Origin of the sequence: Antrihabitans stalactiti (genome assembly GCF_012932915.1) — a bacterium.
Lineage (GTDB): Bacteria > Actinomycetota > Actinomycetes > Mycobacteriales > Mycobacteriaceae > Antrihabitans > Antrihabitans stalactiti.
On record NZ_VCQU01000009.1, the window covers coordinates 57308 to 112274 of the forward strand.

61 protein-coding genes (2 of these 61 cut by a window edge) are annotated in these 54967 nt (G+C 64.6%); 19 read left to right on the forward strand and 42 right to left on the reverse strand.

Features of this window, described 5'->3' with window-relative positions; all coding sequences use genetic code 11:
- A protein-coding gene (gene menE, locus FGL95_RS23210; RefSeq protein ID WP_169591349.1) for an o-succinylbenzoate--CoA ligase crosses the window boundary here: on the forward strand, window positions 1-148 show its 3' end. The gene continues 992 nt to the left of window position 1, outside the view; the window shows 148 of its 1140 coding nt (coding positions 993-1140); its start codon lies off the left edge, out of view; it ends in the stop codon at window positions 146-148.
- A gap of 11 nt (window positions 149-159) precedes the next feature.
- Here menE and FGL95_RS23215 read toward each other — a convergent pair whose 3' ends face one another.
- Complete coding sequence (locus FGL95_RS23215; RefSeq protein ID WP_169591352.1) at window positions 160-567, reverse strand: winged helix-turn-helix transcriptional regulator; 408 nt, start codon at window positions 565-567, stop codon at window positions 160-162.
- Between the two features lie 109 nt (window positions 568-676).
- On the opposite strand from FGL95_RS23215, the gene FGL95_RS23220 reads away from it, so the two are divergent.
- From FGL95_RS23220 to FGL95_RS23245, 6 genes are all read left to right on the forward strand, one after another.
- Window positions 677-1573 carry an NADP-dependent oxidoreductase gene (locus FGL95_RS23220; protein ID WP_169591354.1) on the forward strand — a complete coding sequence of 299 codons (897 nt, stop codon included), beginning with the start codon at window positions 677-679 and terminating at the stop codon, window positions 1571-1573.
- A gap of 111 nt (window positions 1574-1684) precedes the next feature.
- Window positions 1685-2839 (forward strand): inorganic phosphate transporter, encoded by a 1155-nt coding sequence (locus tag FGL95_RS23225; RefSeq protein ID WP_206072262.1) that lies wholly within the window; start codon window positions 1685-1687, stop codon window positions 2837-2839.
- Window positions 2824-3090, forward strand: coding sequence for a hypothetical protein (locus tag FGL95_RS23230; protein WP_169591362.1), 267 nt, complete (start codon window positions 2824-2826; stop codon window positions 3088-3090). The genes FGL95_RS23225 and FGL95_RS23230 overlap by 16 nt, the downstream gene beginning before the upstream one ends.
- Before the next feature lie 11 nt (window positions 3091-3101).
- Window positions 3102-3419 carry a DUF3349 domain-containing protein gene (locus FGL95_RS23235; RefSeq protein WP_169591365.1) on the forward strand — a complete coding sequence of 106 codons (318 nt, stop codon included), beginning with the start codon at window positions 3102-3104 and terminating at the stop codon, window positions 3417-3419.
- 55 nt (window positions 3420-3474) lie between these two features.
- A complete protein-coding gene (locus FGL95_RS23240; RefSeq protein ID WP_169591368.1) occupies window positions 3475-4473 on the forward strand; it encodes an ATP-binding cassette domain-containing protein in 999 nt (332 codons plus the stop codon).
- Window positions 4470-5309 (forward strand): ABC transporter permease, encoded by an 840-nt coding sequence (locus FGL95_RS23245; protein ID WP_169591371.1) that lies wholly within the window; start codon window positions 4470-4472, stop codon window positions 5307-5309. The genes FGL95_RS23240 and FGL95_RS23245 overlap by 4 nt, the downstream gene beginning before the upstream one ends.
- Here the strand turns inward: FGL95_RS23245 and FGL95_RS23250 are convergent.
- A complete protein-coding gene (locus tag FGL95_RS23250; RefSeq protein ID WP_338079986.1) occupies window positions 5306-8635 on the reverse strand; it encodes an AfsR/SARP family transcriptional regulator in 3330 nt (1109 codons plus the stop codon). The genes FGL95_RS23245 and FGL95_RS23250 overlap by 4 nt on opposite strands.
- A 69-nt stretch (window positions 8636-8704) precedes the next feature.
- Here FGL95_RS23250 and FGL95_RS23255 point away from each other — a divergent pair, with 69 nt between their 5' ends.
- Complete coding sequence (locus tag FGL95_RS23255; protein WP_169591374.1) at window positions 8705-9574, forward strand: 1,4-dihydroxy-2-naphthoate polyprenyltransferase; 870 nt, start codon at window positions 8705-8707, stop codon at window positions 9572-9574.
- 58 nt (window positions 9575-9632) lie between these two features.
- Here FGL95_RS23255 and FGL95_RS23260 read toward each other — a convergent pair whose 3' ends face one another.
- The 5 genes from FGL95_RS23260 to FGL95_RS23280 form a co-directional block, all read right to left on the reverse strand.
- A complete protein-coding gene (locus FGL95_RS23260; protein ID WP_169591377.1) occupies window positions 9633-10019 on the reverse strand; it encodes a phage holin family protein in 387 nt (128 codons plus the stop codon).
- 30 nt (window positions 10020-10049) lie between these two features.
- Window positions 10050-10610: a Clp protease N-terminal domain-containing protein gene (locus FGL95_RS23265; RefSeq protein WP_169591380.1), complete on the reverse strand. Its 561-nt coding sequence runs from the start codon at window positions 10608-10610 to the stop codon at window positions 10050-10052.
- Entirely contained in the window at window positions 10610-10831 is a 222-nt protein-coding gene (locus FGL95_RS23270; RefSeq protein WP_169591383.1) for a helix-turn-helix domain-containing protein, read from the reverse strand. Before FGL95_RS23270 ends, FGL95_RS23265 begins: the two co-directional genes overlap by 1 nt.
- A gap of 138 nt (window positions 10832-10969) precedes the next feature.
- Window positions 10970-12055, reverse strand: coding sequence for an L-cysteine desulfhydrase Cds1 (cds1, locus tag FGL95_RS23275; RefSeq protein WP_169591385.1), 1086 nt, complete (start codon window positions 12053-12055; stop codon window positions 10970-10972).
- A gap of 2 nt (window positions 12056-12057) precedes the next feature.
- The gene (locus FGL95_RS23280; RefSeq protein WP_169591388.1) at window positions 12058-12420 is read right to left on the reverse strand and encodes a DUF4229 domain-containing protein; all 363 of its coding nucleotides are present in this window, start codon (window positions 12418-12420) and stop codon (window positions 12058-12060) included.
- Window positions 12421-12549: 129 nt separating this feature from the next.
- On the opposite strand from FGL95_RS23280, the gene FGL95_RS23285 reads away from it, so the two are divergent.
- On the forward strand, window positions 12550-12762 hold the full coding sequence (locus tag FGL95_RS23285; protein WP_169591391.1) for a BldC family transcriptional regulator: 213 nt from the start codon (window positions 12550-12552) through the stop codon (window positions 12760-12762).
- Between the two features lie 68 nt (window positions 12763-12830).
- Window positions 12831-13031, forward strand: coding sequence for a hypothetical protein (locus FGL95_RS23290; RefSeq protein ID WP_169591982.1), 201 nt, complete (start codon window positions 12831-12833; stop codon window positions 13029-13031).
- Window positions 13032-13049: 18 nt separating this feature from the next.
- Here FGL95_RS23290 and ccsB read toward each other — a convergent pair whose 3' ends face one another.
- From ccsB to hemL, 6 genes are read right to left on the reverse strand one after another with little or no spacing between them, the layout of a single operon-like run.
- The gene (ccsB, locus tag FGL95_RS23295) at window positions 13050-14009 is read right to left on the reverse strand and encodes a c-type cytochrome biogenesis protein CcsB (protein ID WP_169591394.1); all 960 of its coding nucleotides are present in this window, start codon (window positions 14007-14009) and stop codon (window positions 13050-13052) included.
- Window positions 14010-14013: 4 nt separating this feature from the next.
- The gene (gene resB, locus FGL95_RS23300) at window positions 14014-15648 is read right to left on the reverse strand and encodes a cytochrome c biogenesis protein ResB (protein ID WP_169591397.1); all 1635 of its coding nucleotides are present in this window, start codon (window positions 15646-15648) and stop codon (window positions 14014-14016) included.
- On the reverse strand, window positions 15645-16454 hold the full coding sequence (locus tag FGL95_RS23305) for a cytochrome c biogenesis CcdA family protein (protein ID WP_169591400.1): 810 nt from the start codon (window positions 16452-16454) through the stop codon (window positions 15645-15647). Before FGL95_RS23305 ends, resB begins: the two co-directional genes overlap by 4 nt.
- A complete protein-coding gene (locus FGL95_RS23310) occupies window positions 16451-17083 on the reverse strand; it encodes a TlpA disulfide reductase family protein (protein ID WP_169591403.1) in 633 nt (210 codons plus the stop codon). The genes FGL95_RS23305 and FGL95_RS23310 overlap by 4 nt, the downstream gene beginning before the upstream one ends.
- Window positions 17080-17733 (reverse strand): histidine phosphatase family protein, encoded by a 654-nt coding sequence (locus FGL95_RS23315; RefSeq protein ID WP_169591985.1) that lies wholly within the window; start codon window positions 17731-17733, stop codon window positions 17080-17082. Before FGL95_RS23315 ends, FGL95_RS23310 begins: the two co-directional genes overlap by 4 nt.
- 5 nt (window positions 17734-17738) lie before the next feature.
- Complete coding sequence (gene hemL / locus FGL95_RS23320; protein ID WP_169591407.1) at window positions 17739-19055, reverse strand: glutamate-1-semialdehyde 2,1-aminomutase; 1317 nt, start codon at window positions 19053-19055, stop codon at window positions 17739-17741.
- Between the two features lie 65 nt (window positions 19056-19120).
- On the opposite strand from hemL, the gene FGL95_RS23325 reads away from it, so the two are divergent.
- Window positions 19121-19597, forward strand: a complete 477-nt coding sequence (locus tag FGL95_RS23325) for a group II truncated hemoglobin (protein ID WP_169591410.1) — start codon at window positions 19121-19123, stop codon at window positions 19595-19597.
- A gap of 42 nt (window positions 19598-19639) precedes the next feature.
- Complete coding sequence (locus FGL95_RS23330; protein WP_169591413.1) at window positions 19640-21544, forward strand: acyl-CoA dehydrogenase family protein; 1905 nt, start codon at window positions 19640-19642, stop codon at window positions 21542-21544.
- Window positions 21545-21551: 7 nt separating this feature from the next.
- Here FGL95_RS23330 and FGL95_RS23335 read toward each other — a convergent pair whose 3' ends face one another.
- The 10 genes from FGL95_RS23335 to FGL95_RS23380 form a co-directional block, all read right to left on the reverse strand.
- The gene (locus tag FGL95_RS23335) at window positions 21552-21803 is read right to left on the reverse strand and encodes a hypothetical protein (RefSeq protein ID WP_169591415.1); all 252 of its coding nucleotides are present in this window, start codon (window positions 21801-21803) and stop codon (window positions 21552-21554) included.
- On the reverse strand, window positions 21793-22278 hold the full coding sequence (locus tag FGL95_RS23340; protein WP_169591418.1) for a DUF3784 domain-containing protein: 486 nt from the start codon (window positions 22276-22278) through the stop codon (window positions 21793-21795). The genes FGL95_RS23335 and FGL95_RS23340 overlap by 11 nt, the downstream gene beginning before the upstream one ends.
- Window positions 22268-22711 carry a hypothetical protein gene (locus FGL95_RS23345; RefSeq protein WP_169591420.1) on the reverse strand — a complete coding sequence of 148 codons (444 nt, stop codon included), beginning with the start codon at window positions 22709-22711 and terminating at the stop codon, window positions 22268-22270. The genes FGL95_RS23340 and FGL95_RS23345 overlap by 11 nt, the downstream gene beginning before the upstream one ends.
- A 262-nt stretch (window positions 22712-22973) precedes the next feature.
- Window positions 22974-23468: a hypothetical protein gene (locus FGL95_RS23350; RefSeq protein ID WP_169591422.1), complete on the reverse strand. Its 495-nt coding sequence runs from the start codon at window positions 23466-23468 to the stop codon at window positions 22974-22976.
- A gap of 56 nt (window positions 23469-23524) precedes the next feature.
- Window positions 23525-24514 (reverse strand): porphobilinogen synthase, encoded by a 990-nt coding sequence (hemB, locus tag FGL95_RS23355; protein WP_169591425.1) that lies wholly within the window; start codon window positions 24512-24514, stop codon window positions 23525-23527.
- 14 nt (window positions 24515-24528) lie between these two features.
- A complete protein-coding gene (locus tag FGL95_RS23360; RefSeq protein WP_169591428.1) occupies window positions 24529-26079 on the reverse strand; it encodes a bifunctional uroporphyrinogen-III C-methyltransferase/uroporphyrinogen-III synthase in 1551 nt (516 codons plus the stop codon).
- A gap of 105 nt (window positions 26080-26184) precedes the next feature.
- Complete coding sequence (gene hemC, locus FGL95_RS23365; protein WP_169591430.1) at window positions 26185-27144, reverse strand: hydroxymethylbilane synthase; 960 nt, start codon at window positions 27142-27144, stop codon at window positions 26185-26187.
- Window positions 27141-28553: a glutamyl-tRNA reductase gene (locus tag FGL95_RS23370; protein ID WP_169591433.1), complete on the reverse strand. Its 1413-nt coding sequence runs from the start codon at window positions 28551-28553 to the stop codon at window positions 27141-27143. Before FGL95_RS23370 ends, hemC begins: the two co-directional genes overlap by 4 nt.
- Window positions 28550-29380, reverse strand: coding sequence for a redox-sensing transcriptional repressor Rex (locus FGL95_RS23375; protein WP_420838077.1), 831 nt, complete (start codon window positions 29378-29380; stop codon window positions 28550-28552). Before FGL95_RS23375 ends, FGL95_RS23370 begins: the two co-directional genes overlap by 4 nt.
- Window positions 29381-29552: 172 nt before the next feature.
- A complete protein-coding gene (locus FGL95_RS23380) occupies window positions 29553-29813 on the reverse strand; it encodes a glutaredoxin family protein (RefSeq protein ID WP_169591435.1) in 261 nt (86 codons plus the stop codon).
- Window positions 29814-29894: 81 nt separating this feature from the next.
- Here FGL95_RS23380 and FGL95_RS23385 point away from each other — a divergent pair, with 81 nt between their 5' ends.
- Window positions 29895-30902 (forward strand): HAD family hydrolase, encoded by a 1008-nt coding sequence (locus FGL95_RS23385; RefSeq protein ID WP_420838078.1) that lies wholly within the window; start codon window positions 29895-29897, stop codon window positions 30900-30902.
- A gap of 15 nt (window positions 30903-30917) precedes the next feature.
- Here FGL95_RS23385 and FGL95_RS23390 read toward each other — a convergent pair whose 3' ends face one another.
- The 9 genes from FGL95_RS23390 to FGL95_RS23430 form a co-directional block, all read right to left on the reverse strand.
- Window positions 30918-31928, reverse strand: a complete 1011-nt coding sequence (locus tag FGL95_RS23390; protein ID WP_169591438.1) for a lysophospholipid acyltransferase family protein — start codon at window positions 31926-31928, stop codon at window positions 30918-30920.
- Complete coding sequence (locus tag FGL95_RS23395) at window positions 31925-32998, reverse strand: NAD-dependent epimerase/dehydratase family protein (RefSeq protein WP_338079988.1); 1074 nt, start codon at window positions 32996-32998, stop codon at window positions 31925-31927. The genes FGL95_RS23390 and FGL95_RS23395 overlap by 4 nt, the downstream gene beginning before the upstream one ends.
- A gap of 172 nt (window positions 32999-33170) precedes the next feature.
- The gene (locus FGL95_RS23400; protein WP_003402602.1) at window positions 33171-33272 is read right to left on the reverse strand and encodes a 30S ribosomal protein bS22; all 102 of its coding nucleotides are present in this window, start codon (window positions 33270-33272) and stop codon (window positions 33171-33173) included.
- A 203-nt stretch (window positions 33273-33475) separates the two neighbouring features.
- A complete protein-coding gene (locus FGL95_RS23405) occupies window positions 33476-33730 on the reverse strand; it encodes a helix-turn-helix domain-containing protein (protein ID WP_169591441.1) in 255 nt (84 codons plus the stop codon).
- A 125-nt stretch (window positions 33731-33855) separates the two neighbouring features.
- On the reverse strand, window positions 33856-34671 hold the full coding sequence (proC, locus tag FGL95_RS23410) for a pyrroline-5-carboxylate reductase (protein WP_169591444.1): 816 nt from the start codon (window positions 34669-34671) through the stop codon (window positions 33856-33858).
- Between the two features lie 10 nt (window positions 34672-34681).
- Window positions 34682-35524, reverse strand: coding sequence for an acyl-CoA thioesterase domain-containing protein (locus FGL95_RS23415; protein ID WP_169591998.1), 843 nt, complete (start codon window positions 35522-35524; stop codon window positions 34682-34684).
- A 195-nt stretch (window positions 35525-35719) separates the two neighbouring features.
- On the reverse strand, window positions 35720-36640 hold the full coding sequence (locus FGL95_RS23420; protein WP_169591446.1) for a TIM barrel protein: 921 nt from the start codon (window positions 36638-36640) through the stop codon (window positions 35720-35722).
- Window positions 36641-36646: 6 nt separating this feature from the next.
- The gene (locus FGL95_RS23425; protein ID WP_169591449.1) at window positions 36647-37696 is read right to left on the reverse strand and encodes a hypothetical protein; all 1050 of its coding nucleotides are present in this window, start codon (window positions 37694-37696) and stop codon (window positions 36647-36649) included.
- Window positions 37693-38646, reverse strand: a complete 954-nt coding sequence (locus FGL95_RS23430; protein WP_169591451.1) for a Ppx/GppA phosphatase family protein — start codon at window positions 38644-38646, stop codon at window positions 37693-37695. Before FGL95_RS23430 ends, FGL95_RS23425 begins: the two co-directional genes overlap by 4 nt.
- A gap of 27 nt (window positions 38647-38673) precedes the next feature.
- Here FGL95_RS23430 and FGL95_RS23435 point away from each other — a divergent pair, with 27 nt between their 5' ends.
- Together FGL95_RS23435 and FGL95_RS23440 are read left to right on the forward strand one after the other, a co-directional pair.
- The gene (locus FGL95_RS23435) at window positions 38674-39492 is read left to right on the forward strand and encodes a DUF3109 family protein (RefSeq protein WP_338079989.1); all 819 of its coding nucleotides are present in this window, start codon (window positions 38674-38676) and stop codon (window positions 39490-39492) included.
- A 168-nt stretch (window positions 39493-39660) separates the two neighbouring features.
- Window positions 39661-40554, forward strand: coding sequence for a type IV toxin-antitoxin system AbiEi family antitoxin domain-containing protein (locus FGL95_RS23440; protein WP_169591454.1), 894 nt, complete (start codon window positions 39661-39663; stop codon window positions 40552-40554).
- 92 nt (window positions 40555-40646) lie between these two features.
- On the opposite strand, the gene FGL95_RS23445 is transcribed toward FGL95_RS23440, so the two are convergent.
- From FGL95_RS23445 to FGL95_RS23475, 7 genes are all read right to left on the reverse strand, one after another.
- Window positions 40647-41336, reverse strand: coding sequence for a winged helix-turn-helix domain-containing protein (locus FGL95_RS23445; protein WP_169591456.1), 690 nt, complete (start codon window positions 41334-41336; stop codon window positions 40647-40649).
- Window positions 41333-42580 (reverse strand): ATP-binding protein, encoded by a 1248-nt coding sequence (locus FGL95_RS23450; RefSeq protein ID WP_169591459.1) that lies wholly within the window; start codon window positions 42578-42580, stop codon window positions 41333-41335. The genes FGL95_RS23445 and FGL95_RS23450 overlap by 4 nt, the downstream gene beginning before the upstream one ends.
- Window positions 42581-42806: 226 nt before the next feature.
- Window positions 42807-43550: a phosphoglyceromutase gene (locus FGL95_RS23455; protein WP_169591462.1), complete on the reverse strand. Its 744-nt coding sequence runs from the start codon at window positions 43548-43550 to the stop codon at window positions 42807-42809.
- A 4-nt stretch (window positions 43551-43554) separates the two neighbouring features.
- Window positions 43555-44076 (reverse strand): type III secretion system chaperone family protein, encoded by a 522-nt coding sequence (locus tag FGL95_RS23460; RefSeq protein ID WP_338079991.1) that lies wholly within the window; start codon window positions 44074-44076, stop codon window positions 43555-43557.
- Entirely contained in the window at window positions 44073-45431 is a 1359-nt protein-coding gene (gene mshA, locus FGL95_RS23465) for a D-inositol-3-phosphate glycosyltransferase (protein WP_338079992.1), read from the reverse strand. The genes FGL95_RS23460 and mshA overlap by 4 nt, the downstream gene beginning before the upstream one ends.
- A gap of 25 nt (window positions 45432-45456) precedes the next feature.
- Window positions 45457-47001 carry an amino acid permease gene (locus FGL95_RS23470; RefSeq protein ID WP_169591470.1) on the reverse strand — a complete coding sequence of 515 codons (1545 nt, stop codon included), beginning with the start codon at window positions 46999-47001 and terminating at the stop codon, window positions 45457-45459.
- Between the two features lie 84 nt (window positions 47002-47085).
- Window positions 47086-47922: an alpha/beta fold hydrolase gene (locus FGL95_RS23475; RefSeq protein WP_169591473.1), complete on the reverse strand. Its 837-nt coding sequence runs from the start codon at window positions 47920-47922 to the stop codon at window positions 47086-47088.
- 43 nt (window positions 47923-47965) lie between these two features.
- Between FGL95_RS23475 and FGL95_RS23480 the strand changes: the two genes are divergently transcribed.
- Entirely contained in the window at window positions 47966-48358 is a 393-nt protein-coding gene (locus FGL95_RS23480) for a PaaI family thioesterase (RefSeq protein WP_169591475.1), read from the forward strand.
- A gap of 21 nt (window positions 48359-48379) precedes the next feature.
- Window positions 48380-49414, forward strand: coding sequence for a tocopherol cyclase family protein (locus tag FGL95_RS23485; RefSeq protein ID WP_169591478.1), 1035 nt, complete (start codon window positions 48380-48382; stop codon window positions 49412-49414).
- 12 nt (window positions 49415-49426) lie between these two features.
- Here the strand turns inward: FGL95_RS23485 and FGL95_RS23490 are convergent, their stop codons facing one another.
- On the reverse strand, window positions 49427-50686 hold the full coding sequence (locus FGL95_RS23490) for an ROK family transcriptional regulator (protein WP_169591480.1): 1260 nt from the start codon (window positions 50684-50686) through the stop codon (window positions 49427-49429).
- Window positions 50687-50992: 306 nt separating this feature from the next.
- Between FGL95_RS23490 and FGL95_RS23495 the strand changes: the two genes are divergently transcribed.
- Together FGL95_RS23495 and FGL95_RS23500 are read left to right on the forward strand one after the other, a co-directional pair.
- Window positions 50993-51922 carry a TauD/TfdA dioxygenase family protein gene (locus FGL95_RS23495; protein ID WP_169591483.1) on the forward strand — a complete coding sequence of 310 codons (930 nt, stop codon included), beginning with the start codon at window positions 50993-50995 and terminating at the stop codon, window positions 51920-51922.
- A gap of 29 nt (window positions 51923-51951) precedes the next feature.
- Window positions 51952-52689 carry an SDR family NAD(P)-dependent oxidoreductase gene (locus FGL95_RS23500; RefSeq protein ID WP_169591486.1) on the forward strand — a complete coding sequence of 246 codons (738 nt, stop codon included), beginning with the start codon at window positions 51952-51954 and terminating at the stop codon, window positions 52687-52689.
- On the opposite strand, the gene FGL95_RS23505 is transcribed toward FGL95_RS23500, so the two are convergent.
- Both FGL95_RS23505 and FGL95_RS23510 read right to left on the reverse strand, forming a co-directional pair.
- The gene (locus tag FGL95_RS23505) at window positions 52690-53868 is read right to left on the reverse strand and encodes a L,D-transpeptidase (RefSeq protein WP_420838085.1); all 1179 of its coding nucleotides are present in this window, start codon (window positions 53866-53868) and stop codon (window positions 52690-52692) included. It lies immediately after the preceding gene.
- 83 nt (window positions 53869-53951) lie between these two features.
- Window positions 53952-54967, reverse strand: partial view of a UDP-N-acetylmuramate dehydrogenase gene (locus FGL95_RS23510; RefSeq protein ID WP_206072241.1) — the 3' portion only. Its footprint extends 118 nt past the window's final position; only the last 1016 of its 1134 coding nucleotides appear in the window; its start codon lies beyond the right edge, outside the window — the gene reads right to left on this strand; it ends in the stop codon at window positions 53952-53954.

The following is a 54967-nucleotide window of genomic DNA, read 5'->3' on the forward strand; positions in this document are numbered from 1 at the left end:
CGCCGCGCCAACACTGGAACAGCTTCGCGAACATGTTGCGCAGCAACTCGATTCGACGGCGGCACCACGCGAGTTGCGGGTCGTCGACGCGTTGCCCCTACGCGGTCCGGGCAAGGTGGACCGCCAGGCGCTACGCGCACTGTTCTAGGTCTCGGAGTTCTAGGCCGTTGCCGGCGCGGCGTCGTATTCGGCGCGTGCGGCGTTGACCAGGTCCATGTGCTGCTCCGCCCAGGACTTGATCGCCCGCATGACGGGGAGCAGGCTGCGGCCGAGCTCGGTCAGTTCGTAATCGACGCGGACCGGCACGGTCGGCGTGACGCGCCGCTCGACCAGCCCATCCCGTTCAAGGCCACGCAGCGTCTGCGTCAACATCTTGGGGCTGACTCCGGCGATGATTCTGCCGAGTTCGCCGTAGCGGAGCGGTCCGCCTGCGAGGGCGGACAGCACCAGCCCGACCCATTTGTCGCTGATCCGATCGAGCAGTTGCCGCGACGGACAGGCAGCCAGATAGGCGTCGTATTCGACCTTCGCCTGCTCGCGCATTTGTGCCGCTGTCCGCGTTGCCATCGTTACCCCTTTGCGAGTTACGCACCATTGGGTACCTACTACCCAACGGATACCGCTTCCTTTTAGTTTGGACGAGTTCCGTTCGAAGAGCAAGAAGGAGACATCCACAATGCGTGCAGCAATCGTCACCCAACCCGGCGGACCCGAGGCAGTCGAAATCCTCGACGTACCAACTCCGGTCCCCGGTCCGAAGCAGGTCAGGATCAAGGTCGAGGCCGCAACCGTCAATCCCATCGACGCCGCCACCCGCCAGGGCTACCGCTACGAGCCGGGCGCGAAGCGCGGACTCGGTTGGGATGTGGCAGGAACGGTCGACGCGGTGGGTACCGACGTCGAGGAGTTCGAAGTCGGCGATGCTGTGATCGGGATCGAGGATCGGATGCTCGTGCCGCTCGGCACCCAGGCCGAGTACGTCGTGCTGAACACCGACCACGTCGCCGCCGCCCCGACCACGGTCGGCGCGGTCGAGGCCGCGACCATTCCGCTCAACGGCCTGACAGCCCTGCAGGCCCTGGGCCTGCTCGAGCTGTCCGCCGGACAGACATTGCTGATAACGGGTGCGGCAGGCGCAGTCGGGAGCTACGCGATCGAACTGGCGGCGGCGCGAGGCATCCAGGTGACCGCACAGGCGTCGGCTTCCGATGAACCCGCTCTTCGCGCCCTGGGTGCGACCGGGTTCGTCGACCGTAACGACGAGTTGCCGACGGGATTCGACGCGGTGCTGGATACCGCGTTGATCGGGGATGCCGCCGTGGCGGCGACCCGCGACGGCGGTCGGTTCGCCTGGCTGCTGAGCCAAGCCGGACCCGAGACCCAGCGCGGAATCGACGTCAACCTGGTCCGGGTGCGTGGCGATGCGGATCAGTCGGCGCACCTTGTGAGATTGGTCGACGAGGGCAAATTGACGGTTCGCGTCGCCGAGACGTTCCCGCTCGACGAGGTGCAGAACGCACATAAGCGCCTCGCCGACGGCGGGATTCGAGGGCGGCTCGTTCTTCTCCCCTGACGACCCGCGCGGGTGGCGTCGAGCAGTTCACTTCGACGCCACCCACTGGTCACGCATGGCGGATTGGAATTTACGGTCTGTTTGCCGCAGACTGACCGCGTGAGTGCAGACATGGCCGTACTACTCATCGTCGTCGTTACTGCCCTCGCATTCGATTTCACCAACGGTTTCCACGACACCGCCAACGCCATGGCGCCGTCGATCGCTACCGGAGCGCTGCGCCCACGAGTCGCCGTTCTACTTTCTGCGGCCTTGAACCTGCTGGGCGCCTTCCTGTCTGTTGCGGTCGCAGCGACCGTAGCCAAGGGCATCGTCAAGTTGTCCGGCGTGGGTGGCCACGACCTGCTCGTCATCGTGTTCGCCGGGCTGGTTGGCGGCATTCTCTGGAACCTGACGACCTGGTTGTTCGGCATCCCGTCCAGCTCGTCTCACGCACTGTTCGGCGGCCTGATCGGATCGACGATCGTGGCGCTCGGTGTGCACGGTGTCGAGTGGTCCGGCGTTCTGAACAAAATCGCGATTCCCGCATTGCTCGCACCTTTGGTCGCGGCCCTTGTCGCGGCGATCGGAACGCGCTGGGTTTACCGGATCACACGCAATGTTCCCGAAGCAGAGAAGGCGCGCAACTTTCGTTGGGGTCAGATCGGTTCCGCGTCGCTCATCTCACTCGCACATGGCACCAACGACGCCCAGAAGACGATGGGCATCATCTTCCTGGCGCTCGTCGCCCATGGGTCGATCGAGTCCGACGACGCAATGCCGTTCTGGGTCAAGCTCACGTGCGCGCTCGCAATCGCACTCGGCACCTACTTCGGCGGCTGGCGCATCATCCGGACGCTCGGCAAAGGCCTGGTCGAAATCGCACCGCCGCAGGGACTGGCAGCCGACACCGCGTCGGCAACGATCATCCTCACTTCCAGCCATTTCGGACTGCCGCTATCGACAACCCAAACTGCGACGGGCTCGGTCCTGGGCTCGGGGATCGGCAGATCGGGCGCCGAGGTGCGGTGGTCCGTCGCGGGCAGGCTTGTCGCGGCGTGGCTGTGCACGTTGCCGATGGCGGGTGCTGCCGGGGCAATCTGCTGGCTCATCGCCCATGCTGTCGGCGGCTTGGCAGGCGTCTTGATCGTCCTGGCGATACTCATCGGGGCGACGATTTTCATGGTGATGCGGTCTCGCCGAAATCCGGTCGACACGTCGAACGTGAATGCTGATTGGGAATCATCGGAACAGTCCGCAAAGGGTGACTCGTGGCAACATTCGTGACGACTGCACAGCACCTCGGCCAGATCCTGGTTGCCGGCGTAGTGATCGGTGCTGGTCTCCCGGCGTTGTTCGCGTTCGGTGTTCGCTTGCTTGCCAGTGCTAACGCTGACGGCACCGCTACTGCACGTCGGCAGGTCGGCGTCGCAGGCGCATTCGCGTGCTTCGCGCTCGTTGTCGTCGCCGTCGTGACGGGAATTCTCTTCATCATGAAGGACTTTCTCGCCCACGATTTCGGCATCCACCTCTTCTAGCCAGGTGTGACATGTCTCTGCCGCCATTCCTGGCCAACATCATCGGCTGGCTGCGCGCGGGGTATCCCCACGGCGTGCCGGCTTCGGATTACATCCCGCTACTGGCGCTACTGAAGCGACGGCTCTCCGACGACGAGGTCCGGCAGATCGCGACCGAGTTGGTCGCGCGTGGTGAGCTGCCCATCGACTCCACCGACATCGGGGTCACCATCACGAAGGTCACCGACGAGGTTCCCGTCGAAGCCGACGTCGAGCGGGTGCGCAAGAACCTGAACGAAGCAGGCTGGCCTGTCGCCGATCCCTTTCGGCGGGACGCACCACCCGAGTAAGACCGCGCAATCGCCGTGCAAGGACCACGCAAGAACGGTCCGTCATGGTCTACCCATGAACTTCTCACACAGCACAGTCCCGGCGGTAGAAGCCGACGGCCTGGTCAAACTATTCGGCCAGCAGCGTGCGGTCGACGGCGTCAGCCTGACGGTCCCGCAAGGGATGGTCTACGGCGTTCTCGGACCGAACGGTGCAGGCAAAACCACCACCATCCGCATGCTCGCGACACTCCTCCGGCCCGATGCCGGCCACGCCCGCATCTTCGGACACGACGTCGTCAAGGAGCCCAACGCGGTCCGCTCACTGGTCGGAGTCACCGGCCAGTACGCCTCGGTCGACGAAGACATGTCCGCGACCGAGAACCTGATCATCTTCTCCCGGCTGCTCGGCCTCAGCCGCGCCGATTCCCGGCGCCGCTCGGCTGAACTCCTCAAGGAATTCGACCTCACCGAGGCCGCGAACAAGCCGCTGAAGAACTTCTCCGGCGGCATGCGTCGGCGCCTCGATCTGGCAGCCAGCCTGATCGCGACTCCGCCGCTACTGTTCCTCGACGAGCCGACGACCGGCCTCGACCCGCGAACTCGCGCCCAGATGTGGGAGACGATTCGTCGCCTCGTCCGCGATGGCGCGACCGTCCTGCTCACCACGCAATACCTCGACGAGGCCGACCAGCTCGCCGACCGCATCGCCGTAATTGACCGCGGCAAGTTGGTCGCCGACGGCACCTCCGACGAGCTCAAGGCCTCGGTCGGCAACTCGTCGCTGCACCTCACCTTGCAAGACAAGGCTCAGATCGACGACGCCCGCCGGATCGTCAGCGAGGCGCTCGGCGTCGAGGCCGCTGTCACTCCTGAGGCTGCCCGCCTCACCGCCCCGATGATCGACACCAGCGTCACGCCCGAGATCCTGATTCGGTTGCGCGACAACGGCATCGTCGTCGACGAGATCACCGTCCAGAAGCCCAGCCTCGACGAGGTCTTCCTCACCATCACCGGCCATCCCGCAGAAGAAGCTGCCGATGCCGACTCCGATACAGAACGGAGCGTCGCATGACAACCACGCTGATCAATCCCCCTTCCCCGACTCTCACCAAGTCGCCTCTCGTCACCCCCGAGGCGCACACCGTCAATTTCCGTCAGTCCGTCGCGAACTCGCTCACCATGGCCTACCGCGGCATCCTGAAGATCAAGCACAACCCCGAGCAACTCTTCGACGTAACCCTGCAGCCGATCATCTTCACGTTGATGTTCACCTACATCTTCGGTGGCGCGATCTCCGGTGACGTCAAGGCGTACCTGCCGGTCATCATCCCCGGCATCCTCGTGCAGACGGTGATCACCACGTCCATCGTCACCGGCACCCAGCTGCGTGAAGACATGGACAAAGGTGTGTTCGACCGGTTCAAATCCCTTCCGATCGCGAGGATTTCACCTCTCGCCGGCGCCTTGACCGCCGACATGGTCCGCTACCTCATCGCGACGGTCCTGACGATCGTGATGGGCCTGATCATGGGCTACCGTCCCGGCGGCGGCTTCTTCGGAGTCGTCGGTGCCGCTCTGCTCGTAATCGTCTGCTCGTTCGCTACCAGCTGGATCTGGGCACTCATGGGTGTCCTCGCCAGCAAGGCCTCGACGGTCCAGGGTTACTCGATGTTGATCCTGTTCCCGCTGACCTTCATGTCCAGTGCATTCGTCCCGGTCGACACCATGCCCGGCTGGATGCAGGGCTTCGTCAAGATCAACCCGATCACGCACATCATCTACGCGGTCCGTGACCTCGCAAACAACGGTCACATCGGTGCCGAGTTCGGCTGGTCACTGCTCGGCGCAGCCGTGATCGTCGCGATCTTCGCCCCGCTGACCGTCCGGATGTACATGAAGAAGGCCTAACGATTCTGTGCGCGAGTCTTACCGCCAGGGGGGTAAGACTCGCGCACAGTTCGTAGGTGCTCGAAAATCTCTGCCGAAGCCACGCGCTTCGGCAGTTTTGCTGTTCTGGCCAATTCACTGTCGACGCGGTCGGCACCCACCGCGGACCGTGCGGCATCAAGATGGATCGCGAGTTTCATCGACGGATAGTCCTGACGCCCACGATTGCGAACGGCGAGGGCCAGGAGCGCGATGCCTCGCTCGGGGTCGCGACCGGTCGCGATCGAAAACGTCCCCACAGCCGCTGCGACGCAACCGATCTGCGGCAGATCGAAGAAGTCGCCCAAGCGCTCGAGCGCGACATCGATGAGCTCGACGACCAACGGACCGACCTCGTCGGCGCGACCGTGCACGACGTGGGCGTCGACAACCGCACTGGCGACGAGCGCCTCGTACGGACCGGGCGTGGCGCGCGTGATCGGCCAGTTCACGACCGTCAAGGCTTGCCGGTAGCGCGCGAGTCCGCCGTCGATGTCGCCCTCGGCGAGGTCTGCTTCGCCGGTACTCGCGAGCAGTGCCGCCTGCCGACCGTTGCCTTCACCGAGCTCGGTCCACAGCGCTGCGGAGTCGTAGTTCGCTCCAGCAAGGTCCGCAAGTTCCCGGCGTGCTTCGGCAACCCGACCCGCGCCGACCATCGACGCCGCCATGAACGACCGTGACTGCGCGCCTTCCTCGTACGCGTGCAAGTCGGCAAGAGCCTGCGCGGCCTCGCGGTAGTACTCGATCGACTGCTCGTACTCCGCGGATTGGCCGTGCAACGAGCCGAGGTGCTGACACAGCATGGACCGACCCCAGGTGTCTTCTCGCCTGCGTGCAATCAACAGACCGGCTTTTGCGTCGCGCATCGAGCCGTAGGTGTCGCCGGCGTTCTCGTAGTAGTTCGCTCGCAGCGACAACGCGCCACTGCGGGTCCACTCGTCGTCAGAGCGCGCTCCGTATGCGAGCTTGCGTGCGATTCCCTGACCGGACAGCGGACCGAGTACGAGGGAGGTCTGCAACACGAATGCCGGGGTGAGGTCGTCCCTGACGCGCAGCAGGGCGCGAATCCTGCTGCGTACCAGCGCTATCGGCCTGATCTCACCGGTGAAGGCTCGGTGCAGCCCGGCAAGCAGGTACGAGGCGATCAGCAAGTCGGTCGGTATGCGGTGTTCGTCAGGTCCACGCGGATCTATGTCGAGAATCCTTGGCGCCCAATTGAATACTTCCGAATGCGCGCCTCGCGCCGCCCAGTGGAACCCGAGTACAGCGAAGACGAAGTACACGGTGACCGCATCGCGCTGTTGGGTCGCAAAGCGCAGCACCGCCAACAGGTTGTCGTGCTCGGCTTCGACGCTCAGCGCCGCGACGACCTGCCGATGATCCAGGACGGCGTCGAGCTGTCGCTGCGAAAACTCTTGCGCCCATTGCGAAATCCGTGCCATAAGCTCGTCGGTCTCGCCGGCCGCGGCCAATTGCTCCTCGCCGTACTCACGGACGGTCTCCAACATGTGGTACCGCAGCCCGACCGGTTCCTCATGTTCGACGACGGTGAGCATCGACTGATTGACCAACCCATCGAGCGCGTCGGTGATGTCGTCGACCGCGCCCCACTGCGCGACGGCTTCAGCGGTCGCACGGTTGAAACCTGCTGGCAGACGGCACAACCGGCGCATCGCGGCTCGTTGCTGATCGTCGAGCAGATTCCAGCTCCAGTCGATGACGGCGTGCAGCGTCCGGTGCCGTTCCGGCGAGTTCCGATCGCCGATGCGCAGCAGCGCAAATCGGTCCGAGAGCCTGGTGTTGATCTCCTCGACGGTCATCGACCGCACGCGAGCGGCGGCAAGTTCGATGGCCAGCGGGAGTCCGTCGAGAGTGTGGCACAGCTTGGCGACCTCGACCGGATCCAGTCGCGCGCTGGACCGCACAGCGCGGGCACGCGCACGGAAGAGTTCGGTCGCGGGCGAGCCGTGCCCGTCGATCTCCAACGGCGGCAACGGATACGTGGCCTCTGCACCGATCATCATCGGCGATCGACTGGTGGCGAGCACGGTGAGCAACTCCCCCGCGCCGACGAGATCGGCAACGAGCGCCGACACGTCGTCGATCAGGTGCTCACAGTTGTCGAGGATCAACAGAATTCTTTTGCTGGACAATACCTCTCGCAGTCGGTGCCGAGGCTCGTACAGCCGTGCGCGATGGAATCCACCTGGTGTGGCATCGGCCTCGCTCAGACCGAGCGTTCCACTGATCGACGCGATGATGTCCTCACCGCTGCGCAAAGCCGCGAGCTCTACCAACACCACCGGAACATGATGTGCGGCGCGAGAACCCAGTTCGTGTGCAATCCGAGTCTTGCCGGCGCCGCCAGGCCCGACCACCGTCGTCACCCGGGAGGTCTTCATCAGCTCTTCGATTGCGGTCACGTCGTCGGCGCGGCCCAGCAGAACGTTCGGCCCGACCCGGAGACCGATCGCATTGGGCATAGCGGGCGTTGTGTCCTGCCGGACCGGCGCCGCGGCATCCCCACGCAGGATGGCGGTGTTGAAGTCGACGATCGCCCGACTGGGATCCGCGCCGAGTTCGTCGACGAGCCGGGCGCGCAGTCCGGCGAATACGTCGAGCGCGTCGTTGTCGCGGCCCAGCGCAACGAGGACCTTCATCAGGTCGAGGTGTGCGGGTTCGTCCAGCGGATTCCGGTCGGCGATGGCGCGAGCGCGAAGCTCCGCCGATTTGTAATCGCCGAGCGACACGAGTGCAGCCAGTTCGACCGCGTCGAGCGCTGTCTCCCTGGCAGCAGCCTCGGCACTCAGCTCGCGAGCAAGGCTGCCGTCGGGCAGGTCGGCGCCAGGCTCGCCGCGCCACAGCGACCGCGCCGTCGCGACGGCTTCGAGCGCGCCGCGGTGATCGCCCTCGGCATGGCGCTGCTGTGCCCGCTGCTCGAGTTGCCGGGCGAGGGTGATGTCGACGTGCGATTTGCCGAGGGTGAATCGGTAACCGGCTGGTCCGACCTCGACCGCACCGTCCGGCAACGCAGCCCGTAGTCGCGACACTTGCGTGTGCAGGGCATTCATTGGCGAGCGCGGCGGCTCTTCGCCCCAGACCTCGTCGATCAGCGACTGCGCGGTCCGGCTGCGGCCGGGAACGCTTGCCAACGCGACCATGAGACTTCGCGCACGCGCTCCCGGAAGTGGCACGAGAAGGCCGCCGCGGCGTGTGCAAATCCCGCCCAGCAAGGCCACGACAACGCCTGCGGACTCGTTCGCCGAGCCCTCCGTCGGCGAATGGGTGACGCTCTCTTCTGGATGCACTGTTGTCCGATCGTATTTGAGCCGATCCCCCGGAGCCAGTTGAATACCAATGGCTGCAAGGATCGACTCATGGCCTCAGCTGCTCAGTGGATCGAAGGCGCCCGCCCGCGCACGCTTCCGAACGCGATCGCCCCAGTTTTCGCAGGTACCGGCGCCGCAGCGGCGTTGGGCGGCGCGGTCTGGTGGAAAGCCGCGCTCGCTCTCGTCGTCTCGCTCGCGGTAATCGTCGGCGTCAACTACGCCAACGACTACTCCGACGGCATCCGCGGAACCGACGACGTACGCGTTGGACCGCTTCGCCTGGTCGGCTCGAAAGTGGCATCGCCGGCCGCGGTCCGCAATGCCGCGCTCATCGCCATTCTCGTCGCCGCAGTCGCCGGACTTACGTTGGCCGCGACGACAGCGTGGTGGCTCGCCCTGCTTGCCCCGATCTGTGGTGCCGGAGCGTGGTTCTACACCGGCGGAAAGAAGCCGTACGGCTATCTCGGCTTCGGCGAGGTCGCAGTGTTCGTCTTCTTCGGCCTGATCGCCGTGCTCGGCACACAGTTCGTGCAGGCCGAGCGGATCGATTGGGTCGGTGTCGTCTGCGCCGTCGCCGTCGGCTGCTTCTCCTGTGCCGTCCTCGTGGCGAACAACCTGCGCGACATACCCACCGACACCGAGGCTGGCAAACTCACACTCGCTGTGCGAATCGGTGACGCCCGAACGCGCACACTGCATCTCGCACTCCTCGTCATCCCGTTTCTGGCGAGCCTGGCGCTTGTGGCGAGCACGCCATGGGCGCTCGTCGGTCTGCTTGCAGCCCCGCTGGCGGTTCGCGCCAACGCGCCGGTCCGCGGCGGCAAGGGTGGCTTGGATCTGATTCCCGCGCTGCGCGATTCAGGTCTTGCAATGCTCGTCTGGGCAGCGACCACCGCCTTGGCCCTCGGTCTGAGCTAACTGCTCGTGAGTCTTTTAGGAGTACATAGACTCCTAAAAGACTCACGAGGGTGGGGTGTTAGTCCTTGCCGTCGGGGACCAATACCCCAAGCAGCCAGTTGACGATCGAGATGACGAGCGCACCCCATACCGCGGTCCAGAATCCGTCGACCCGCAGTCCGTACTCGGTCGTCTCGGTGATCTTGGCGGTGAGCAACAACATCAGGCCGTTGATCACCAGCAGGAACAGTCCGAGGGTCAGGATGAGCAGCGGTAGCGAGAACAGTTTCACGACCGGCTTGACGAGCGCATTCACCGCAGTGAACACGATCGCGATGCCCGCAAGGACGACGAACTGCCACCAGTCGTCTTTTTCCTTGGGATAGATGATGTCGATGCCGTCGACCCAACGTGCGGCCAGCCAGATCGCAAACGCGGTGATTGCCAAACGAATGACGAGGACCATGCGTCAATGGTGGCATATTTGCCCCAATTTTCAGGCGGCGCGGTCCAGCAGGACCAGCACTTTCTCACGCAATTCCGCGAGCGGCACGTGCGCGGTGATGATCGCCTCCGCAACCGGACTCGGTGCGCGCACGATTCCAAGCAGGACGTGCTCGGACCCGATGTGATTGTCATTGTGCACCAATGCTTCCCGCAGTGAAAACTCGAGGACCTTCTTCGCCTCGCGCGTGAACGGGATGTGGCCACCGCGCCACCTGCGGCGCGGTTCGGGAGTGCCACGGTCGAGCGCGTCCTTGCCGAAGCTCGCCTGCAGGCTCTCGCGCACCGCGTCGAGATCGATACCGATGGACTTCAGTGCCTCGGCGTCGGCATCGCCGAGCGGTTCCGTACTGCGTTTGCGCGAAACCTGCTCGCGCGCACCGTCGAGAGTGATGCCCAGGCCGGTGAGCAGATTACGCAGCGGCGGTTCGGGTTCGGCCAGAACGCCGAGCAGGAGATGCTCGACGCCGATGTGCGGTGACCGCAGTTCGCGCGCCTCTTCCTGCGCGACGACGACCGCGACTTTGGCTGCCTTGCTGAATCTTTCGAACATCAGAGGAATCTGCCTCTCCGGTTGTATTTCTGGTGCACGGCCTGCCTGCTGACCTCGAGCGAGTCGGCAATCGCCTGCCACGACCAGCCCTGTTCGCGGGCGTTGGTGACCTGGATGGCTTCGAGTCGTTCGAGCAGCCTGCGCAAGGCAAGGACCGCGCGCAGCCCGACCGTGGGGTCGGAACTGCCCGCGGCGGCAGCCAGATTGGTTGCTTCGGTCATGATGTCAATTTAGGTTGACACTCGGAACCTGTCAACACACATTGACAGCCGGCATGAATGGCGCATTCAGTCGGTCAAACCGAGTGAATGCGACATTGATGCGGTGGGCGGGGAGGCAAGTGCGCCGCCGTGATCGGCTCAGCCCAGCCAGGTGCCGCTTTCGACGAATTCGTTCAAGATCGCCGTCGGACCGACGAGGTCCATGCCCTGACCACGCACCCAGCCGTCGTCGAAATACGTTCCGGCATAGCGGTCGCCGCCGTCGCAGAGCAGTGTCACGACGCTGCCGCCTTGGCCTGTCGCGAGCATGTCGGCAATCAACCCGAAGGCACCCCACAGGTTCGTGCCGGTGGAACCGCCGACCCGGCGGCCGAGGACGACGCTGGCGTGGCGCGCAGCCGCCACCGAGGCGGCGTCAGGGACCTGGATCATCCGGTCGACGACTTGACCGATGAACGACGGCTCGACGCGTGGCCGGCCGATTCCTTCGATCCGCGAGGCCATTCCGGTCTCGTGCTCCCGGTTGCCGGTCTGGTATCCGCCGAAGAACGCAGAATTCTCCGGGTCGACGACGGCAAGCCTCGTGTGGTGGCGTCGGTACCGGATGTAGCGACCGATCGTCGCACTCGTTCCGCCTGTACCCGCGCCGACCACGATCCAGTCCGGAATGGGGTGCAGCTCACTGGACAGCTGGTGGAAGATCGATTCGGCGATGTTGTTGTTGCCGCGCCAGTCGGTCGCGCGTTCGGCGTGGGTGAACTGGTCCATGTAGTGACCGTCCGTGTTGGCCGCCAACCGCGCCGCCTCGGCATAGATTTCGCCGGAACTGTCCACGAAATGGCAACGGCCGCCTTGAGCTTCGATGAGGGCGATCTTCTGCGGACTCGTCGATGCCGGCATGACCGCCACGAAATCCAGACCGAGCAACTTGGCGAAATACGCCTCGCTCACAGCCGTCGAACCCGACGATGCTTCGACGATCGTGGTGCCTTCGTGCACCCAGCCGTTGCAAATCGCGTAGAGGAACAGCGAGCGGGCCAGCCGATGCTTCAGGCTGCCGGTGATGTGCGTCGATTCGTCTTTCAGATACAGCGCTACGTTCCAGCCGACCGGCAGCGGGTAGCGCAGCAGATGCGTATCGGCACTGCGTTGGGAGTCGGCGTCGATCAACCGAACCGCGTTGTCCACCCACTCGCGCGGACCGCTCCGGTCGACGACGGTCATTGCTAGGAGTCCCCGCGAAGCTTCGCGCGCAAGTCGGCTTTGTCGCGTCGTCGTCGTTCGTCGACGATCGCGATGTCCTCGTTGAGGCGCCGCCGAAGCTTCGAGAAGAGCACCAACGAGAGCGGGAGCGCGATAAGAAGCGCGAAGATGAGCGCGACCATGATCGGCACTTCCACACCTGCCAGCTTGGCGCCGAACACAATGGCTGCAGCAAGGGCCGCGACCAGCGCAAGCCGGGCAACGGTGTAGAGCGCCAGGTCACGGGCGAGTCGGTGACTCGCGCGGGGACCGGCCTGTTCGGAAGAATTCGAGGTCGCGTCGCTCACGCGAATAAATGTACCGAGGTGTGCAAACCGCCCCTCCATTAGCGCCGGACTTATCCGTTTTGCGAATTACCTCCCCTTTACCAAACATAGATCGTTCGAGTACCTAGGGGTTCTGGTGACACGATGGGGCCAATCCAAGACGACGAACGAGAACACGGGAGAACGTCGATGAGCGCACCCGCTATCAACAGAGCACCTGAGACCCTCTTGACCCCTGGGCAGGTCGCTGCACTCTTCCACGTAGATCCGAAGACGGTCACGCGCTGGGCACACGCAGGCAGGCTCGGCTCGCTCCGCACACCGGGCGGCCACCGACGCTTCCGCGAGTCCGAGGTCCTGCAATTGCTCGCATCGCTGACGACAGAAGCAGTCCGCCGCTGAGGTTGCACGACCAGTCGGGTGCCGAGTAGGCCACACACAGCTACCCTCTAATGGAGGAGGTGAGCGTCGTGATCTACCTATTGGCATTGGTCGGACTGGTAACGGTTACGGTGCTGTTCTGGAAAGCATTCGGGCCCGTCAGTCATGCATCGGGTCAGCCGCGTGTAACGGGTCCGGACGACGATCCAGAATTTTTGTGGCGGCTCAACCGGCAGGCACGTAAATCCGGTGACACGCCTGAACCCGGGCCGGTCGATCCGCCGCAGTAACCCCTACGGCACGTTGACTCAGGTCAGTCCGGCGTACGAATGCAGGCCGGAAACGACGATGTTGATCACGAACAAGTTGAACAACATGGCCACGAAACCGGCGACGTTGATCCACGCAGCCTTGGTGTCGCGCCAGCCGGAGGTTGCGCGTGCGTGCAGGTACGCCGCGTAGACGACCCAGGCGATGAACGCCATCGTTTCCTTGGGGTCCCAGCCCCAGAAGCGTCCCCATGCGGACTCCGCCCAGATGGCCCCGAGAATCACACCGGCGCCGAACAGCGGGAAACCGATGATCGTCGTCTTGTAGGCGAGCCGGTCGAGGGTCTGTGCATCGGGCAGGCGGCGCGCGAGGTTGCCGAGAATGCCTTTACCCTCAGCGCCTTCGGGCTGCGCCATGCGCAGCAGGTAGAGGACGCTCGCAACGCCGGCGACCATGAACACGCCGCTGCCGATGCTGACGATCGTGACGTGGATGGGCAACCAGTACGAGCGCAACGCGGGGACGACCGGCGCCGCGTCCGCGTAGAGCACCGTCGCAGCGAGGAACATCAGAATCATCACCGGCGGCAGCAGGAACACCCACAACGACCGGAACCGCTGACCGCGCAGCACACCGAACCCCAGCACCACCGCAGCGGCGCAGGCCATCGTCACGAACTCGTACATGTTGCCGAGCGGGAACCGCTCCGTCGCGAAGCCGCGCAGCACGATCGACGCCAGGTGCAGACCGATCCCGACGACGATCACCGCCACGCCCATGTTGCCGAGCCGCTCCGAGAGCGGCTTCGGCGGCGCTTCGACGATTCGGCCAGGCAGTCCCACAGCTGGACCGCTCCCCACCAGCTCCTTGGCTTCCACCGCATTGACCCGCTTCGATGCGTAGTGGGAGATCAGCAGTCCGAAGCCCAAGAGATAGACCAGGAACGCCGACCGGAAGGCGAGGTCGCTGTATCCGGCGAGGGTCTCGTTGATCGGCATTGCGTCATTCTCCCGTTGGTCGCGGCGACGCGGCGGGTAGCAGCCGCGCGCACAGTCGATCGAACTCGTCGCCCCAGCCGGCATGATCTGTTCGGGCCAGCCCGCCAAGCTCTACTACAGTACGTCGTTCACCATTGTCGTCGACACCCGTTCGCGGATATATCCGAGCCCAGAATCGGCGCCGTTTGATCAGCAGCGACACCAGCAGCCCGAGCATCATCGACACCGCAAAGATCAGCACCCACCCCTGCGCAGGATCGTGCGACACCTGCAGGTTGACGTACTCCTTGGCACCGTCGAAGCGGACCTTCGTCTTCCCGTCGTTCAGCGTCACGTCTTGCCCGGGCGCCAGGTTGACGCGCTGCTCCTTGTTGAGCCGGCCCTGGTTGATGATTTCCTTGTTGAGCGAGAACAGCGATTGCGGCAAACCAGTGTCGAGGCCGGTATCACCGCGATAGATGTCGACGGCGACCTCAGGCCTGTTCATCGCGGGAAATCCGGACGACAACAGGGCGCCGTGGTCGCCCATTCTGATCGCGGTCGGTGCGAACAATCCCTCGATCGCGATCTGATTCTTGCGGCGTTCCTCCGGATTCGGATACAGACCGGCAGGCGGGTCGAAGCGAAACGCGCCGCTGCTCAGGAAGGTCCGTGCATCGTCGGGTCGCCACTGGATCGTCTCGGTCCGCGTCTCACCGTTCGGGAAAGTGACCGTGAAGGTCGGCGCGTAGCCGTGCCCTTGCAAGTACACCCGATCTCCCGCGATGCGCAGTGGGTGGTTGACCTGCAGCGTCGCATCACGCCACGTGTTCGACGCGAGGTCGCCGTCGGCCTGATACCCGATCTCGGCGGTGAACATCTCGGCCTGACCGGTCGGCAGATAGTCGGCTTTGAAGCTCTTCACACGGACGCACACAGGCGTGAGGCCCGTGCCGTCCTCGATGTTGCCTGCCTTGAACGAATCGAACACCGCGGGCGATGTCGTGCAGATACCAGGTCCGTCGTCGGCAATGACGATGACGTTGCCCTCGTACCCGAACAACTTGCCGATGGCGATCGCCACCAGCAGTCCGACCAGCGACAGGTGGAACACCAGGTTGCCGGCCTCGCGCGTGTAGCCCTTCTCCGCGGAGATCGTCCCGTCGTCCTGGCGGATGCGCCAGCCGCGAAGTCCAGCAACCAGCTGCGCCTGCACCTGGTCGGGATCCTCGTCGACGGTGAGCGTGGCGTGATGCGGCAACCGTGCAAGGTTGCGCGGCGTCGGAACCGGCTGCGCGCGAAGCGCTTTCGCATGGTCGATGCAACGGGGAACGATGCAGCCGACAAGTGAAATGAACAGCAGCACATAAATACTCGTGAACCAGAAGCTGGCGAACACGTCGAACAGTTGGAGCCGGTCGAACAGCGGACCGAGCGTGGGGCGGTCGGCAATGTACTGATCGACCTTGCCCGCGTTGAGACTGCGCTGCGGCAGCAATGCGCCTGGAATGGCCGCCAAAGCCAGCAGAAAGAGCAGGACCAGTGCGGTCCGCATGCTGGTCAGTCCGCGCCAGGTGTTGCGGACGAACGCGACACCGCGCCCGACTGCGCTCTGCCGAGGCGGTGGCGGCGCGGCTTCGCGCGTCTGAGTGGCGGTCATATCGGCAGGCTCGTGTCGGAAACGAATGCGTCGCGAACCCAGGAGACGAACTGGTCCCACGCGCCGGTCACGAGCGCAATACCAACGGCAATCAGCAGCACTCCCCCGAAAATTTGGATCGCCCGCGCATGGCGTCGCAGCCAGCCGACGCCACGCAGCGCGCTGGCCGAACCGAACGCGAGCACGACGAACGGAAGCCCCAGGCCGATGCAGTACGCGACGATCAACGTCACGCCACGTGCAGCTGTGGTCCCTTCCGTGCCTGCGGCGACGGACAGCACGCCGGCGAGCGTCGGTCCGAGGCACGGTGTCCAGCCGAGAGCGAAAACCGCACCGAGCAGCGGCGCACCGATCAAGCTGGTAACGCGACGAGGTTCGAACCGAATGTCGCGCTGCAACAGCGGAATGAGGCCGACGAACACCAGGCCCATCACGATGGTCACGACGCCGCCGACCCGTTGGAGCACTTCACGATTGACCGCTAGCTGCTGCACGACGCCGAACACCGACGCGGTCCCGAGGACGAAGACGACTGTGAACCCTGCGACGAACAGGCTGGCAGCACCGACAACGCGCGCTCGACCGGTCCGTTGCTTGGTGGCGACGGCTTCGGTCGCGGTGACGGGTGGAGCGTCGGCACCGACCACGCCCGCGAGGTAGGACAGGTAACCCGGCACCAACGGCACGACACACGGAGACGCGAACGACACGAGTCCGGCGAGTGCGCACGCACCCATCGCCAGCAGTAGCGGTCCGGAGGCGGCGGTCGTGGCGAAGCTGTCGCCGACGCCGGCGAGAACAGTCATTGCTGCTCCTTGGCCACGCGTTCGACGACGGTCTGCAACTCCTGCGCCACCAGCGATTTCAGGAAGACCGCCGCGACCCGGTGCGAGCGGTCCAGGACGATGGTCGTCGGAATGACGCTGGTCGGGAAGTTGCCGCCGAGCGCGATCAGCGACCGCATCGCAGGGTCGTAGATCGACGGGTAGCTGACGTTGTTGTCGGTGACGAAATCGCGCGCTTTGTCTTGCTGATAGTCCTTGACGTTGATCCCGAGGAATGCGACGCCGAGGTCCTTCGTGTTCTCGTAGACCTTCTCCAGATCGCCCGCTTCGCCACGGCACGGACCGCACCACTGGCCCCACAGATTGATCACGACCGCCTTGCCTGCGAAGTCCGACAACGACGTCGTCTTGCCGTCGGTCATCAGGTCTGGTCCGGACATCTTTCCGATGGTTCCACGGTCCGCCGGGGGGTCGTAAAAGATCGCTGTCTTGCCGCCTGGTGAGACGAAGTCGAAGGTGCCGCCTTGTTCCACTGCATCGGTTCCGGTGCCACATGCAGCGAGCACGAGAACAGCGAGAACAACCAACGCTTGTGAGCCTTTTCGGAGTCCTCGGACGCCGGAAAGACTCACAAGGCGAGCGGGACTCATGCCCCGGTCACCCTCGGATCCGAACTGCCCGCAGGCTCCGAGTAGACGATGTCGACGAGGGTGTCGCCTTCGTAGACCAGCGAGGTCAACGAGGCGAGGCCACACTGCCGCCGGCGCGGATCGTGCCACAGCCGATCACCCTGCAGGAAGCGTCGCAAGGTCCAAACCGGCAACTGATGCGAGACGCAGACCGCCTCGTGCCCGACCGCCTCTACTCGAGCCTTGTGGACCGCTGCCAGCATGCGGTGCGCGATCTGCAGATACGGCTCGCCCCAAGAAGGGGTGAACGGGTCACGCATCTTCCACCAATGCCGAGGCTTGCTCAGTGCGCCGTCACCGACCGCGACGCGCAGGCCCTCGAAGAGGTTGCCTGCCTCGATCAGGTTGTCGTCGGTCGCGATCTCGAGATCGTGGCTCGCGGCGATCGGTCCGGCGGTTTCCTGCGCACGCTGCAGCGGTGAGGCGACGACATGGGTGATGTCATGATTCGCAAGTGCTGCGGCTACCGAGGCGGCCTGGGCACGACCGGTCACCGACAGCCCGAATCCGGGGAGCCGACCGTAGAGAATTCCGTTCGGATTGTGGACCTCGCCATGGCGAAGCACGTGAACGATCGTCTTCGGTGCTTGCGCGGAATCGGACTTGGGGATTTCGGTCACGTCGTGCTTCCTGGTTCGGTTGCGGTTGCAGCGGCCTGCGCGGCGGCGGGGAGGGCGTCGGCGATGATGGCGAAGGCATCGTCGTCGAGGGCGGCGGACACGAACCACGCCTCGTACGCACTGGGCGGCGGATAGACGCCACGTTCGAGCAGTGCGTGGAAGAACGCGGGAAAGCGCCAGGTCTGGCTCGCTTTTGCACTCGCATAGTCGGTCACCGGTTCGGCCGTGAAGAACACGCTCACCATGTTGCCTGCAAACTGCACCTGGTGCGCGACGCCCGCGGCCGACAACGCCTCGCCGAGCAGACCGCCGAGCCGGGCAGCGTTGGCGTCGAGCGCGGTGTAGACGGAATCGTTCGCCTCACGGAGCGTCGCTAAACCTGCCGCGACGGCCACCGGGTTGCCCGACAAGGTTCCGGCTTGGTAGACGGGTCCGGCAGGTGCCAGGTGGGCCATCACGTCGGCTCGCCCGCCGAAGGCCGCCGCAGGCAGACCGCCGGACATCACTTTGCCGAAGGTATAGAGGTCACCGGCGACGCCGTCGATGCCGAACCAGCCGGACTTGCTGACCCGGAAACCCGTCATCACCTCGTCGATGATCAGCAGCGCGCCGTGCGCATTCGCGAGGCGGCGCAATCCGTCGTTGAAGCCCGGGCCAGGTGCGATCGCGCCCATGTTGCCCGCCGCGGCCTCGGTGATGACGCAGGCAATCTCGCCTTGGTTCAGCGCGAAGGCTTCGGCGACCGCATCGAGGTCGTTGTACGGCAGGACGATGGTGTCGTTGGCCTGCGCCCCTGTCACACCCGGCGAGGTCGGCAGGCCGAGCGTTGCCACGCCAGACCCCGCGTCGGCCAGCAAGGCGTCGACGTGGCCGTGGTAGCAACCGGCGAACTTGATGATCTTGCTTCGCCCGGTGAAACCGCGCGCGAGCCGGACCGCACTCATCGTCGCTTCGGTACCAGAGTTGACGAGCCGCACCTGCTCGACCGGTTCGACTCGACCGATGATCGCCTCGGCAAGGTCGACCTCGGCAGCGGTGGGTGCTCCGAAACTCAGGCCGCTCGTCGCGGCGCGCTGGACCGCTTCGACCACCGCGGGGTGCGCGTGACCGAGGATCATCGGGCCCCACGAGCAGATCAGGTCCACGTAGTTGTTGCCGTCGACGTCGGTCAGCGTGTAGCCGGACGCACTCGCGATGAACCGCGGGGTCCCGCCGACGGATTGGAACGCTCGGACCGGCGAGTTGACGCCGCCGGGGATCGCCAAGCTGGCCCGCTCGAAGAGGCGTGCGGATTCGGCGGTGGAGACAGTCACGCAAGCAAGTCTCCCAGTAACAGTGGCTCGGTCCGCTCGCGGGTCTTCGCGCTACCTTGGACGCCATGGCGGGCGAGACTTCGGACACACCGACTTTGTACGACTGGGCGGGCGGGGCGGAAGCATTCCGCCGCCTGATCGACGCCTTCTACGACCGCGTAGAGCGGGACGAGATGTTGTCGGCCTTCTTTCCGGGCGGTGTCAGCGAAGAACACCGCGCTCACGTGACGCTGTGGTGGTGCGAGGTATTCGGCGGTCCGGCGGGCTACACCGAGCAACTCGGCGGCTACGAGCGAATGTTGCACCACCACATCGGCCTCGGCATCACCCCAGAGCAGCGCCACCGATTCGCGGCGACGATGAGCCTCGCCGCCGACGACGCCGCGCTGCCCGACGACCCCGAATTTCGGTCCGCCTTCATGGCGTACGTCGAATGGGGCACGCGTCTGGCGCTGCAGAATTCGGCCCCAGGGGCCGCCGTCGTCGAGCATGCGCCTGTGCCACATTGGGGCTGGGGCGTGGCGCCGCCGTATCGCGGCTGAAATCACAACCGGTGGTCACCTACCCGCGCTACGGTGCAAGGTATGGCGACAACTGGTGATCATTTGCGGATTTCGCTCGACGGACCCTTCCATGAAACCCGCGAAAAAGTTCGCGTGGAGTTGGGTCGCGACGAGTTCACGCCGAGGTACGAGCCGGACCTCGCCAAGGCAAGGGCACGCGCGCTCGAGCAGATGAAGCTCGTACGCGATGCGGGGTACGCAGCCAACGGCTTCAGCGTTGCGCACGGCGGTACCGGCGACGTCGGCGCCGCAGTGACGAGCATCGAGATGCTCGCGATGGCAGACCTATCGCTGATGGTGAAGGCGGGCGTGCAGTGGGGCCTGTTCGGCGGCGCCATCGAGAACCTCGGCACCGAGCGCCACCACGAGCGCTACGTCAAACCGCTGATCGAACTCGACCTGCTCGGCTGTTTCGCCATGACCGAGACCGGCCACGGCAGCGACGTCCAGGAGCTGGAGACCACAGCAACCTACGACGCTGCCACCAGCGAGTTCGTCATCAATTCGCCGACGCCGTCTTCACGCAAGGACTACATCGGCGGCGCGGCCCAACATGCCAGGCTTGCAGCAGTTTTCGCGCAGCTGATCGTCGGTGGCGAGAACCAGGGCGTCCACTGCCTCGTCGTACCGATCCGCGACGAGGCGGGCGCGGACCTGCCCGGCGTCACCACGTCGGACTGTGGCTACAAGGGTGGCCTCAACGGCGTCGACAACGGTCGAATCATGTTCGACAACGTCCGCGTGCCACGCGAGAATCTGCTCAACCGCTACGGCGACGTCGATGCCGACGGCATCTACACCTCGCCCATCGACAACGTGGGGAGGCGCTTCTTCACCATGGTCGGCACGCTGGTGCGCGGCCGCGTCACCGTCGGCGGCTCCGCAGCGGCCGCCGCGAAGGTCGCACTCACGATCGCCGTGCGATATGCGTTGCAGCGCAGGCAGTTCAGTGCTCCCAAGAGCGACGACGAAGTCCCCATCATGGACTACCTCGTCCACCAGCGGCGCCTGTTCCCGCTCGTGGCACGGGCGTACGCATTGGCGTTCGCGCAGAACGAACTGATCGCCAAGCTCGCCGCAATCCAGACCAGCGACGACCCAGACCCACACGAACAGCGTGAATTGGAGGGCCGCGCAGCCGGCCTCAAGGCGGCCAACACCGCATTTGCCACCCGCGCAATTCAGGAATGCCGCGAAGCGTGTGGTGGCGCAGGCTATCTCATGGCGAACCGGCTGGTACAGCTCAAGGGCGACACCGACGTCTTCACCACATTCGAGGGCGACAACGTGGTGCTCACCCAGCTAGTCGCCAAGGAATTGCTCACCGGCTACGCGGACGAAATCCGCGGCATGAGCCCGGTCGAGTGGATGCGGTTCGCCACGACAACGGTCAGCGACGTCGTCAGAACGCGCTCGGTCGCGGTGCAAATTTTCCAGACCATCATCGACTCCCGCCTCGACAACGAGGAGGAGGGCAGCCTCTTCAACCGCGGCACGCAACTCGGCATGTTCGAGGACCGCGAGGAGTACCTGATCTCCACCGCCGCCCGACGCTTGCAGGCGGCCGCAAAGCGGGAGAAGGATCCGTTCGACGCCTTCAACTCGGTCCAAGATCACGTCCTGCGTGCAGCACGTGCACACATCGACCGGATTGCCCTCGAAGCCTTCATCAGCGGCATCGAATCGTGCGAGAACAAGGAAGCCAAGCAACTCCTCTCGGACCTCTGCGACCTCTACGCGCTGACGGTCATCGACGACGACAAGGCGTGGTTCATGGAGCACCGCCAGCTGTCGACCGAGCGCGCCAAGGCCGTGCTCCGGGCCATCAACGAACGGTGCCGCGATCTCCGCCCCCGTGCGCGCACCTTGGTCGAGGGTCTCGGCGTCCCCGAGGCACTCCTCGACGCCGAGATGCTTGCCCCCTAGACGACATTCATGCGGAGTCGTGTGGCCTCGTGACCCTGCTGATGCCGTCGATCACCAAGATCCCGGCGACGACGGCCAGCACGGCAGCGAGCGTGATCCACGAGCCCGCGTAGTAGGTGCCCGAGTACGCGGGCGCACCTTCGTAGGCGGGATTGAAGCTGCTCGTGCGGGCTGCGCGGTCCCAGGACCACCATGCGGCGAAGGCGATGGCGAGCGCGGCGATCACTTCGCCGGCAATCGTCACGTTCTTACGATTCACTGGGCTCCCCCTGCAGTCGCTCCACGGCACTGGTCAACTCGGTCCGCAAGCCTTCGTCGTCTTTGGCCCACGCACGGACCAGTTGGCCGCGCGAAAGCAGCAAGCCTATGGCGGTTCGCCCTCGTGGCACGTTCGCGAGTTCCCCCAAGGATCGCGCCGACTCCCACGGCTCGTCGACCTTGCGCTTCTCGTCGGGCTCAGGGAGCACGCGGACGATTTCGGCAAGGGGTAGCGTCTCGGTGCCTTGCCGCAGCCACGACGGTGTCAGTTCGACGCTCACGTGCCTGCGTGCCGCTACAACCTGCAGCCACACAATGCCCGCGAGAATGAGCGCGAAGAACACAGTGATCACCACGTGCAGGCCGATGCCGAGCACGAGCTCTGCAATCAGAACGATGCCGCAGAAAATCGGTCCGTAGGCTATTGCCCGCCAGCGGGCGCCCGGCTCGCTGAAAAGCACCTGCTCATTGTTCATCCGTGAACCAGGAATTCGCACTCGGACGGAAGACGACAACCCCGGCCGCGATGAGCAACAACGGAACAACAATGAAGACGGTCGGTGCGATGCCGATCAGAACGATGCCGAGTCCGACAAGTGCGAATACGAACGACAACGCGACGAGTGCACGGCGAAATCTTGCATCGCCATATCTAACCGGACGCGCGAGAAAGCCGACGCCCAATCCGACGACAAGGCTGATGATGCCGATACCGCGAAGCATTCGCATGTACGCGGTGAAACCGTCCGGGTCGTTTCCGTTCTTTTGCCATACTTCACGAACCGCATCGGTCGAGGCGGTGGAAAGCAAAGCACCGAAAAGGACGAGCAGGACTGCGGCAACAATCCACATCCAGTACGCAATTTCGACGTTCCGGGGACGACCGTCTCGGCGGGGAGTGATGGGCACGGCGTCAATCCTGCGCTATCGCCGGGCTGGCAGACCTATACGGGCCGACGACACGCTCAGGAGAACAGGCCCGGGACCAGCAAGAGGATGACGGTGATGATGCCGAACAACACAATCAGCCCGAAGAAGCACAATTCTCGGCGAAGACTATGGTCCTGCTCGATCACGACCCGCATTCCAAAGCCTTTCTTGACCTAATGGCTACAGGGCCGAAACCCTGTGATGGCACTCACAATACATGGCGCCAATCTTGCCCGCTAATTCACAGGGTGTTCACCGGCGGGAAGTTCAAGAAGTATGCGTTCGACTCGTGCCGATGCAGAAGGATGGTCGCGCCAACCACGAGAACAGCCTGGATGATGCTCGCGCCGCCACTCACCAACGCAGCGGGGCCGTCCAATGTGCCGATTCCGAAAACAAGCTGAACCCCAACGAACACCACGACGACGCCGATCATCGTCACAAGCATTCGCGCCCAGTTCCGTCCACCACGCATCAAATGGACGAACAGTCCAGCGAGAACCGCGAGGGCGAGGCCGACGATCACCAAAGTCATAAGGCCCAGTGCGAAGAGCAAATTCGCACTGTCTTGTTGCATCGGCAAATTCGGATTGTCTTTCGCCATTTGCTCCACCAATTGCTTGGTGAATTCTTCACGCTGGCCGAACAAGAATGTCACCGCGGCAACGAGATTCACGATTCCGACACCGATGACCGCCCACCAGAGTTGGCACGCGGTGTCCACATCGACCGGCACCGGACGCTTCGGTGCAGGCGGGGGCCCAGGGCCGGGCCCCGGATGGGGCCCGGGCATCATCGTTGCGAATCTCTCAGCCAGAGAGCAGCTTCGGCGGCCCAATAGGTCAGGATGATATCTGCGCCAGCCCGTCGAATGCTCAGAAGCGACTCCAGCACTGCCGCGGTCCGGTCGATCCAGCCGTTCTGCGCTGCTGCGGTGATCATCGAGTACTCACCCGAGATCTGATATGCCGCAACAGGAACCGTCGACACGTCGGCGACCTCGCGAAGAATATCGAGGTAGCTCATCGCCGGCTTGACCATCACGATATCGGCGCCCTCGGCGATGTCGAGTCCGACCTCGCGCAACGACTCGCGTCTATTCGCTGAATCCTGCTGATAGCTACGACGATCGCCGACCAGCGACGAACCGACAGCCTCTCTGAACGGTCCATAGAAGGCAGAGGCGTACTTTGCGGCGTAGGCGAGAATCGCCGTGTCCGTGTGCTGCGCCGCGTCGAGTGCAGTGCGGATCGCACCGACCTGGCCATCCATCATTCCGCTCGTCCCGAGCAGGTGCGCACCCGAATCCGCCTGCGCGAGGGCCATATCGACGTATCGAGCCAGCGTTGCATCGTTGTCCACGGCACCGTCTTCGGCAAGAACACCGCAATGCCCGTGATCGGTGAATTCGTCCAGACACGTATCCGCCATCAGGACGGTGTCGTCGCCCAACTCGGTCTGCAACCTGCGCAGTCCGCGGTTGAGGATCCCGTCGGGATCAGTCGCACCGGAGCCGACGGCGTCCTTGTCCTCAGGCCGAGGAACGCCGAACAGCATCAACCCACCGACACCGGCAGACACCGCATCGACCGCGGCCTTCGCCAGCGAATCGAGGGTGTGCTGGTGCACGCCCGGCATCGACGAAATCTCGCGCGGCTCGGCAAGACCGTCCGCGACGAACATCGGCAAGACCAAATGCCGCGGCTCGAGCGTGGTCTCGGCAACCAGCCGGCGCAACGCCGGTGTTCGGCGCAGCCGTCGGGGACGGTCAGTCGGGAACACGACTGTGCGCCCGCTTACCGACGCTTGCGCTTGCGCGGGGGCGGCAGTGCACCCTCGGCGCGAAGCCGCGCGGCGTGTTCGGCCAGTGCCTCGACAAGCGGTCCGACCTGCGCGGTCTCGGGCTGCACATCGACGCGCAGACCGAACTCGGCAGCCGTCTCGGCAGTCTTCGGACCGATGCACGCGACGAGCGTGCGAGCATGCGGCTTACCGGCGATACCGACGAGGTTGCGGACCGTCGAGGACGAGGTGAACAGAACGGCGTCGAAACCACCGGTCTTGATCATCTCGCGGGTCTCGGCCGGGGGCGGCGCTGCCCGAACGGTGCGGTATGCGGTGACGTCGTCGATCTCCCAGCCGCGCTCACGCAGGCCTTCGGCGAGCGTCTCGGTCGCGATGTCGGCACGCGGCAGCAGCACACGGTTGACCGGATCGAAGACGTCGTCGTACGGCGCGAACTCGTCGAGCAAGCCCTGGCTGGACTGCTCACCGGACGGCACGAGCTCCGGATTGATACCGAACGAACGCACCTTCTCGGCGGTCGCTTCGCCGACACACGCGATCTTCACACCGGAGAACGCACGAGCGTCGAGTCCGAACTCGGCGAACTTCTCCCACACAGCGCGGACCGCATTGGTCGAGGTGAATACGACCCACTGGTAACGACCGTCCACCAGACCCTTGACGGCGCGTTCCATCTGCGCGGGGCTCCGCGGCGGCTCGACCGCAATAGTCGGGACCTCGATGGGAACGGCACCATGGGTGACGAGGCGATTGCTCATCTCGCCTGCCTGCTCCTTGGTGCGCGGCACCAGGACGGTCCAGCCGTACAGCGCGCGCGATTCCCACCACGACATCTTGCCGCGCTGGGCGACGATCTTGCCGACGGTGACGACCAGCGGACCGAGCAGGTCGGCGCCTGCATCGTTGAGCGTGGCGAGGGTGGCTTCGACGGTCCGTTGCTGGCGACTCGTGCCACGGACCGTGATGGCAGCAGGTGTCTGCGGCGCCAATCCGTGTTCGACGAGTGCGCTGGCGGTCTCGGCAAGGTGACCCGAGGTTGCGTGCAGGACGAGCGGTCCAGGGGCGGCGGCGAGCGCTGCCCAGTCGACCTCGCCACGCACGTCTGCCTCGGTGTGCGTCGAGCCGAGCGCCATGCCCGCGTAGCTCGGCACCGCGGAACCGGCGGGCAGGCCCGGCAGCACCTCGAAGTGCACCTGAGTGCGCGCCACTGCGCTGACCTCGGCAATCACCGAATCGGTGGTCAACGGGTCGCCGGAGACGACGCGCACGACGTCGTGGCCGTTGCGCGCCTCGGTGATCAGCGTCTTCGCGACCTCGGTCGGATCGCCCAATGCCGGGCGCACTTCGGGGGCTTCGTCGGCGTCGCCGCTGTACGCGGAGCCGATGAGCGCAACCACTCCCCTGTCGACATCGGGATCTGTGAAAGCCAGCTCTGCGTCGGCGAGCACCTCACGTGCGCGGACTGTGAGCAGGGCCGGATCACCCGGTCCGGAACCTACGAACAGGATCCGACCGGGGGTGTTCTTACGGGCTCGGCTCATCGGTTGTTCTCCAGTGCTTTCGTTCGTGCATTCATGTTCGTGTGTCGTGGCCGCCGAGGAGGCGGCCAATGCGTCAGCCGCCTGCGAGGCGGCCAGGGTATCGGCTCAGGCATCGCCACCACCCCCGCTCATGACGTCTGCAGCGCCCAACTCCAACAGTTCGTCGGCAAGTGCTCTACCCAGTTCGGCGGCACGTTCGGGAGCCCCGACCACCGATGCCCGGATCTCATCCGATCCATCCAGCGCGACGACGCACGCTCGAAGGGAAAGTTCGTCGAAAATTCGCCCGTCCTCGTCGATCGACTCGACCACCTCGGCAAGCGCGCCCACGGGTGCGGTGCAACCCGCCTCCAGCGCAGCGAGCACGGACCGTTCGGCAACCACCGCCGACCGCGTCGAGGCATCGTCGAGTGCGGTCAGCGCGGTGACGAGGTCCGCGTCGTCGGCGCGGCATTCGATCGCCAGTGCACCCTGGCCGGGCGCGGACAGCATCTGCACGGGTTCCAAGGACTCGGTGATGGCGTCGAGGCGTCCGATCCTGGCGAGGCCCGCACGAGCGACGACGACCGCGTCGAGTTCGCCTGCCGTGACCTTGCCCAACCGGGTGTCGAGGTTGCCCCGAAGCGGCACGATGTCGAGGCCGAGTCCAAGCGCCTTCAGCTGGGCGATCCGGCGCGGCGCCGACGTTCCGATTCGGGATCCGGCGGGCAGCTCACCGAGCACCAGCCCGTCGCGAGCCACCAGCGCATCGCGCGGGTCTTCGCGTGGCGGAATCGCAGCGATTGTGAAGCGGTCGTCGGGTGCGGTCGGGAGGTCTTTGTAGGAATGCACAGCAATATCCACATTCCCCGCAGCAAGTTGGTCGCGCAACGCTGTGGTGAATACGCCGACGCCGATCTGCTGTACCGGAGCGGCCGACTCGTCGCCTGCCGTCTTCACGATCACCAATTCCGCACGGTGGCCTGCCGCGACAAGCGCATCGAGGACGGTGCCTGCCTGAGTGCGCGCGAGCAAGCTGCCTCGGGTACCGATCTTCAACACGCGAGTTATCGATGCAACGGTCATGGATTCGGCCCCCCGTCCGATCCATTGGCACCGAGCTGGAAGTCGTGGCTCACGGTGAAGTCGTCGGCAAGTTCGACGCCGCCGATTTCCATCGGTGTCGCAACTGCGGCGGCGGCGCCCGGCTTGAGTTCGAACAGTTCGCGAAGTGCCTCGGCGTAGGTATCGCCGCCCGGCGTCGAGACGAGTTGCTTGATCCGGACCGTCGGGGCGTGCAGCAGTTTGTCGACCACCCGGCGCACCGTGCGCGCAACCTCGTCGCGCTGCGGGTCGTCGAGACCGGGCAGCCGCGATTCGAGGCGCATCAATTCTGCTTCTACTACTTCGGCAGCGCGTTGCCGCAGCGCGGTCACCGTCGGCGTCACTTCTGCCATGCGCTGACCGGTCAGATAGGTCGCGAGTTCCGCCGCGACGATCTCGCGCGCAGCTTCCGCGTCGGACGCGGCAGCGCCCGCAGCGGGATCACGCTGCAAAGTTTCCATGTCGATGACTGTGACCCCCGGCAGGCCGGCGACGGCGTGCTCGACGTCGCGGGGCAGACCGAGATCGCAGATCACCAGCGGTCGGTCGCGGTCACGCTCGGACAGCGCAAGATGCGCATCTGCGAGTGTCACCACAGCGCCGACCGCGCCCGTACAGGTGATGAGCAAGTCCGCGTCGGAGACCGCATTCGACAGTTCCGCGCGGTCCACCGCGACCGCATCCACCCCGTTGGCCAGGGCGTTGTCGGCGAGTCGTTGCGCACGTTCGACCGTGCGGTTGACGATGACGATCCGCCCGATGTGCGCACGTGTGAGCTGCGCGACCGCGAGACCACCCATCGCGCCCGCGCCGAACACCACCGCGGACCGGCCGGTGAGGTCGGTGCCGTCAGCGTCGGCGAGCGTCGTCGCTGCACGAGACAACGCAACGGACACGACCGACGCGCCCGCAGAGTCGATTCCCGTCTCGGAATGCACGCGCTTGCCGACGCGCAACGCGTGCTGGGCGAGTTCGTGCAGCACTCGACCCGCAGCTTGCTGTGCATCAGACGACGCATAGGCAGCGCGGATCTGGCCGAGCACTTGCTGCTCACCGATGACCATCGAGTCGAGGCCGCTCGCCACCGCGAAAAGGTGCTCTGCAGCGGCCTCGCTGTAGCGCACGTACGCGTGCTTCGTCAGATCGGCGAGCGGCATCCCTGCGTGCTTGGCCAGCAGTTCACCAACCTCGGCGAGCCCGCCGTGGAACGCATCGACGACCGCGTAGACCTCGACTCTGTTGCAAGTCGACACGATCATCACTTCGGAGATATGGCTCGATGTGAGCATCCGATCGGTCATCTTCGGACGATCGGTATCGGAGATGGCGACGCGTTCGAGGACGGCGACAGGCGCGCTCCGATGCGAGATCCCGACGAGCAACACACTCATTGCCGAACCACCGATCCCTTGTTAGTCGTGGCGGCGTGCAGCTCAGGGCCGCGCCCCATCAGTCCAGTCGAGCGAAGCGAGGGGGAATCCTCGCCCGCACGAGTGGCCACCTCGGCGTTACGAGCCTGGCTGAAAGACAGCATCTGCATTTCGACGGCGAGGTCGACGCGTCGAATTTCGACGTACGCAGGCACCCGAAGGGCCACCGGCGAGAAGCTGAGGATGCAGCGGAGCCCCGCTTCGACCAGCCGATCGCAGATCGCCTGGGCCGCGTCGTCGGGAACAGCGATCACCGCGATTGTCGGGTCCAGCTCCGCGCAGGCAGGAACGAGGTCTGCGACGTCGCGGACAAGCAGCGGTCCGACCGCGGTGCCGACGAGGTCGACCTCGTTGTCGAACAGCCCGACAATCGTGAAACCACGTCGACCGAAACCGCCGTAGCCCGCCAGCGCACGACCGAGATTTCCGATGCCGACGAGCACCACGCGATGACCTTGATCCAAGCCGAGTGCGATCTCGATTCGCGCACGAAGCCGGGCGACGTCGTAGCCGACGCCCCGCACTCCGTTCGGGCCGAGAAAGGACAGATCCTTACGCAGTTTCGCAGAACCGACACCCGTTGCAGCGGCGAGTTCCTCGCTCGATACGATGAGCGTCCCTTCGTCTACCAAGACGCCGAGGACCCGCAAATAGGCAGTCAACCGCGCGACCGTTGCGGGCGGAATGTCCTTCGCGAGATGGACCTTCGCGCTCGATTCCGGGCCGGCGACCATTCCGGTCGCCCCAGCTGCACCGCGACTTCGCGGCGCCTGGTGCTGGTCCGTCACGTTTGATACTCCTCGCCGACGGGTTCGAAGTCCCGGCAGGTCGCGCTGATCTGTGGGAATGTTGCCCACCACGTTAACTGCTTGTGAAGCCATTCCCAAAGTCGGCGAATTTCGCACTGATCTTCATCTTCACCTGCGCGGCTCCGCCACACACCGAATCCGGGTGAAATCTTCAGCGCGCGAGGTCGGCTCGTAGCCGCTCTTCGTCGACCTCCCAATAGCTGTGCTCACGACCGTCCAGCAGCACTACAGGGACTCGGTCACCGAACTCGGCTCGCAATTCCGGGCGGGTCGGCGCGACCTCGTCGACGTCGATAGTCTCGAATTCGAGATCGAAATCCGAACACACGCGGGCCAACTCGGCACTGGCGCGGTCGCAGAGACCGCAGCCCGACCGCGTGAGGAAAGTAACCGTGTGCGAGGGCTGTTTCATGGCATTCACTGTGCCATCGGAGTACCGAAGGCGCGCGGGGCACTACTGTTGGGTGAGGTTCGGCGACACGGGAGGTTACGAGTGCCTGGGCGAGCAGTGGCTATCGCCGCTGGGTTGGTCTTGGGGGTGTTCGACGGCGGTCGGCTGGGTCCGGGAGCGATCGGTCGGCGGCGGAGAAACCCGTTGGGGCCCAGCGATGCCGAGGTCCGCGCGAACCTCGCAGGCGAAGCGAGTGCGGATGCCGCGCTGGCCTTGCAAGAACTCGAAGCTGGTGCCGCAACAGCAGAGGAGACGACCGACGAACCGTCGGTCCCCCGCGATCTGACTGCTGCCGCGTTCTTCGATGTCGACAACACGATGGTCCAGGGCGCATCGATCGTGCATTTCGCTCGCGGGCTCGCGGCACGGAAGTACTTGAACACGTCCGATCTTGTCGACTTTGCGTGGAAGCAGCTGAAGTTCCGAGTCAGCGGCAAAGAAAGCAGCAACGACGTCGCGAGTGGTCGCGAAAAGGCGCTTTCCTTCATCCGCGGCCGTTCGACAGCCGAGCTCGCCCGGCTCGGTGAAGAGATCTACGACGAAATCATTTCCGACAAAATCTGGCCCGGCACCCGCGCACTTGCGCAGATGCACCTAGATGCCGGCCAGCAGGTCTGGCTGGTGACGGCAACGCCTGTCGAGCTGGCTCAGGTCATCGCCAAGCGGCTCGGTCTCACCGGCGCGCTCGGCACGGTCGCCGAAAGCGAGAACGGCGTCTTCACCGGACGACTCGTCGGCGACATCCTCCACGGCCTCGGCAAAGCGCACGCCGTTCGCACCCTTGCCGTCCGCGAAGGGCTCAATCTCAAGCGCTGCACCGCGTACTCCGACAGCCACAACGACGTACCGATGTTGTCGCTCTGCGGGACCGCGGTCGCGATCAATCCCGATTCGGACCTGCGTGAACTTGCCAAAAACCGCGGTTGGGAAATACGCGACTTCCGAACTGGGCGTAAAGCAGCCAAGGTCGGCGTACCGACCGCCTTGGTACTCGGAGCCGCAGGTGGCGCATTGGCCGCGGTGATTACCCGCAGGAAGATCCCCGCTTAGGTCGTGAGCACTTGATTAACCCATGAAGACGCTGCGGCGCTTCGCGAGAATGCGGTAAAGGGTCTGCTGAATGGTCTCGCGAACGTGGTCGGTGACCTCGAAGGTGACCATCGGGTCGTCGGCGTCCGACGGCTCGTAGGTATCGGTGTAGATCGGCTCGCCGAACTCGATGTACCACTTCGACGGCAACGGAATCGCGCCGAGCGGACCGAGGTGCGGGAACAGTGGCGTCACCGGGAAGTACGGCAAGCCGAGCAACCGCGCAAGCGGACCGAGGTCGCCGACCTTCGGGTAGATCTCCTCGGAGCCGACGATCGAGCACGGGATGATCGGAGCACCGGTACGGACCGCTGCGGAGGCGAAACCACCACGGCCGAATCGCTGCAGCTTGTAGCGGTCGGCGTACGGCTTGCCGATGCCTTTGAAGCCTTCGGGGAACACACCGGTCAGCTCGCCGTTGCGCAGCAGCCGCTCCGCATCGGGGTTGCACGCGAGGGTGTGCCCAGCACGGCGCGCGACCGAGCCGATCACCGGGGTCTCGAAAATCAGGTCCGCGGCGAGCAGCCGCAATGTCCGATGCATCGGGTGGTGATCGTGAACGGCGACAGCCGTCATCAATCCGTCGATCGGGAGGACACCTGCGTGGTTGGCGACGATGAGCGCACCGCCGTGTGAGGGGAGGTTTTCGATGCCACTGACCTCGACCCGGAACCACTTCTCGTACAAGGGTCGCAGGACGGGCAATAGCACCGACTCGTTCCAGTGCTGATCGAAACCGAACTCGTCGACGTGATAGTCGCCGGTCAGCCGCCGGCGCAGGAAGCTTGCCGTGCCCGAAATCTGCTTCGCCAGCGAACGGGTCAGCGACTCGCGGAAACCCTGCGGCGGATTCGCCTCTTCGATCCGTTCGGTGAGCGAGGTGATGTCGCGCACGACATCAGCACCTGCGGCCCGACGTCGATTGACCGCACGCGCAGGCCGATCGGCCGCTTCGTGCAGTTGGATCACTTTCGCTACTTCAGTCATCGCGGTGCTCCCACAGGGGCTCCAACGAGCCCGAGAAGTTTGGTTTCCGCCGAATCGATCCATTCGGGGTTGATCACCGGCCGCAGCGATGCGCCCTTGACGAAATCATCGAAAGCCTGGAGCGTCGTCCAGCGCGGCTCGAAACCTAATTCGGTCCGCATCCGGGTGGTGTCCAGACCACAACCGTAATGATAGAACTCCAGCTGCTCCTGCGTGAACTCGCGCATGACAGGACCCATCAGCCCTCGTCCGATGCTACGGAACAGCACGAACGGCAGCGGCGCCTCGACGCGTCCTGCGCGCCTGATGGCTTGCGACATCATGATCACGCCGTCGCCCGCGATGTTGTACGTGCCGGCATGGCCTGCCAGCGTTGCCTCTTCGAGCGCGGCGAGCGCGTCCTCTTCGTGCAGCAACTGCAGGCGAGCATCCCGACCGAGAATGGTCGGCACGATCGGCGACGTGAAGTATCGCGACACCGAGCCGTTGAGGCGCGGACCGACCAGTGGCGACAGCCGAAGGGTCGAGATAGCGATCTCGGGGCGGCGACGGCCGAGGCCGCGCGCGAACGCCTCGATCTCGATCGCGTCGCGGGCGAACCCACCCTTCGGAGGTTTGCGCGCGCTCATCTGTTCGTTGAACTTCACCGGGTCGCGTGCGCTGCACCCGTACACCGCCGACGACGACCGCAGCACGACCTTTCGAACGCTCGGCGCCTTCTGGCAGACCGCGAAGAGCTGCATCGCGCCGAGCACATTCAGGTCTTTCATCGCGGCGCGACTGCCGGCTTTCGGTGGCCGCGACACGATGGACGCGTGCACGACGGTGTCGACCTCGTTGCCCGAAATGACCTTGCCGATAAGCGGATTGCGGATGTCGGCGCGAACGAACTCGGCACGCCCCATCTTGCGCAGCATGTCTTTGGACGGCGACTTCAAATCGACAGCGATGATGCGATCGATCGAAGGATTCTGCGCGAGGCGAGCGACGAGATACCCGCCGAGGAATCGACTGGCACCGGTGACGAGCACGACCTTAGGCGAGTGGACTCCTCGATCGGTCGTACTCACATATTCCCCTTGCGTCTGCTACCCGTAGAGCCTAGCGATTCCGCATCGGCGTCGACAGGGCTTAACCAGGTTCTAACGATCACTTAATGTTGCTGTTGCTCACATCGTGGGATCGAATGGCAATGCCCGCCCACCATAGAAAGGGGGGACGGGCATCGAGCCATCTGTTCGGCTACTTACCGAGTTTGCGACGCTGAACGCGAGTGCGACGAAGCAACTTACGGTGCTTCTTCTTCGACATGCGCTTGCGACGCTTCTTGATCACTGAACCCATAGCGGGTATTCCTCGCGTTCTCTCTAGCCTTGCAGCGCGCGCAGACCACGCGCACCTTTTCTGTCACACCACGGTCGTTGCACAGCACCGACGAACGGCTGGCTGACACGATGAAGCACCATCGTACCGGGACAGGCCGCGCGTAACGAAACCGAGGTCCGCACAACGGCGCCCGCTATCGCACCGCGGTCGGACACCAGCACTCATCCTGCGTCGAAATACGATGTCTCCAAGTAGTCGTGCACCGCCTTCGCGTGCACACGGAACGAGCGACCGACGCGTACGGCGGGCAGCTCACCTCCGTGCACCAATCGATACACCGTCATCTTGGAGACCCTCATGAGGCTCGCCACTTCAGCGACGGTCAAGAACTGGGTTCCACCGAGAGTCGATTGCCCGTCCGAGGAAACCCCAGACGAGGAACCACTACTGTTCGGTGGCTTGTTTACAGACGCCATTAATCCACATACCTCCGGCACGTCTCGCGCCGCCAGGCTTCCCCTCCGGCGGAACAGACACGCACGTGCTGTATGGAGCTTAGCGGGACTAGTGGGGTTCCTGCGACGGGAGTGGGCAAACAGACTTAATCGTTTATTGCGCCCTGTTGCGCCGAACGGTCCTTCGCGGTATGTAACGCCTCTATAAACGCTGATCGAAGGCCGTTTTGCTCCAATACGCGGACCGCCGCCGCCGTCGTACCCGCAGGTGAAGTTACGGCCGCTCTGAGCTCTGTTGCGCTCTCTTCGGAGCGATCCAGCATCGCTGCGGACCCCAACATGGTCTGAACAACGAGTTCCGACGCCGTCCGACGGGTCAATCCGAGGCTCACACCGGCATCCACCATCGCCTCGACGACGAGGAAAAAGTACGCCGGACCGGACCCGGACACTGCTGTCACGGCGTCCATCTGGTTCTCGGAGACGACCGTCACTTTGCCGACCGCGCTCAGAACATCTCGAACCAACTCGAGATGCGCTTCCTTGACGTACCGGCCGGGAGCGATGACGCTCATCCCCTCGCCCACGAGCATCGGGGTGTTGGGCATCGCCCGGATCACCGGAAAGCCGGCGGGCAACTTCGGCTCGAAGCGACTCGTCGGCACACCCGCGGCCAACGACACGATCAACTGTTCGCGGTCACTGTCGAGTTCGACCTCACCGAGAGCGGTCAGCACGCCGTCGACGTCGGACGGCTTCACGGCGACGACGATCAAGTCGGCGCCTTCGGCGGCGTCGGCAACGGTCGTGACCCTGATCCCGAATTGCTCGGCGATCTCCTTCGCCCGAGCCGGGAATTGCTCAGCGACAACAAGGTCTTTGGTGGCACGGCCCGCTTCCAACAGTCCAGCGACGAGCGCCTCCCCGATCTTGCCGCCACCGATCACTGCGATACGCGTCATGGCATGCAGATTAACGTGCGCTACGGCCTATCAATGCCAGCTGTCGGCTTTGCACGACGACCGCCCCGGTCGAGTCGATGATGAGGTGGTCCTCGTCGAACACCTTCGCGCCGATCGACTTACTGCTCGAGATCACGCGCAACCACCCCGGAGCAGGCACTCGCTGCAGGTAGGTGGTGAGCTGCACCGTCGGCGCCCAACCGAACATCCCGCGGTTGAACACGACCGGCGGACTGATGTCGCCGACCATCATCGCGAACAGCAACGCGATGTCGGGATCGCTTTCGTCCTCGGCAAACGGCCGCGCCCACAGCTGCAACACCGGTTCGCCGACCTCGCCGGTCACGAACTTGGCGGCTGTCGGGTCCAACCGCAGCTCGATTCCCTTCGCCACATTGACGATCTTGCCGAGCGGGCTGCCACCGTCGTACCTGAGCGCGTCCGCGGGCGGCTCGGCGGGCATGTCCGTCAACGCATCGAGTTGGTGCAGCGGCGGCTCGAGGTCGAGTTGGCCCAAGGTCACAGCAGCGCGCACAGCGGTCCGGCCGTTCTGACTCAGTTCGACGTCGACGAGGCAGATCTGCCTACCGCGTTTACGCACGTTGACCGCCAGCGTGACGGCGCCAGGCTCAGGAGCGCCGAGGTAATCGACACTCACGGCGATCGGCTGCAGCATCACCGCTTCGTCTTCGCCCTCTCGGAGCCTGCGACGCGCAGCAGCGGCACAGATCGCCAGCATCGCACCGCCGTGCACCTTCTGACCGATCGTCCAGATCGGATCGATCACGGCGCCGTATGTGCCGTCGGCCTCGTCCGTCAGCGTGCACAGGGCGCGGAAGGGGGCGCTTCCGATGGCCGTCGGCGGAGGGGTCGTTGCCTGCTCAGCAGTCATTGGTGATGCAGCCTTTCATCGGGTCCGAATCGTCGTGCGCGGTGTCATCGCCAGGTCGGTCCGGGCGAACGCATGGTTGTGCCGCCCGTAGGCGTGCAACCGTTGGTCGGCCTTGGGGATTCCCATCACAGCCGTCGGTCAGCATCGGTCCGACGTTCAGGAATCGCCGTGATCGTCGCCGGCGCTCTCCGATACCGCGAGATGCGTTTGACCGTTCAGATGAATCCGAGCGAATGTCAGTGCCTGTTGCAGCATCCCGGCGCGCTCAGTGGTGGAGCGGGCGTTCTGGGTGTTGATCTCGATGACCGCTTGGCCGCTGAAGCCCTTCTTGACCAGCAACTCGCACACCTCGACGCACGGCTGCGAGCCCTGACCGGGGATCAGGTGCTCGTCGTATGCGGCACCGCGCCCATCGGCCAGGTGCAGGTGCGCGAGTCGCGAGCCCATGCGGCCGGCCAGCGCGAGCGCGTCCATCCCCGCGGTTGCGGTGTGCGACAGGTCGAGCGTGTAGTGCTGGTGGTCGCAATCGGTGGGGTCGTAGGACGGGCTGAACGCCGACAGCCCCAAACCCGGTCCGCCGCGGCGTTTGAGCCGCTCGACGGCGCCGCCGCTGCGACCGAAAAAGCTGTCCGCTCGCATCGGGAACATGTTTTCGACGGCAACGACCACGTCGCTGGCGGATTCCAATTCGGCGACCTGATCGGCGAACCCGTCCGCATAGCGACGCTGCCACCGAAACGGCGGATGCACGACGACGTTGCCTGCGCCGAGCGCCTCAGCCGTACGGACCGAGCGTTCCAGCTTCGCGACCGGGTCCGAGCCCCAGACGCGCTGCGAGATCAGCAGGCACGGCGCGTGGACGGCCTGCACGGGCACGGCGTACTTGCGCACCAGCGCCTTCACAGCGTCGATGTCCTGGCTGACCGACTCGGCCCACACCATGAGTTCGACACCGTCGTAGCCGAGCTCCGCCGCATACCGGAACGCGGCTTCGGTGTTCTGCGGGTAGACGGAGGCAGTCGACAGACCTACGAGGATGTCGCGGCGCGGAGAACGGCCGCTTGTCGAGTTGGTCACCCGCGATCAGCTCGTACTCAGGAGGAAGACGAGCGGACCGAGGGTGACGAACAACCCGACCACGATCGCGATGACGATGCTCAGAATGTCCTCTGTCTTACGCAGCACAAGGACGAGCGCAACGAGGCCGAGGATCACAAGGATGGTCAGCGCGAAAGCGACCCACGGCAGCATGTCCCAGAGCCGCTCGAAGCCCTTGAACATCAGCGCACCGGCGATCACGGCGACGACCGCTTGACCGAACAAGATCGCCCACTGGGCCGCGGCGGTTCGTTCCGTCTTGTCTTTCTTGGCCTTCTTTTCTTTCTTCGCTCGCCTCGATGCGGGCGCCTCGGGCGTTTTGTCCGGCTGATCGTCCAGCTCGAACAACGACTCCTCGGGTGCCTTCCTCAGGTCTGGCTTCGCGGGCTCGTCGGCATCCTCGGCTTCCACCGACCTCGCACGCGCAGCTCTGGCTTCGACGGCTGCTTCGTCGCGCGCGACCTGTTCCTCGCGCATCAAATCGCCCGCGACGGTCGAGCCGGAGATCAGCTCGGGTTCCCGCGTCGTCGATGACCAGGCGTTCGCAGGCTCGGGCGCCGGTTTGTTCCTGGCCTCCGGCGGAACCGGTGGGGTGTCGCTTCGGGTTCGCGGTTCCCACAGCGGCCGCGCATGGCCGGTGGACGAGTGTGGGATGCGGCTGTCGTCGAACAACGACGGCATCTCTTCCGTCGGCGGGACGAGCGGTTCCGGTTCCGCGTTCGGCTTCGCCTTGCTCTTGGACTTGCTCTTGGCTTTGGCGATCTTCGGCTCAGGCGCGGGTTCGGGCGCCGGTTCTGTTGCTTGGACCTCGTCGAACCCGACAGTGGCGTCGGCCGAGTGGCCGGGCTGTGCGTCCCTGATCACCGGGATGTCGCCGGTGAGCTCACTGACCGAAATTGCGCCCTTGCCACCCCGTCGACGACGACTGCCCTCGGATGAGACCTGCTGACCGTTACGCGCAAGCAGTTCGGCAACCGAGATCTGCTTCGGCTCGTCGGCCGCAGTCCCGTTACCGGTTCCGTTCGCGTCCGTCATCGATCACTCACCATCAGGTCACCGCCCATTTCGGTATCGAGCTTGCGCAGAATCAAGCCTTCGCGCAGCGCCCAGGGGCAGATTTCTATTGTGTCCACCTCGAGCGCTCGCATGCTTGCTTCGGCTATCAACGCGCCTGCCACAAGTTGTTGCGACCGGTCAGCACTGACACCTTCCAATTCTGCACGGTCGGCGTTGGTCATCCGGGATATGAACGCTATGAGTTGCCGCAAGCCGTTGCTGGTCAGGGTTCGCTTGACCCGCGGTCCGGCGCCGGACGGTGCCGCGCCGGTCAGTCGCGCGAGCGACCTGAAGGTCTTGGACGTTCCGACAGCCAGTTCGGCAGCGCCTGCGGCGTTGAGTTCTTTCACGGGCTCGACCAACTCGGCGTCCAACCAATCGCGCAGCACGTTGACCCGACGCTTGCCTGGTGGATCATGCTGCAACCAGTCTCGCGTCAGGCGACCCGCACCCAGTTGCAGCGAGATCGCAACGTCAGGATCCTCGTCGACGCCGTTGCTCAACTCGAGCGAGCCGCCACCGATGTCGATGTTGAGAATTCGTCCCGCGCTCCAGCCGTACCACCGACGGACCGCGAGGAAGGTCAGCCGCGCTTCGTCCGTGCCCTTCAGCACTTCGAGGTCGACGCCCGTCTTGTCTCGAACCTTTGCAAGGACCGAGTCGGAGTTGTCCGCGTCACGCACAGCCGACGTCGCAAATGCCATCAACTCACCGCAGCCCGACGTCTTCGCAATACTGGCGAACTCGTCGACCGTCGCGATCAGTTTGTCCGCGCCGTCACGAGTGATCTTGCCGTCATCGTCGAGGTTTTCCGAAAGCCGAAGGGTCGCCTTGGTAGAGCTCATCGGCATCGGGTGGCCACCACGATGCGCGTCCACTACAAGCAGGTGAACGGTATTACTTCCGACGTCAAGGACCCCTAGGCGCACACAGATACGGTACTGGGTCTAGCTTTCATGGTTGTGACAGCAGGTGGCGGTCGGTCCCAGCACAAGATGACACCCACTCCTGAGGTGGACCTCGATTTTCCTCGCGAGTGGATCGAATTCATGGATCCTGCGAACGACGAGCACATGATCGTCGCGGATCTGACATGGCTACTTTCGCGCTGGACCTGCGTGTTCGGCACTCCTGCCTGCCAAGGAATCATCGAAGGTCGCCCAGACGACGGTTGCTGCAGCCACGGCGCGTTTCTCTCCGACGACGAGGACCTCGCCAAGCTCGACAAGGCAGTGAAGATGCTCACACCTGCCGATTGGCAGCTGATGGACAAGGGCAAAGGCAAGAAAGGCTATGTCGAGCAGGACGAATTGGAGGACGAGCCTGCGCTGCGAACTCGTCGCTACGACGGGGCCTGCATCTTCCTGAACCGGCCCGGCTTCGAGGGCGGCATCGGCTGCGCGCTGCACACCATGGCCCTGCGGAAGGGCATCGAGCCGCTCGAGGTGAAGCCCGAGGTGTGCTGGCAGCTCCCGATCCGCCGCACCCAAGACTGGGTCACGCGGCCCGACGGCGTCCAGATACTCAAGACGGTCGTCACCGAGTACGACCGCCGCGGCTGGGGTGAAGGCGGCGTGGATTTGAAGTGGTACTGCAGCGGCTCCCCCGATGCCCACGTCGGAAAGAAACCGGTCTGGGAGTCGTACGCCCCTGAACTCACCGAGTTGCTCGGTAAGCCCGCCTATAAGGAGTTGGCTCGCCACTGCAAACGCCGCGAGGGGCTTGGCCTCGTCGCCGTCCACCCCGCAACGGTCCATGCGGAGCGGCTGCAGTAGCTCCGCCCCCTCCCCCGTGATCATGGAGAAAAGTCCGCGTCGTCGTCGAGCAATGCGTTCGAAAGTCCAGTCTCGCCAGCGAAATGGGCTGTGGACAACCCGCTGACCTGTGGATAACCACGCCGTTTTCGAGCGATACCGCCGAGTCGACCGATCAGGATTCCTCGTATGGGGGATTTACGACTTAGATCGTTGGCCGACGCGAATCACGGAATTCTGACGACTTCGGTGCTGCTGACCGAGTTCACGAAAAGAGAATGCCGACGGATGGTCGACAGCGGGACGGTTCACCGCGTATGGCATGGGATCTATTCGACAAAGCCGCCAGACCTGGAGACCAAACTCGCCGGCCTCGACTCAGCATTCGGCGTCGACGTAGTTGCATGCATCGACACTGCGGCTGCCTTGTGGGGTTTCGACGTCAAGGAGAGCCCGACGGTCCATATTCTCGACCCACTCACACGCGATAGAAACAACCGCAAAGGCCTCGTAGTCCATCAGCGTCCAGGCGCACCGGTGACTAAGCACAACGGCCGCTGGCTGACCGAGCCGGACTGGACCGCAATCGAATTCGCGCGCACGTTGCGACGTCCCCGGGCTCTCGCCGCACTCGATGCTGCGCTGAGTAGCCGACATTGCTCGCCCGATGGACTGGCCGCGGCAGCCGAGCAGCAAGCGGGGCGCCGAGGAATCGTGCAAGTCCGCAAGCTGCTCGACTTGGCCTGCGCTGACGCGGCATCGCCCATGGAATCCGAATCTCGACTGATAATGCTCGACGGTGGACTACCCGCACCGCAGTTGCAGTTCCCCGTCCTCGACGACCGCGGCATGGCGAAATACTTCCTGGACTTTGCCTGGCCAGGTGCCAAGGTTGGCGCGGAGTACGACAGCGACGCTTTCCACGGCGGACCGCTCGACGTGCGCAGGGACAAGGCACGCATCTCGTGGCTTCAGGATCACGGATGGCTGATCATCTACATCACGGCCGACGACATTCGTCGACCGCACGAACTCGTCGCCCGAATCAAAAAGCATCTCATCGCGCGCAGCAGCGCTGCGTGATCGCGCGCCGAGCCGGTACATACGGCCGCATCTCTCTTGCCGAATGCGCGACTTTCTCCATGATCAGCGGAGGACGGGGGCGCAGCGCGTGGTCAGGCCTCTAGCTTGTAGCCAAGGCCACGGACAGTGACCAGGTGCTCAGGCTTCGCGGGGTCGGCCTCGATCTTCGAGCGCAGTCGCTTGACGTGGACGTCGAGGGTCTTGGTGTCGCCGACGTAGTCTGCGCCCCACACCCGGTCGATCAATTGACCGCGCGTGAGCACCCGGCCGGAGTTCCTCAGCAAGTACTCGAGTAGGTCGAACTCCTTGAGCGGCAAGGTAACCGGCTCTCCGGCGACCATCACGATGTGGCGCTCGACATCCATCCGGACCGGACCGGCTTCGAGAACTCCGGTGTCGCCGGACCCGTCGATGTCGGTGTCGGACCCACGTCGCAGGACTGCCCTGATTCGCGCGATGAGTTCGCGGGCGGAGTACGGCTTGGTGACGTAGTCGTCGGCGCCGAGCTCCAAACCCACGACCTTGTCGATCTCGCTGTCGCGCGCGGTCACCATGATCACCGGAACCCCGGACCGCGTCCGGAGCGCCTTACACACGTCGGTGCCGGTCATGCCGGGAAGCATGAGGTCGAGCAGCACGATGTCGGCGCCCGATCGATCGAATTCGGCGAGTGCCGACGGTCCGTCGCCGGCGACCGTCACCTCGAAGCCTTCCTTGCGAAGCAGGAAGGCGAGCGGATCCGCCAACGACTCCTCGTCTTCAACGATAAGCACACTCGTCACCGGTTGGCCTCCACACTATTATTGTTGGTCTTCCCGCGCGCCACGACGTCGCGCCGCTGCGGGGCTTGCATCTTCTCCACCGCGCGCAACGGTGTCGGGTCATCGTGTTCGGATTCGTGATGCGCGGGGATTCGGAGCGTAAAAGTGGAACCCGTACCGGGTTTGCTCCACAGGGAAATCTCGCCGTTGTGGTTGGCAGCCACGTGCTTTGCGATGGCCAGACCGAGACCGGTGCCACCCGTCGCCCGTGACCGAGCCTTGTCGACGCGGAAGAAGCGCTCGAACACACGCTCCTGGTCTTCCTTCGCGATGCCGATACCGCGGTCGGTCACGGCTATCGCAACCTTCGGACCCCGCAGCGACCGACTGACCGACACATGTGACCCCTTGGGCGAGTACGCGATGGCGTTCTCGACCAGGTTCGACAACGCGGTGACCAGCAAAGTCTTGTCGCCGAGGACTTCTAGTCCGCTCGGCCGATCGGTGTTGACCGTGATGTCGGCAGCTTCGGCAGCAGTGCGCGATCGATCGACCGCTTCGGCAACCACTTCGTCGACGTCGACGACGTCGAGGTCCGGCAGCTTCTCCGCGCCCTGCAGCCTCGAGAGTGCAATCAGTTCGCTCACCATGTTGCCGAGCCTGCTCGACTCGGCCAGCACACGTTGGCCGAAGTGGCGGACCGATTCGGGATCGTCGGCGGACTCGAGCAACGCCTCCGCGAGGAGACTCATCGCCCCTACCGGCGTTTTGAGCTCGTGACTGACGTTTGCCACGAAATCGCGGCGCGTCGCTTCCATCCGGACCTGCTCGGAATCGTCGTCGGCGAACAACACGACGAAATCGGTTTCTTCGCGACTGAGCTGGCGTGCAACGCACCGGACCGCGATGCGCTCGCGACGTCCGGCCGGGTTCTTCACGCTCAGGTCCGCGTCGGTTGTTTGGCCTGTTTCGAGTACGCGCTCCGCGGCTTTCCACGCCCGTTCGTCGATCAACCTATTGCGCACGAGCCCCAACTCCTCGGCTCGCGGATTGAACAGCACGACGTCGCGATGACGGTCGACGACGACGATTCCGCTCTCGGACGCCAGGACGATCAGGTCGAGAACCTGCGACATGGTCAGCCCGGATTGGGCCTGCCTTCGCTGGTTCTGCCTGGCGTTCATGAAAGGAATGAAGAGGCCCCCGACAGCGAGACCGACAAGTGCCGCGACGATTGCTAGCAGCACAGCCTGAACAACGCTCACGCTGCCGCCTCGCTTCGCTCGGGGGCAGCGATCGCGAAGCTACTGTGCCCATTGGCTCGCTCGCTGCGCTCGCTCACGGCTAAATGGTACGGGTGCTTGCGGGGTCACAAACGCAGAGTGGGGCCATTTTGGCGCAGGTCACAAGCATGATCGTGAATGTTCTGCCGACGTTCACCCGGCGTTTGCCAGGCGCCGGGACCCTGCGGACCGGCATTGTCGACAGCGCTTACTTCGAACCCTGGTTCGCCACAGCCGCTGCGCCTGCCGCCGCTGCGTCCGGATCCAGATAGGTGCCGCCGGGATTGGTGGGCTTCAGATTCTCGTCGAGGTCGTACCGAAGCGGGATGCCGGTCGGGATGTTGAGGCCGGTGATCGAATCGTCGGACATGCCGTCGAGGTGCTTCACCATCGCGCGCAGCGAGTTGCCATGCGCCGCGACCAGTACGTTCTTGCCTGCGAGTAGCTCTTTCGAGATGGTCGACTCCCAGTAGGGAACCATCCGCTCCACGACGTCCTTCAGGCATTCGGTCGCCGGGACCGTGATTCCCGCGTACCGCACATCGCCGTCTTGGCTGTACTCACTCCCCGCGTCGATCGGCGGCGGCGGTGTGTCGTAGCTACGGCGCCAGGCCATGAACTGCTCTTCGCCGAACTCGTCGCGAATCTGCGCTTTGTTCAAGCCTTGCAATTTGCCGTAATGCCGCTCGTTGAGCCGCCAATCGCGGACCACGGGGATCCAGTGGCGATCGGCCTCGTCGAGCGCGATGTTGGCAGTGTTGATCGCCCGGCGCAGGAGTGAGGTGTAGACGACGTCGGGCAGCACGCCCTGCTCCTCGAGGAGCTTGCCTGCACGCTTTCCCTCGCCGATTCCCTTGTCTGTCAGGTGCACGTCGACCCAACCGGTGAACTGGTTCGAGGCGTTCCATTCGCTTTCGCCGTGGCGAAGCAGCACAAGGGTTCCGATGCTCATTCGCCTATCCTGGCATGTCGGTGGAGCCGTCGTCTTCGGGCTGGTCGATCAGGTGCTCGAACGCTTTCAGGTTCGCCAACGACTCACCACGCGAAACTCGCCAATCCCATTCGCGCCGAATCGATTTCGCAAATCCTAGTTCGAGGAGAACGTTGAAGTCCGCGTCCGCGGCTTCCAGCACCTGACCGAGGACCCGATCCAGTTCGTCCGCCGTCACCGCATGGAACGGCAGCCTGCCGACCAGATAGATATCGCCGGTCCGATCGATCGTGTAGTGCACGCCGTAGAGCCGGCGATTGCGCGTGAGCAGGTACCTGTGGACGCCCCCGTCATTCTCGTCCGGGTGACGACACACGAATGCTTCGACACGAACGCTGTCCCGACCGACCGTCAGCAGACAGGTCGTCTTGAGCTTCTTCTCACCCGGCAACTCGACGACGAACTGATCGTCGCGGGTGCGGGTGTATTCGAGTTCGCGTTCGACGAGCGCGGAATCGATCGTGTCGACTATCGACGTCGGATTCACGCGCGCACTCCCCCGGGTCGTCGCCGCTTCCACAACGCGCGCGTCCGACGGACCGGATCGATGGTAGGAGTCGCAGCCGGACCGCGCTGGCGGACGAAATTCTCGTTCGCCCTGCGATAGCTGGCGAGCAGACCATCGGCTGTCGCATCCCAAGAGAAGTTCGCAGCATGACGATTCGCGCGCTCGCCCATCCGCGTCAACTCGGCAGGGTCTGCGAGCAGCCAGCCGAGCGCAGACGACCAATCCGCGGTGCGGTGCCCCTGGACGAGCAGGCCGGTCTCGTGGTTGCGGACCGCAGTTCCCAAGCCGCCGACGTCTGCGGCGATGACGGGCGTTCCGCACGCCTGCGCCTCGATGGCGACGAGGCCGAACGATTCCGAATAGCTCGGGACCGCAACGAGATCCGATGCCCGATAGACCTGGACCAGACGATCGGGCGGCTGCGGCGGCAGGAAGGTGACACGGTCTGCGATGCCGAGGGCGGCTGCGAGTTCGATGAGTGAATCAGGGCGTTCCAAGCCGGTGCCGGACGGTCCGCCGACGACGAGCACGCGCAACGGCAACCCGGGTTTCGCGGCAATCAGCTCAGCCGCAGCGCGTAACAGCACGTCCGGCGCCTTGAGCGGCTGTATACGGCCGACGAAGGTGACAACGGCTTCGTCGGCAGCGATGCCCAGCGCTGCGCGGGCAGCGAGCCGGTCGCCCGGCCGGTAGAGCGCGAGGTCCGCGCCGGGAGCGACGACGTCGATCTTGTCGGCGGAAGCGCCGTAGGTCTCGATGAGCTGCTTCGCTTCTTCGGCAGTGTTGGCGGTGAGCCGGTCGGCCTCTTCGACGACCTGCCGCTCGCCGATCTCGCGCGCAGCGGGTTCTGGTCGGTCGCCCTCGGCGAGCGCGGCGTTCTTCACAGCGGCAAGCGTGTGCGCGGTATGGATCAGCGGGACGCCCCAGCGGTCGCGCGCGAGCCAGCCGACCTGTCCGGACAGCCAGTAATGCGAATGCACGAGGTCGTAGTGGCCGGGCTGATGGCGTGCTTCTTCACGGAGGACACCGGCGGCAAACGCACAGAGCTGGGTCGGCAGATCATGCTTGTCGAGCCCTTCGAACGGGCCCGCCACGACGTTGCGCACCAGGACGCCCGGCGCCGCTTCGACAACGGGCTGGTCAGCCGACGACGTCGCTCGGGTGAAGATCTCGACCTCGACGCCGCGTTTGGCCATTTGCAGAGCGGTCTGCAGCACGTAGACGTTCATCCCGCCTGCGTCCCCGGTACCCGGCTGCGCCAACGGCGAGGTGTGTACGGAGAGAACCGCGACCCGGTGCAACCGTCGTGCGGGGGCGCTGCGCGAGGAACTCACGTCCTCCATAGTGCCTTGCGCGGCGCTAGCCGCTCAGTTCGGCTTCGATCTCGCCGATATTTCGCTTGGGCCCGGTGAACCACTTGCGTGCCGAAGCGAACCACCAGAGGCCGATCGCACCTACCACGACGACCAAGGTGACAGGCGCGTAGTTCACCGACACCCACGTGAACTCGTCGTTCCACGGGTAGCCCTTGTCGTCGGTCGGGAGGATGAACAGCACGCTGATGATGACAATCCACAGCACGGCGATGACGCCGATCGGCCGGTACCACCGGCCGAGTTGCCACGGACCGGTGTGAAAGCGGCTGCCGTGCCGTAGTCGCAGCACGATCGGAATCCCGTACGCCACGTAGAGCCCGATCACCGCGACCGATGTCGCAGCGGCGTATTCGGTCAAGAATTTGTCCTCGGGCACGAGCATCGACGGCACCAGCAACAGGAACGCGAAGAACACGATGAACCCCACGGCGTTGGCTGGGACGCGCTTGGCCGTCAGCGTGGACCAGATTTTCGAACCTGGCACCGCACCGTCCCGTGAGAACGCGAACAACATGCGCGACGCCGCCGTCACCGATGCATAGCCGCAGAACAACTGCGCAGCGGCGGCGATGATCAGCAGGGTGTTGGTCCAGACCGGGTCGAGGTTCGTTTCCAAGATGTAGATCACGGGGTTGCCGCCGTTCTTTTCCGGATCCAACGTGTCGTCGAGATTCGGGATTGCGAACGTCACCGCCAGGATCAGGATGTAGCCGAACACGGCCGACACCAGGATGGTGTTGATGATGCCCTTGGCAACGCCACGCCCCGCGTCCTGCGTTTCCTCCGACATGTGGGCGGACGCGTCGTAGCCGGTGAACGTGTACTGCGCGTGCAGCAGACCGAGAAGGAAGCTGAACCACACGCCACCGAAGCCGACTGCGCTGTTGTCGACCGTCTTTGTGAACACGAAGCTGACGCTCTGGTGATCGTGTGCGAAGAATGCGAGCACGACCACGAAGACGAGCACACCGCCGACGTGCCACCATGCGGAGACGTTGTTGATGGTTGCGGAGAGGTGCGGTCCGATGATGTTCAGCAGCGCGTGCAGTATCAGGATGCCGATGAAGACGAAGAAGATCGCGGTGCGGTCCGTGCCGATGTCGAAGCCGATGACATTGAGGACTGCGGTCGTGAAAATCGCTGCGCCGTAATCGATTGCAGCGGTAACCGCGACCTGTCCGATCAAATTGAACCAGCCCGTGAACCAGCCCCAGATCGGACCACCGAGCTCCGACGCCCACCAGTACAGGCCGCCGGCGGTGGGATACGCGGACGCCAGTTCGGCCATCGCGAGGCCGACAAGCAGCACCATGAACGAGACAAGCGGCCAACCCCACGCCATCGTGATCGGTCCACCGTTGGCCAAACCGATTCCGTAGCTGGCCAATCCGCCCGTCAGGATCGACACGATAGAGAAGCTGATGGCGAAATTCGAGAAGGACGACCACGACCGTTCGAGGTCCTGTTTGTAGCCGAGTTCGGCGAGTCGACGTTCGTCGGCGGAGAGTTCTCTATCGGCTGTACTCATGACGTCTTCTCCCACACCAGATCAGACAACTTGGACAACTGTCCGGGCAGAACTTAGTCCTGGTAGAACACCCCGTCAATGGATCTACAGTCCCCCGACGAACTGGTTCACAATCTTCACAAAGCGAGCCGGATCCTCGACGAACAGGCCGTGTTGCGCGCCCTCCCAGAAGGAGGTCACTACGTCCGGAATCAATTGCGCCGCATGCTCTGCCGACGCCACGTCGACCACCGGGTCAGCCGTGCCGTGCAGGATCAGCGCTGGAATGTCGAGCGTCGCAAGCAGTTCGTCGTGCCCGGAGTTGCGATAAAACAGCGCGGACCGCACCCGCGGCGGCGTACTCAGGCTCGTCCCGAACATCAGTTGGGCGATGACGCCCTTGTCGTCGCCCGGACCGGTGTTGGCATTCCCGAAACCGGCGAACGCGCGAACCGCCTGGCTGGGGCTTTCGGCGAAGACGCCGGGGATCGCTGCGACCATCTTCGGACCGGTCTGCCCACCGCCCTGATTGCGACCTATTCCTGTGATCGCACCGGTCAACACGATGCCGGCGACGCGGGCGGTGCCGCGGTCGGCGAGGTAGTCGCACACCACGAGCCCGCCGTAGGACCAGCCGAGCAGCACGCCATCGCCGTTCGGCGCTTCAGCCGCGAGAACAGCGGCAACGTCGGCGGCCCAATTGGCTGGGTCGTCGTAGCCCGTCTCCGGCGCGCCGGAGTAGCCGTGACCACGAAGGTCGACCGCGACGACCTTGTAGCGACGCGCGAACTCGTCGACGACGTCACCCCAGCAGCGTAACGACGCCGACCAACCATGGAGCAACACAAGGGGACGAGCGTCGTCCGACCCCGTCACGCGATACACGATCGGTGTGCCATCACGTGAGATCACCTCACGCAGTCGTGCTGTCTGCGTTGTCATTTCCGCACCGTATCCCACCCCGCGATGACTATCGTTCGTTGGCATGAACCCCGCAGACATCGTCGCGAGCATCCCGTTCGCTGTCACCACCGGAATCGAATTGGTGAGTGCGACACCAGAAGAAGCAGTCGGACGACTCGAATGGGCGCCCGACCGGACCACGATCGGCGGCGGCATGCACGGCGGAGCCATCATGACGCTCGCAGACACCGTCGGAGCGGTTTGCGCCTTCTTGAACCTGCCGCCTGGTGCATCGACGTCGACGACAAGTTCGAGCACCGTGTTCACCCGCGGTGTCCGGTCGGGAACGGTCACTGCCACCGCGCGGCGCCTGCATGCGGGTCGGTCGACGATCGCCGTCGTGACCGAGGTCCGCGACGATGCCGGCAAGCTCGTTGCTCAGGTGACTCAGTCCCAGGCCGTCCTCGCGTCATAGCGGGGCGCTACCGTAAGGGCCATGCCGAGCCTGCTCGACCGCTTCCGTGCGACCGGTGCCGACCTGCCGTGGGGCGACCCGCTGCCTGCTCACGGTGTCGCCACCGAAGGGTATTTCTGGAAGTTCACCCAGCCCGAGACCGGCCGGATTCTTTCCGCGGCGATCGGCGTCAATCAGAGTCCGGAAGGACCATGGTCGACGGTCATCATCGCGGCGCATCCGAGTGGTTTCATCCGATCTGCCGTACACCCTGACGGTTTCGCCGATCCGCAGAAATTCGGGGCCTCGGCAGGCGCGCTGTTCACCGGCGAAGCGGACCGAGTAGTGGCAGATCTCGGGCCGGATGCGCGGCTCGACGTTCGCATCGTCGACCCATTGCCGTGGCCGAAGCGCGCCTTCGGCGGGACCAGCTTTTTCCAATCGATCCCCGGCCTCGGCCATCGTTGGCATCCGTGGCTGCTCGGCGGTCGTGTCGTGGGGACCGCCACCATCGGCAACGAGCAGTGGAATCTCGACGGCGCTCAGGTGTACGGCGAGAAGCGTTGGGGTTCTGCGCATTTCCCAGAGCGATGGTGGAGCGGATCGGCGCAGGGGTTTGCCGAGCCAGGCGCGTGCGTGACGTTCGCGGGCGCGAAGGTCATCTCGGGTCGCCTCAGTGTCGAGACAACTTTGGTCTCTGTTCGGCTGCCGGACGGTACGGTCCTGCGGTTCGGCGGACCGAGCACGTCGCATATTCGAGCGACTGTGACGCCCGAGAAATGGTCGCTGCATGGCCGGAATCCGCGGTCCGGCATAGAGATCGAGGCCGCCTCGCCGCTGGATACCGCATTCGTCGTGCCGGTCCCCGTCCCCGAAGAGCGCCGAAACGCCCCCGCTGCGATTCTCCATCCGCTCGGGCGCCTCAACGTTACGGTCCGGCGCCGGGCCGATATCGCCTGGCAGGGCGAGTCAACATTGGCGACACTGGAATACGGCGGCTTCGCCGACGCCCGGGCAGAGCTGCAGCGACGCGGCCTCGACCCGGAGTCGGAAACCGCGCCGCCGCAAGCGAACTGACGCGAAGAGCGACTAGCCCAGCGCGCGGCGCATCGAGGGCAGCGGGTCGGCGTACAGCGCGCTGAGCGAGGTAACGCTCGCAGCGAACTCCTGGACCCGGTTACCGAAGCCGCTGACGCGAATGTCCTTGCGCGGCAAAGTCGATGACTGCGCAAAGGCCTCGGCGACATGCGGAATCGCGGCCGGGTACTCGGTGAACGACTGCCCGCCGAGAATCACGCGGTCCGGATTGAAGAGGTCACGAAGCATCGCCACTGTACGACCCAAAACCTTGGCTCGCTCTACCAGAAGCTCATGCGCTGCAACCGAACCCGAGCTCGCAGCCTGGTAGAGGCTGCTGATCGCGAGCGGCTCCGGACCGGTCAGGATGCCCATCGACCGCGCCCGATCGAGCAATGCCCGATCGCTGACGGTCGCTTCGAGGCAACCGCGATGTCCGCATTCGCATTCGGCGTCCGAGCCGGTCGGTAGGTGGACTATCGAGCCCGGACCGTTGTTCGGCGTATGGACCCGCCCGTCGATGGTCAGAGCAATGCCTGCCGTTTCGCGAGCGTAGAAGTACAAGCCGGTGCCAGCAGGCGCTTCCTGCGGATTCCTCGGCGCGAGCAACAGTTCCGCCGCGGCCATGGCCTCGACATGTGCGGCGACCGAAACAGGAAGTCCGAGAGCCTCTCCCACAATTGCGCCGACGCGGGCGCCACGCCAGTTCAGGCGTGCGTGGTCGGCGATTCCGGTCGCGGAATCGACGCGGCCACCGAGTGCTATACCGACCCACAGCGGGCTACGACGGTGCCACCGCGTCGTGAAGGACCGGGCGCTGCGCGCGATCGCGGTGAGCGCGGCGTCCTGGTGGACGCGTGGCGTCGGGATTTCGACGCCACCGAGGATGCGGCCGCGGAGATCGCTGGCCGTGATGCTGGTGACGACGGCGCCGATGTGGATGCCGATCGTCAGGTACGGCTCGTGGTTGGTTTCGAACGGAACCCGCGGCCTGCCGATGGCACCGGATGCCGTCAGGTCAGCGCGTTCGCGGAGCAATCCGGCACCGAGCAGGCCTGCGACCTGCCGATTCACCGTCGCAATGCTGAGCCCGGTGGTCCGAGCAGTCGTGTCGCGAGAGATGGGACCCTGCGTCGATGCTGCCCGCAGAACGGCGGCGGCGGGGTTGTCCGCGATGCGCAATTCAGGCGAAATCACCTGGACGCGGTTGGCGGCACGAGGGGTCGAACCATGCGAACGAAGAGGTGCAGATACAAGTGTGGGCGTGGACATGAAATTCCTCGATTTAGTCCCCGAATACGCCGGGACGAATGTCTACAGGTCGGCTGGCGCTAGCTGCACAGGCAGCGGCAGGGACAACACAGTTCCCGCGCGAATGGCAGCCGCGCACCCAACGATGCGGTCACGTACGAGACGCGAAGCGCAGACGGGTGGCCGGTGGACATGCGTCCAAAGTTAGCACTTCGACCAGCTGTGTCCAATCGGCGTGCTTGCGATCACAGTGCGAGAAAGACTTCTGCGAATGTGCGATCGCTGGTTGCGTTGGGCCCGTCGAACCCCCACCGCGAAAGGCCAACTATGTCCATCGATCTCGCATTGGACACCGAAACAAGCTCTGCTCCAACACCTTCCATTACAAGGCTCGGCGCTCATATCGGCGCACAAATCGATGGAGTCCGCCTCGGCGGCGACCTCGACCCGGGCAGTGTCTCCCTGATAAGGCAGGCGCTGCTCGAGCACAAAGTCATCTTTTTTCGCGGCCAACAACACCTCGACGACGATTCGCAGCACGAATTCGCCTCGCTGCTCGGAATCCCGACCACGCCGCATCCGACGGTCACGTCGCGCGGCACCAAGACACTCGCCATCGACTCCGAATACGGCAAAGCGAACAGCTGGCACACCGACGTCACGTTCGTCGATCGCATTCCGGCAGCGTCGATATTGCGGGCGGTGACGCTGCCCGAATACGGCGGTTCGACGACATGGGCCTCGACCACCGCTGCGTACGACTCGTTGCCCGAGCCACTGCGGCATCTCGTCGAAAATCTGTGGGCCGTGCACACCAATCGCTATGACTACGCAGCGACCGCAGCAGACGCGATCAACGACAAGACTCGCGAATACCGGCAAGAATTCGAATCGACTTACTACGAGACCGTCCATCCCGTCGTCCGAGTTCACCCCGAGACCGGCGAGCGGTCGTTGCTGCTCGGTCACTTCATCAAGCAGTTCGTCGGGCTGGGCACCAAGGAGTCGCAAACGATCTTCAACCTGCTGCAGGACCGCGTCACCAGGCTCGAGCACACCACCAGGTGGAACTGGCGTGACGGAGACGTCGCCATCTGGGACAACCGCGCAACGCAGCATTACGCGGTCGCCGATTACGGCGATCAGTACCGGCGCCTCAATCGCATCACTCTGGCGGGCGACGTGCCGGTCAACATCCACGGCGAACGCAGCCGCGCAATCGTCGGCGACGCTGAGCACTACGCGCCGCTACCCTGACCGAGAATCCGGCGACCTACGATGACGCCATGAGTACCGATCGCATCGCAGTCGTCACCGGCGCAAGTTCCGGGATCGGCGAGGCAACTGCACGCAGGCTCGCAGCCGACGGATTTCACGTGGTCGTCGGCGCGCGGCGCCTTGACCGGCTGGAGGCGCTGGCCAGCGAAATCGGTGGCACCGCGTTGGAACTCGACATCACCGACGAGGATTCCGTCGCCGCGTTCACCGCAGTGATCCCGCGCGTCGATGTGCTGGTGAACAACGCGGGCGGAGCGAAAGGGTTGGCGCCGGTCATCGACGCCGATCTCGATGACTGGATCTGGATGTGGGAAACCAATGTCCTCGGCACCTTGCGCGTGACGAAGGCATTGCTGCCGAAGCTGATCGACTCCGGTGACGGGCTCATCGTCACGATCACGTCGGTCGCTGCGATCGAGGCGTACGACAACGGTGCCGGATACACCTCGGCGAAGCATGGGCAGGCGCTGTTGCACCGAACGCTGCGTGGCGAACTGCTCGGAAAACCTGTCCGGCTCACCGAAGTCGCGCCCGGCGCCGTCGAAACGGAATTCTCACTCGTCCGTTTCGACGGCGACGAAGGGCGCGCGGCGGCGGTCTATCAGGGCATCGATCCCCTGGTCGCCGACGACATCGCCGAGATCATCGGTTTCGTCGCCTCGCGGCCGAGCCACGTCAATATCGATCAGATCGTGGTCAAGCCACGTGACCAGGCTTCGGCAAGCCGGATGCACCGCCGGAGCTGATCAGTTGCCGCCGGCCGGCGCAGGGGTCCTCGGTGTTGCCGATACCGTTGCGCCCGGGTTGTCGGCGAGTGCGGACATCGACTTCCACGTATCCCAATCGATCGTCCAGTCGTAGAGATCGCCGTCCGAAGCCGACAGCGGGATCGACGTGCCGGTCACCTCGACCGGGTCGCCGTAGAGCGCGGTCGGGAAGTACGCGGCGGCGTCCTCGGGCGAGAGGTTGATGCAGCCGTTGGTGACGTTCGACGAGCCCTGCGCGCCGACCGACTCCGGGTTGGCGTGGATGAACTCGCCGTTGTTCGAAATCCGGACCGCCCAGCGCTCGCGGACGTTGGTATAGAACGGCGGGTTCGACATGAGGAAATCCTCGTGCTTCTCGGTCACGACGTGGACGCCGCTGCGGGTCACGTTGCGCGCCTCGTTGCCTTCGCCGTAGCTCACCGCGAAATCGAATACGGTCTCGCCGTCACGAACGACCTGCATGCGGTGGCTGGGTGCACTCGCCTTGACGATCTGACTGCGACCGATCGTGAAGTTCGACGTTGCGTCGGTCTCGCCGTAGGCGCCGTCGCCGTAGCTGAGGCCGTACAGCTTCGCGTCGAGCTTGACCTTCGTTCCGGGCGTCCAATAGTTCTGCGGGCGCCAGTGCACGCGCGAACCTCGGTCGTCCGGCAGCCAAGCCCACGAGCCGGTGGTCGGTGGATCGGTCGTGACCTTCAGGGCCTTCTCGACAGCGGCCTTGTCCTCGACGTGCGCATTGAACTGCACGATGATCGGCGCTGCGATGCCGACTTCCTGGCCGTCGGCGATCTGGATCTGGGCCGACGTCGTCGAGTCCGGCGTCAGGGTCGTGAAGCTGCCCTCGATCGGTGTGGACTTGTTGTCCTTGCCCGCGACGGTGCCGGACCAGGTGTACTTGGCGCCGTAGCCGAGGGGCTCGCCGACGGTCCACGTCTTGGCATCGTTGCTCAGTTTGCCAGCAATCGCCTTGCCCGACGGACTGGTCAGAACCACGTTCTGGAGCGTGCCGTTCTCGGCCTTGACCGAGATAGGAGCGACCGGGCTGACATCCTCGGCACCCGCAGCTGGGTCGAATTCGGCGTGCGGCTCAGCGTTCGCTGCGCCGCCCGGTCCGGAGTTGCTACCGCACCCGGCAAGCAGAGCGATGGCACTCAGCATCGCCGCCACGAGGACAGCGAGGGACCTCCATCGGTTTCGAATTGGCATTTTTCAACGGTACCTGCGGCAACATAGGGCCTCCGTCACAAAGCGAGGCCGACGGGAACCGGCTCGGGCTCGAGCAATACGCCGAATGCCGTCGCGACACCGTCCCGTACGGATCGCGCGAGGGCGACGATGTCGCTTGCGCGTGCCGATCCCCTGTTCGTCAAGGCCAGCGTGTGTTTTGTCGACAGTCGTGCGGGCGCATCGATGCCCGGAAAGCCCTTTTCGAAGCCCGCTCGCTCGATGAGCCAGCCCGCCGACAGCTTGGTGCCGTCGGGCGCCGGGAACTGCGGAATTGTGACATCGCCAACTCTTGCCACGATCTTCGCGAGTACCGCTGGCAACTGCTCGCCCGAAACTACCGGATTGGTGAAGAACGAACCCGCGCTCCAGGTGTCGTTATCCGCGCGGTCGAGCACCATTCCTTTACCGCGCCGCAATCCGAGTACGGCTTCGCGCACCTGCGCGGCAGGTCGGCTCTCACCGTCTGACGCACCTAACACCCTGGCGAGCTCGCCGTAGCGCAGCGGCGCGCTGGACCCACCGCGTTGCAGCTCGAACTCGGCCGACAGCACCACGGCACGGTCGGAGTGCTTGAGGACGCTGGTGCGGTAGGCAAGGCCCAGTTCCGCTGGTTCGGTGTGGCGGACTTCGCCAGTAGCGCGGTCCAGCAGCTCGACCGAGCGCAGCAGCGACGCGATCTCGACGCCGTACGCGCCCACGTTCTGTACGGGTGTGGCACCCGCAGACCCAGGGATACCCGACAGGCACTCGAGCCCACCGAGTCCCGCGTCGATGGACTGTGCGACCACCGTGTCCCACTCGGCGCCTGCGTCGGCGGTCACAATGCTGTCGTCGATTCGGATCGTATTCGAGCCGATGTGGACGACGACACCGTCGAAGCCGTCGTCGGAGATCAGAACGTTCGAACCGCCCGCGAGCAGCAGGACCGGAATCGCCGCGGTATCCAGCAACCGAACAACCTCGATCAGGCTTGCCGTCGTCGGGCACTCCGCCAAGACTCGCGCCGGGCCGCCGACCCGCAAAGTGGTCA

What these genes read in the sequence shown, in the direction of transcription:
- FGL95_RS23215 (WP_169591352.1), bottom strand. Translation starts at nt 567, where the DNA reads ATGGCAACGCGGACAGCGGCACAAATGCGCGAGCAGGCGAAGGTCGAA.
- FGL95_RS23220 (WP_169591354.1), top strand. Translation starts at nt 677, where the DNA reads ATGCGTGCAGCAATCGTCACCCAACCCGGCGGACCCGAGGCAGTCGAA.
- FGL95_RS23225 (WP_206072262.1), top strand. Translation starts at nt 1,685, where the DNA reads ATGGCCGTACTACTCATCGTCGTCGTTACTGCCCTCGCATTCGATTTC.
- FGL95_RS23235 (WP_169591365.1), top strand. Translation starts at nt 3,102, where the DNA reads ATGTCTCTGCCGCCATTCCTGGCCAACATCATCGGCTGGCTGCGCGCG.
- FGL95_RS23240 (WP_169591368.1), top strand. Translation starts at nt 3,475, where the DNA reads ATGAACTTCTCACACAGCACAGTCCCGGCGGTAGAAGCCGACGGCCTG.
- FGL95_RS23245 (WP_169591371.1), top strand. Translation starts at nt 4,470, where the DNA reads ATGACAACCACGCTGATCAATCCCCCTTCCCCGACTCTCACCAAGTCG.
- FGL95_RS23255 (WP_169591374.1), top strand. Translation starts at nt 8,705, where the DNA reads ATGGCCTCAGCTGCTCAGTGGATCGAAGGCGCCCGCCCGCGCACGCTT.
- FGL95_RS23260 (WP_169591377.1), bottom strand. Translation starts at nt 10,019, where the DNA reads ATGGTCCTCGTCATTCGTTTGGCAATCACCGCGTTTGCGATCTGGCTG.
- FGL95_RS23265 (WP_169591380.1), bottom strand. Translation starts at nt 10,610, where the DNA reads ATGTTCGAAAGATTCAGCAAGGCAGCCAAAGTCGCGGTCGTCGTCGCG.
- FGL95_RS23270 (WP_169591383.1), bottom strand. Translation starts at nt 10,831, where the DNA reads ATGACCGAAGCAACCAATCTGGCTGCCGCCGCGGGCAGTTCCGACCCC.
- cds1 (WP_169591385.1), bottom strand. Translation starts at nt 12,055, where the DNA reads ATGACCGTCGTCGACCGGAGCGGTCCGCGCGAGTGGGTGGACAACGCG.
- FGL95_RS23280 (WP_169591388.1), bottom strand. Translation starts at nt 12,420, where the DNA reads ATGGAGGGGCGGTTTGCACACCTCGGTACATTTATTCGCGTGAGCGAC.
- FGL95_RS23285 (WP_169591391.1), top strand. Translation starts at nt 12,550, where the DNA reads ATGAGCGCACCCGCTATCAACAGAGCACCTGAGACCCTCTTGACCCCT.
- ccsB (WP_169591394.1), bottom strand. Translation starts at nt 14,009, where the DNA reads ATGCCGATCAACGAGACCCTCGCCGGATACAGCGACCTCGCCTTCCGG.
- resB (WP_169591397.1), bottom strand. Translation starts at nt 15,648, where the DNA reads ATGACCGCCACTCAGACGCGCGAAGCCGCGCCGCCACCGCCTCGGCAG.
- FGL95_RS23305 (WP_169591400.1), bottom strand. Translation starts at nt 16,454, where the DNA reads ATGACTGTTCTCGCCGGCGTCGGCGACAGCTTCGCCACGACCGCCGCC.
- FGL95_RS23310 (WP_169591403.1), bottom strand. Translation starts at nt 17,083, where the DNA reads ATGAGTCCCGCTCGCCTTGTGAGTCTTTCCGGCGTCCGAGGACTCCGA.
- FGL95_RS23325 (WP_169591410.1), top strand. Translation starts at nt 19,121, where the DNA reads ATGGCGGGCGAGACTTCGGACACACCGACTTTGTACGACTGGGCGGGC.
- FGL95_RS23330 (WP_169591413.1), top strand. Translation starts at nt 19,640, where the DNA reads ATGGCGACAACTGGTGATCATTTGCGGATTTCGCTCGACGGACCCTTC.
- FGL95_RS23340 (WP_169591418.1), bottom strand. Translation starts at nt 22,278, where the DNA reads ATGAACAATGAGCAGGTGCTTTTCAGCGAGCCGGGCGCCCGCTGGCGG.
- FGL95_RS23360 (WP_169591428.1), bottom strand. Translation starts at nt 26,079, where the DNA reads ATGAGCCGAGCCCGTAAGAACACCCCCGGTCGGATCCTGTTCGTAGGT.
- hemC (WP_169591430.1), bottom strand. Translation starts at nt 27,144, where the DNA reads ATGACCGTTGCATCGATAACTCGCGTGTTGAAGATCGGTACCCGAGGC.
- FGL95_RS23370 (WP_169591433.1), bottom strand. Translation starts at nt 28,553, where the DNA reads ATGAGTGTGTTGCTCGTCGGGATCTCGCATCGGAGCGCGCCTGTCGCC.
- FGL95_RS23380 (WP_169591435.1), bottom strand. Translation starts at nt 29,813, where the DNA reads ATGAAACAGCCCTCGCACACGGTTACTTTCCTCACGCGGTCGGGCTGC.
- FGL95_RS23390 (WP_169591438.1), bottom strand. Translation starts at nt 31,928, where the DNA reads ATGACTGAAGTAGCGAAAGTGATCCAACTGCACGAAGCGGCCGATCGG.
- FGL95_RS23400 (WP_003402602.1), bottom strand. Translation starts at nt 33,272, where the DNA reads ATGGGTTCAGTGATCAAGAAGCGTCGCAAGCGCATGTCGAAGAAGAAG.
- FGL95_RS23405 (WP_169591441.1), bottom strand. Translation starts at nt 33,730, where the DNA reads ATGGCGTCTGTAAACAAGCCACCGAACAGTAGTGGTTCCTCGTCTGGG.
- proC (WP_169591444.1), bottom strand. Translation starts at nt 34,671, where the DNA reads ATGACGCGTATCGCAGTGATCGGTGGCGGCAAGATCGGGGAGGCGCTC.
- FGL95_RS23425 (WP_169591449.1), bottom strand. Translation starts at nt 37,696, where the DNA reads ATGACGGACGCGAACGGAACCGGTAACGGGACTGCGGCCGACGAGCCG.
- FGL95_RS23435 (WP_338079989.1), top strand. Translation starts at nt 38,674, where the DNA reads ATGGTTGTGACAGCAGGTGGCGGTCGGTCCCAGCACAAGATGACACCC.
- FGL95_RS23440 (WP_169591454.1), top strand. Translation starts at nt 39,661, where the DNA reads ATGGGGGATTTACGACTTAGATCGTTGGCCGACGCGAATCACGGAATT.
- FGL95_RS23455 (WP_169591462.1), bottom strand. Translation starts at nt 43,550, where the DNA reads ATGAGCATCGGAACCCTTGTGCTGCTTCGCCACGGCGAAAGCGAATGG.
- FGL95_RS23470 (WP_169591470.1), bottom strand. Translation starts at nt 47,001, where the DNA reads ATGAGTACAGCCGATAGAGAACTCTCCGCCGACGAACGTCGACTCGCC.
- FGL95_RS23475 (WP_169591473.1), bottom strand. Translation starts at nt 47,922, where the DNA reads ATGACAACGCAGACAGCACGACTGCGTGAGGTGATCTCACGTGATGGC.
- FGL95_RS23480 (WP_169591475.1), top strand. Translation starts at nt 47,966, where the DNA reads ATGAACCCCGCAGACATCGTCGCGAGCATCCCGTTCGCTGTCACCACC.
- FGL95_RS23485 (WP_169591478.1), top strand. Translation starts at nt 48,380, where the DNA reads ATGCCGAGCCTGCTCGACCGCTTCCGTGCGACCGGTGCCGACCTGCCG.
- FGL95_RS23490 (WP_169591480.1), bottom strand. Translation starts at nt 50,686, where the DNA reads ATGTCCACGCCCACACTTGTATCTGCACCTCTTCGTTCGCATGGTTCG.
- FGL95_RS23495 (WP_169591483.1), top strand. Translation starts at nt 50,993, where the DNA reads ATGTCCATCGATCTCGCATTGGACACCGAAACAAGCTCTGCTCCAACA.
- FGL95_RS23500 (WP_169591486.1), top strand. Translation starts at nt 51,952, where the DNA reads ATGAGTACCGATCGCATCGCAGTCGTCACCGGCGCAAGTTCCGGGATC.
- FGL95_RS23505 (WP_420838085.1), bottom strand. Translation starts at nt 53,868, where the DNA reads ATGCTGAGTGCCATCGCTCTGCTTGCCGGGTGCGGTAGCAACTCCGGA.